The organism is Silanimonas lenta DSM 16282, assembly GCF_000429065.1.
Taxonomy (GTDB): Bacteria; Pseudomonadota; Gammaproteobacteria; order Xanthomonadales; family Xanthomonadaceae; genus Silanimonas; species Silanimonas lenta.
Genome location: NZ_AUBD01000011.1, coordinates 5001 through 62671 on the forward strand (window position 1 = coordinate 5001; position 57671 = coordinate 62671).

44 protein-coding genes and 1 rRNA gene (2 of these 45 cut by a window edge) are annotated in these 57671 nt (G+C 70.9%); 33 read left to right on the top strand and 12 right to left on the bottom strand.

Features of this window, described 5'->3' with window-relative positions:
- Positions 1-48: ribosomal RNA gene (locus tag G408_RS0106850) — 16S ribosomal RNA — on the bottom strand; it reaches 1490 nt to the left of the window's first position.
- A gap of 567 nt (positions 49-615) precedes the next feature.
- Here G408_RS0106850 and G408_RS0106855 point away from each other — a divergent pair.
- Positions 616-1077: a DUF192 domain-containing protein gene (locus tag G408_RS0106855; RefSeq protein WP_028770496.1), complete on the top strand. Its 462-nt coding sequence runs from the start codon at positions 616-618 to the stop codon at positions 1075-1077.
- A gap of 24 nt (positions 1078-1101) precedes the next feature.
- Here G408_RS0106855 and G408_RS0106860 read toward each other — a convergent pair whose 3' ends face one another.
- Positions 1102-1281, bottom strand: coding sequence for a rubredoxin (locus G408_RS0106860; RefSeq protein WP_028770497.1), 180 nt, complete (start codon positions 1279-1281; stop codon positions 1102-1104).
- A gap of 118 nt (positions 1282-1399) precedes the next feature.
- Between G408_RS0106860 and thiE the strand changes: the two genes are divergently transcribed.
- Genes thiE through G408_RS0106880 form a run of 4 tightly spaced genes read left to right on the top strand, consistent with a single transcriptional unit; the run spans position 1400 to position 5152 of the window.
- A complete protein-coding gene (gene thiE / locus G408_RS0106865) occupies positions 1400-2035 on the top strand; it encodes a thiamine phosphate synthase (RefSeq protein ID WP_028770498.1) in 636 nt (211 codons plus the stop codon).
- A 57-nt stretch (positions 2036-2092) separates the two neighbouring features.
- Positions 2093-3385, top strand: coding sequence for a glutamate-1-semialdehyde 2,1-aminomutase (gene hemL, locus G408_RS0106870; RefSeq protein ID WP_028770499.1), 1293 nt, complete (start codon positions 2093-2095; stop codon positions 3383-3385).
- Positions 3382-4023 carry an HAD family hydrolase gene (locus G408_RS13555; RefSeq protein ID WP_084628116.1) on the top strand — a complete coding sequence of 214 codons (642 nt, stop codon included), beginning with the start codon at positions 3382-3384 and terminating at the stop codon, positions 4021-4023. Before hemL ends, G408_RS13555 begins: the two co-directional genes overlap by 4 nt.
- Positions 4013-5152 carry a trans-sulfuration enzyme family protein gene (locus G408_RS0106880; RefSeq protein WP_028770500.1) on the top strand — a complete coding sequence of 380 codons (1140 nt, stop codon included), beginning with the start codon at positions 4013-4015 and terminating at the stop codon, positions 5150-5152. The genes G408_RS13555 and G408_RS0106880 overlap by 11 nt, the downstream gene beginning before the upstream one ends.
- Before the next feature lie 18 nt (positions 5153-5170).
- Here the strand turns inward: G408_RS0106880 and G408_RS0106885 are convergent, their stop codons facing one another.
- Genes G408_RS0106885 through G408_RS0106895 form a run of 3 tightly spaced genes read right to left on the bottom strand, consistent with a single transcriptional unit; the run spans position 5171 to position 7037 of the window.
- The gene (locus G408_RS0106885; protein ID WP_028770501.1) at positions 5171-5590 is read right to left on the bottom strand and encodes a VOC family protein; all 420 of its coding nucleotides are present in this window, start codon (positions 5588-5590) and stop codon (positions 5171-5173) included.
- A 32-nt stretch (positions 5591-5622) separates the two neighbouring features.
- Positions 5623-6438, bottom strand: a complete 816-nt coding sequence (locus G408_RS0106890; RefSeq protein ID WP_028770502.1) for an SDR family oxidoreductase — start codon at positions 6436-6438, stop codon at positions 5623-5625.
- Between the two features lie 14 nt (positions 6439-6452).
- Entirely contained in the window at positions 6453-7037 is a 585-nt protein-coding gene (locus tag G408_RS0106895; RefSeq protein WP_028770503.1) for an LON peptidase substrate-binding domain-containing protein, read from the bottom strand.
- A 240-nt stretch (positions 7038-7277) separates the two neighbouring features.
- Between G408_RS0106895 and G408_RS15290 the strand changes: the two genes are divergently transcribed.
- The 14 genes from G408_RS15290 to lnt all read left to right on the top strand — a co-directional run bounded on the left by G408_RS15290 (position 7278) and on the right by lnt (position 23449).
- Positions 7278-7418, top strand: coding sequence for a hypothetical protein (locus tag G408_RS15290; protein ID WP_156890083.1), 141 nt, complete (start codon positions 7278-7280; stop codon positions 7416-7418).
- 114 nt (positions 7419-7532) lie between these two features.
- Positions 7533-9197, top strand: a complete 1665-nt coding sequence (gene ilvD, locus G408_RS13560) for a dihydroxy-acid dehydratase (RefSeq protein ID WP_037412663.1) — start codon at positions 7533-7535, stop codon at positions 9195-9197.
- 79 nt (positions 9198-9276) lie between these two features.
- Positions 9277-10347: a ketol-acid reductoisomerase gene (gene ilvC, locus G408_RS13565; RefSeq protein ID WP_051282711.1), complete on the top strand. Its 1071-nt coding sequence runs from the start codon at positions 9277-9279 to the stop codon at positions 10345-10347.
- Positions 10344-12041 (top strand): acetolactate synthase 2 catalytic subunit, encoded by a 1698-nt coding sequence (gene ilvG / locus G408_RS0106915; RefSeq protein WP_028770504.1) that lies wholly within the window; start codon positions 10344-10346, stop codon positions 12039-12041. The genes ilvC and ilvG overlap by 4 nt, the downstream gene beginning before the upstream one ends.
- On the top strand, positions 12025-12261 hold the full coding sequence (locus tag G408_RS0106920; protein WP_028770505.1) for an ACT domain-containing protein: 237 nt from the start codon (positions 12025-12027) through the stop codon (positions 12259-12261). Before ilvG ends, G408_RS0106920 begins: the two co-directional genes overlap by 17 nt.
- The gene (locus G408_RS13570; protein WP_037412664.1) at positions 12252-13115 is read left to right on the top strand and encodes an aminotransferase class IV; all 864 of its coding nucleotides are present in this window, start codon (positions 12252-12254) and stop codon (positions 13113-13115) included. Before G408_RS0106920 ends, G408_RS13570 begins: the two co-directional genes overlap by 10 nt.
- Entirely contained in the window at positions 13115-14125 is a 1011-nt protein-coding gene (locus tag G408_RS13575) for a threonine dehydratase (RefSeq protein ID WP_037412685.1), read from the top strand. Before G408_RS13570 ends, G408_RS13575 begins: the two co-directional genes overlap by 1 nt.
- Positions 14122-15702 carry a 2-isopropylmalate synthase gene (locus G408_RS13580; protein WP_051282712.1) on the top strand — a complete coding sequence of 527 codons (1581 nt, stop codon included), beginning with the start codon at positions 14122-14124 and terminating at the stop codon, positions 15700-15702. Before G408_RS13575 ends, G408_RS13580 begins: the two co-directional genes overlap by 4 nt.
- The gene (gene leuC / locus G408_RS13585) at positions 15699-17153 is read left to right on the top strand and encodes a 3-isopropylmalate dehydratase large subunit (RefSeq protein ID WP_051282713.1); all 1455 of its coding nucleotides are present in this window, start codon (positions 15699-15701) and stop codon (positions 17151-17153) included. Before G408_RS13580 ends, leuC begins: the two co-directional genes overlap by 4 nt.
- Positions 17150-17743 carry a 3-isopropylmalate dehydratase small subunit gene (gene leuD / locus G408_RS0106945; protein ID WP_028770506.1) on the top strand — a complete coding sequence of 198 codons (594 nt, stop codon included), beginning with the start codon at positions 17150-17152 and terminating at the stop codon, positions 17741-17743. Before leuC ends, leuD begins: the two co-directional genes overlap by 4 nt.
- A gap of 4 nt (positions 17744-17747) precedes the next feature.
- Positions 17748-18872 carry a 3-isopropylmalate dehydrogenase gene (gene leuB / locus G408_RS13590; protein ID WP_051282736.1) on the top strand — a complete coding sequence of 375 codons (1125 nt, stop codon included), beginning with the start codon at positions 17748-17750 and terminating at the stop codon, positions 18870-18872.
- Between the two features lie 270 nt (positions 18873-19142).
- Positions 19143-20231 (top strand): SGNH/GDSL hydrolase family protein, encoded by a 1089-nt coding sequence (locus G408_RS0106955; RefSeq protein ID WP_028770507.1) that lies wholly within the window; start codon positions 19143-19145, stop codon positions 20229-20231.
- Between the two features lie 221 nt (positions 20232-20452).
- On the top strand, positions 20453-20884 hold the full coding sequence (locus tag G408_RS14760; RefSeq protein WP_051282714.1) for a hypothetical protein: 432 nt from the start codon (positions 20453-20455) through the stop codon (positions 20882-20884).
- A 24-nt stretch (positions 20885-20908) separates the two neighbouring features.
- On the top strand, positions 20909-23449 hold the full coding sequence (gene lnt, locus G408_RS13600) for an apolipoprotein N-acyltransferase (protein WP_051282715.1): 2541 nt from the start codon (positions 20909-20911) through the stop codon (positions 23447-23449).
- A 30-nt stretch (positions 23450-23479) separates the two neighbouring features.
- Here the strand turns inward: lnt and mpl are convergent, their stop codons facing one another.
- Both mpl and G408_RS0106975 read right to left on the bottom strand, forming a co-directional pair.
- Positions 23480-24877 carry a UDP-N-acetylmuramate:L-alanyl-gamma-D-glutamyl-meso-diaminopimelate ligase gene (gene mpl / locus G408_RS0106970; protein WP_028770508.1) on the bottom strand — a complete coding sequence of 466 codons (1398 nt, stop codon included), beginning with the start codon at positions 24875-24877 and terminating at the stop codon, positions 23480-23482.
- A gap of 6 nt (positions 24878-24883) precedes the next feature.
- The gene (locus G408_RS0106975; protein ID WP_028770509.1) at positions 24884-25450 is read right to left on the bottom strand and encodes an adenylate kinase; all 567 of its coding nucleotides are present in this window, start codon (positions 25448-25450) and stop codon (positions 24884-24886) included.
- Between the two features lie 140 nt (positions 25451-25590).
- On the opposite strand from G408_RS0106975, the gene G408_RS0106980 reads away from it, so the two are divergent.
- From G408_RS0106980 to G408_RS0107005, 6 genes are all read left to right on the top strand, one after another.
- Positions 25591-26844: a 6-phosphofructokinase gene (locus G408_RS0106980; RefSeq protein WP_028770510.1), complete on the top strand. Its 1254-nt coding sequence runs from the start codon at positions 25591-25593 to the stop codon at positions 26842-26844.
- Between the two features lie 81 nt (positions 26845-26925).
- On the top strand, positions 26926-29049 hold the full coding sequence (locus G408_RS14765; RefSeq protein ID WP_051282717.1) for a putative bifunctional diguanylate cyclase/phosphodiesterase: 2124 nt from the start codon (positions 26926-26928) through the stop codon (positions 29047-29049).
- Positions 29050-29228: 179 nt separating this feature from the next.
- On the top strand, positions 29229-31265 hold the full coding sequence (locus G408_RS0106990) for a sodium-translocating pyrophosphatase (protein WP_028770511.1): 2037 nt from the start codon (positions 29229-29231) through the stop codon (positions 31263-31265).
- A 184-nt stretch (positions 31266-31449) separates the two neighbouring features.
- Positions 31450-32004 (top strand): inorganic diphosphatase, encoded by a 555-nt coding sequence (gene ppa / locus G408_RS0106995; protein WP_028770512.1) that lies wholly within the window; start codon positions 31450-31452, stop codon positions 32002-32004.
- 95 nt (positions 32005-32099) lie between these two features.
- Positions 32100-33176 carry an HDOD domain-containing protein gene (locus G408_RS0107000; protein WP_028770513.1) on the top strand — a complete coding sequence of 359 codons (1077 nt, stop codon included), beginning with the start codon at positions 32100-32102 and terminating at the stop codon, positions 33174-33176.
- Positions 33173-34279, top strand: a complete 1107-nt coding sequence (locus tag G408_RS0107005; protein WP_028770514.1) for an HDOD domain-containing protein — start codon at positions 33173-33175, stop codon at positions 34277-34279. Before G408_RS0107000 ends, G408_RS0107005 begins: the two co-directional genes overlap by 4 nt.
- Before the next feature lie 10 nt (positions 34280-34289).
- On the opposite strand, the gene G408_RS0107010 is transcribed toward G408_RS0107005, so the two are convergent.
- The gene (locus G408_RS0107010) at positions 34290-34796 is read right to left on the bottom strand and encodes a fasciclin domain-containing protein (protein WP_037412666.1); all 507 of its coding nucleotides are present in this window, start codon (positions 34794-34796) and stop codon (positions 34290-34292) included.
- Positions 34797-35065: 269 nt separating this feature from the next.
- On the opposite strand from G408_RS0107010, the gene G408_RS13610 reads away from it, so the two are divergent.
- Together G408_RS13610 and G408_RS0107020 are read left to right on the top strand one after the other, a co-directional pair.
- Positions 35066-37261, top strand: coding sequence for a protein-disulfide reductase DsbD family protein (locus tag G408_RS13610; protein WP_211226655.1), 2196 nt, complete (start codon positions 35066-35068; stop codon positions 37259-37261).
- Complete coding sequence (locus tag G408_RS0107020; protein WP_028770516.1) at positions 37258-37863, top strand: thioredoxin family protein; 606 nt, start codon at positions 37258-37260, stop codon at positions 37861-37863. The genes G408_RS13610 and G408_RS0107020 overlap by 4 nt, the downstream gene beginning before the upstream one ends.
- 97 nt (positions 37864-37960) lie before the next feature.
- On the opposite strand, the gene G408_RS0107025 is transcribed toward G408_RS0107020, so the two are convergent.
- Positions 37961-39451 carry an MFS transporter gene (locus tag G408_RS0107025; RefSeq protein WP_028770517.1) on the bottom strand — a complete coding sequence of 497 codons (1491 nt, stop codon included), beginning with the start codon at positions 39449-39451 and terminating at the stop codon, positions 37961-37963.
- A 239-nt stretch (positions 39452-39690) separates the two neighbouring features.
- Between G408_RS0107025 and G408_RS0107030 the strand changes: the two genes are divergently transcribed.
- Positions 39691-42294, top strand: a complete 2604-nt coding sequence (locus G408_RS0107030) for a TonB-dependent receptor plug domain-containing protein (RefSeq protein WP_028770518.1) — start codon at positions 39691-39693, stop codon at positions 42292-42294.
- A 56-nt stretch (positions 42295-42350) separates the two neighbouring features.
- Here the strand turns inward: G408_RS0107030 and G408_RS0107035 are convergent, their stop codons facing one another.
- The 3 genes from G408_RS0107035 to G408_RS0107045 form a co-directional block, all read right to left on the bottom strand.
- Entirely contained in the window at positions 42351-45074 is a 2724-nt protein-coding gene (locus G408_RS0107035) for a TonB-dependent receptor (protein ID WP_028770519.1), read from the bottom strand.
- A 164-nt stretch (positions 45075-45238) separates the two neighbouring features.
- On the bottom strand, positions 45239-45991 hold the full coding sequence (locus G408_RS14770) for a DUF6445 family protein (protein ID WP_156890084.1): 753 nt from the start codon (positions 45989-45991) through the stop codon (positions 45239-45241).
- Positions 45988-47502, bottom strand: coding sequence for a tryptophan halogenase family protein (locus G408_RS0107045; RefSeq protein WP_028770520.1), 1515 nt, complete (start codon positions 47500-47502; stop codon positions 45988-45990). The genes G408_RS14770 and G408_RS0107045 overlap by 4 nt, the downstream gene beginning before the upstream one ends.
- A gap of 177 nt (positions 47503-47679) precedes the next feature.
- Here G408_RS0107045 and G408_RS0107050 point away from each other — a divergent pair, with 177 nt between their 5' ends.
- The 5 genes from G408_RS0107050 to malQ form a co-directional block, all read left to right on the top strand.
- Complete coding sequence (locus G408_RS0107050; RefSeq protein WP_051282723.1) at positions 47680-50427, top strand: alpha-1,6-glucosidase domain-containing protein; 2748 nt, start codon at positions 47680-47682, stop codon at positions 50425-50427.
- 81 nt (positions 50428-50508) lie between these two features.
- Positions 50509-53001, top strand: coding sequence for a glycogen/starch/alpha-glucan phosphorylase (locus G408_RS13620; protein WP_051282724.1), 2493 nt, complete (start codon positions 50509-50511; stop codon positions 52999-53001).
- A complete protein-coding gene (gene glgB, locus G408_RS0107060; protein WP_028770522.1) occupies positions 52994-55222 on the top strand; it encodes a 1,4-alpha-glucan branching protein GlgB in 2229 nt (742 codons plus the stop codon). Before G408_RS13620 ends, glgB begins: the two co-directional genes overlap by 8 nt.
- Complete coding sequence (glgX, locus tag G408_RS0107065; protein ID WP_028770523.1) at positions 55219-57387, top strand: glycogen debranching protein GlgX; 2169 nt, start codon at positions 55219-55221, stop codon at positions 57385-57387. The genes glgB and glgX overlap by 4 nt, the downstream gene beginning before the upstream one ends.
- Positions 57387-57671, top strand: the 5' portion of a protein-coding gene (gene malQ / locus G408_RS13625; RefSeq protein WP_037412669.1) for a 4-alpha-glucanotransferase. Its footprint extends 1236 nt past the window's final position; only the first 285 of its 1521 coding nucleotides appear in the window; it begins with the start codon at positions 57387-57389; the stop codon falls past the right edge of the window. Before glgX ends, malQ begins: the two co-directional genes overlap by 1 nt.

The window sequence follows — 57671 nt, forward strand, 5'->3', positions numbered from 1 at the left end:
GGCCTGCCGCCAGCGTTCACTCTGAGCCAGGATCAAACTCTTCAGTTAAAGCAAAAAGCTTTAAGCAGATCGTCGACCCCGAGCTTGCGTCGCTTGCTTGACAATTGACAGTGCTCATGATCGAGCGTCTGCAAGATTGATGATGACCATCACCACCCTGCAGGCACCCGCACAAAACACCTGCGCGTACTTTCAAAGATCTACCCCCAACCGGCGCCTTTCGCGCCACCAGGCGTTTCGCCCGAGGGAGCCGCACACTATACAGCACTTTCGAAGAACGTCAACACCTCAGCACCGACATCCTCCTCCAGCCCCTCCACCACACCAGCCCATCAAGGCCGCCCGGCGAAGGGGCGCGAACTATAGGCAAACCCCTCCCCCCAGCGCAAGAGCCCCACACCCCAACACCCAACCCCAAACCACCACCCGTTCAGACACCACACCCCAACACCCAGCAACCACAAGAAAAACACCTGAACCAGAACCGCGCAGACCACTCCCCGGCACACAGCACCAAACAGGACGAAGAGCGCTGGATCGCCGCCCGGGAGGCATCGCTACACTCCAGGCGATCCCGGCCCGACCCTCGCGCCGCCCCCCCACAAGGACTCCGCCATGCCTCGACTCGGCCTGCTGCTCTCCCTGCTTTCCGCGCTCGTGCTTGCCACCGCCTGCAGCGGCGCTACGACACATTGGGTGGAAGTGGGCGGGCAGCGCTTCAGCGTGGAGCTGGCGCTGGACCACGAGACGCGCGCCCGCGGGCTGATGTACCGCGAGTCGATGCCCGAGGACCACGGCATGCTCTTCGTGCACGAGCGCGAGGAGCCGCTCGCCTACTGGATGAAGAACACGCGGATCCCGCTCGACATCCTCTACTTCGATGCCGGGCGCCGGCTGGTGTCGATCCAGCGCGGGGTGCCGACCTGCTCGGCGGGCGATGCCTGCCCGAACTACCCGAGCCGCGGGCCGGCGAAATACGTGCTGGAACTCAATGCCGGGCGCTCCGATGCGCTGGGCCTGAAGCCGGGCGACCCGATCCGCTTCTCGCCGGGCATCCCCGAGACCGGCCAGCCCTGAGACCAGGCACGGAGCGGCGCGGGTTCAGACCTCGACCATCTCGAAGTCGGCCTTGCCCACGCCACAGTCGGGGCAGCACCAGTCCTCGGGCACATCGGCCCAGCGGGTGCCGGGCGGAATGCCCTCGGCGGGCAGACCCTGAGCCTCGTCGTAGAGGAAGCCGCAGACGCAGCAGACCCAGGTCTTGTAGGGGGCATCGCTCATCACAGGGCTCCGCAAGGCGATTCGATGCAAGGACCGACAGCCTGCCATGGCCGGTGTGAGACGGCGAGCAGGGGCGCAGCGGCCGGGCGCGAGCTCCCGGGCAGGCGATAATGCCGGCATGCCGATGCGCGGCCTCTACCTCATCACCCCGGACGACGACGACCGCGACCGCCTGCTGGAGCGCGTGGCCGCCGTGCTGCCGGCCCGCCCCGCCCTGCTGCAGTACCGGAACAAGCGGGCCTCGGACGAGCGCCGCCGCGACGAGGCGCGGGCGATCAAGGCCCTGTGCGATGCCGTGGGCGTGCCATTGGTGGTGAACGATGACTGGCGGCTCGCCCTCGAGATCGGGGCCGCCGGGGCGCATCTGGGCGAGGACGACGGCGATCTTTCGGAAGCACGGCGCGCGGCGCCGGGACTGCTGCTCGGCGCTTCCTGCTACGACGATCTGTCCCGCGCCCGGGCGATGGCCAAGGCCGGCGCCGACTATCTCGCCTTCGGCGCCTTCTTCCCCACCCGCACCAAGGCCACCACGCGGCGCGCCACGCCCGCACTGCTGCGTGAGGCCGCCGTGCTCGGCCGGCCGCGGGTCGCCATCGGCGGCATCCGCACCGATAATGCACCGGCCCTGCTGGCCGCGGGGGCCGATCTGCTCGCCGTGGTGGGGGCGGTGTTCGAGGCCCCCGATCCGCTGGCGGAGGCCCGGCGCTTCACCGCGCTGTTCGACGCCACTCCAGCCCACGCCGCGGCGGACTGAGAGGCTGGCCCTGCCGCCCTGCCCGTCGCCCCCAACCCGCTCCTGATCCTGTTTCCGATGAAGACCGACCGAAGCCACGCCCTCTACACCCGCGCCCTCGAGCTGCTGCCCGGCGGCGTGAACTCGCCGGTGCGCGCCTTCAAGTCGGTGGGCGGCGAGCCCTTCTTCGCCAGGCGGGCGAAGGGCGCCTGGATCGAGGACGTGGACGGCAACCGCTATGTCGACTACATCGGCAGCTGGGGGCCGATGATCGCCGGCCATGCCCGCGAGGAAGTGCTGGAAGCGGTGCGCGAGGTGATGGCAGACGGCCTGAGCTTCGGCGTGCCCAATGCGCTGGAAGTGACGATGGCCGAGGAGATCACCCGCCTCGTGCCGAGCTGCGAGATGGTGCGGATGGTGAACTCCGGCACCGAGGCCACGCTCTCGGCGATCCGGCTGGCGCGGGGCGCCACCGGGCGTAGCCGGATCGTGAAGTTCGAGGGCTGCTACCACGGCCATGGCGACAGCTTCCTGGTGAAGGCCGGCTCCGGCGCGCTCACCTTCGGCCTGCCGAACTCGCCGGGCGTGCCCAAGGCGCTCGCCGACCTCACGCTCATCCTGCCCTACAACGATTTCGAGGCCGCCACGCGCCTGTTCGACGAGGTGGGCAAGGACATCGCCGGCGTGATCGTCGAGCCGGTGGTGGGCAATGCCAACTGCATCCCGCCGGAGCCGGGCTACCTCGAGCACCTGCGCGCCCTGTGCACGAAACACGGCGCGGTGCTGATCTTCGACGAGGTGATGACCGGCTTCCGCGTATCGCTCGGCGGTGCGCAACAGCTGTATGGCGTGCGCCCGGACCTCAGCACCTTCGGCAAGATCATCGGCGGCGGCATGCCGGTGGGCGCCTACGGCGGCCGCCGTGACCTGATGCAGCAGATCGCCCCGGCCGGCCCGATCTACCAGGCCGGCACCCTGAGCGGGAACCCGGTGGCGATGGCGGCCGGCCTCGCGACGCTGAAGCTGATCCAGCAGCCAGGCTTCTACGAGGGGCTCTCTGCCACGACCGATGCCCTGGTGGCCGGCTTCGAGGCCGCTGCCGCCGAGGCCGGGGTGGCCTTCAGCACCCGCCATGTCTGCGCCATGTTCGGGCTGTACTTCACCGCCGAGCGCGTGACGCGCTTCGAACAGGCCAAGGCCGCCGACACCGCGCGCTTCAACCGCTTCTTCCACGCCATGCTGAAGCGCGGCGTCTACCTCGCGCCCTCGGCCTTCGAGGCCGGCTTCGTCTCCTCGATGCATGGCGAGGCCGAGATCGCGCATACCCTGGAGGCCGCCCGCGCCGCCTTCCGCGAGGTGGCCGCCACGTGAGTCCACGTCCGCGACCGCGGCTGGTGATCTTCGACCTCGACGAGGTGCTGGTCGACTACAGCCGCGTGCCGCGGATCGAGGCCCTGTCGCGGGCGGTGGGCGCCCCGCCGTCGCTCATCGATGCCGCGCTGTTCCGCAGCGGGCTGGAGGCGAAGAACGACCGCGGCGACCTCGGCATCGAGGACTACCTCGACGCCGTGCGCCGCCGCCATGGCATCGACATCCCGCTCGAGGCCTTCATCGAGGCGCGGCGGCAGAGCATGCGCCTGCGCCGCGAGGTGCTGGCGATCGCCGAGGCGCTGGCGCCGCAGACCACGCTGGCGCTGTTCACCAACAACGGCCAGTGGCTGGGCCGGCAGCTGCCGAAGCTGCTGCCGGAGCTGCGGCCCCTGTTCGGCACCCGCATGGTGACGAGCGGCCAGCTCGGGCTGACCAAGCCCGACCCGCGGGCCTACTTCGCCTGCCTGTCCACCCTGGGCTTCTCCCCGGCCTCGGCGCTGATGATCGACGACCGCGAGGACAACGTGGCCGGGGCGCGCAGCGCCGGGCTGGATGCCATCCACTACACCACCCCCGCCGGGCTCGCCGAGGAACTGGCGCGCCGCGGCTTCGACCTGGAACCCGCGCATGCCGACTGAACGGCGCCTCGAGACCCTGGCGGTGCACGCCGGGGGAGAATCCGACCCGCACAACGGCGCGGTAGCCCCGCCACTGCATCTTTCCACCACCTTCCGCCACGGCCCGGCGGCCGAGCGGATGGCGGGCTACGAATACCAGCGCGAGGGCAACCCCACGCAGGACCGGCTGGAAACCGCGCTGGCTGCCCTCGAGGGCGGTGCGGCGGCCCTGGCCTACGGCTCGGGCATGGCGGCGATGACCGCGGCGCTCGAGTGCCTGCCCCCCGGCAGCGAGGTGCTGATCCCCGAGGACTGCTATGCCGGCCTGCGCTCGCTGGGCGCCGAGTTCCTGCCCGAACGCGGGGTGACGGTGCGCCGCGTCGACCAGACCGATCCGGCCGCGGTGGCGGCGGCGATGGGGCCGGCGGTGCGGATGATCTGGGCCGAGACGCCCTCGAACCCGCAGCTGCGCATCGCCGATCTCGCCGCCCTGTCGGCCATCGCGAGGCAGCATGATGCCCTGCTGGCAGTGGACAACACCTTCGCCACCCCGGTGCTGCAGCAGCCCCTCGCCCTCGGCGCCGACCTCGTGATGCATTCCACCACCAAGTACATGGGCGGCCACAGCGACGTGATGGGCGGCGCCCTGGTGTTCGCCCGCCGCGATGCCCTGTTCGAGAAGGCCGCACACCGCCGCCACATCACCGGCAACATCCTCGCCCCGTTCTCGGCCTGGCTCACCCTGCGCGGCCTGCGCTCGCTGCCGGCGCGCATGGCCTGGCACTGCGCCAATGCCCGGCGGGTGGCCGAGTTCCTCGCCGCGCAGCCGACGGTGGCACGGGTGCACTACCCCGGCCTTGCCGGCCACCCGAACCATGCGGTGGCCGCGCGGCAGATGCGCGACTTCGGCGGCATGGTCTCGGTGGAGTTCAAGGGCGGCCGGGAAGCGGCGCTCGCCTTCGCCGGGGCGGTGGAACTCTTCACCAATGCCACCTCGCTCGGCGGCGTGGAATCCCTGATCGAACACCGCGCCTCGGTGGAGGGGCCGAACCCGGTCTCGCCACCGGGCCTGCTGCGGCTCTCGGTGGGCCTGGAGCACGCCGAGGACCTGCTCGAGGACCTGGCGCGCGGCATCGCCGCGCTCGGCTGAGCGCGGCAGGGGCCGCCGCTACCAGCGGCCGATGTTCGGCATCGAGGCCCAGGGCTCGCGCGGGGGCAGGGCCTCGCCGGCCTGCAGCAGCTCGATCGAGATCTGGTCGGGGGACCGCACGAAGGCCATGCGGCCATCGCGCGGCGGCCGGTTGATGGTGACGCCATGCGCCTGCAGGCGCTCGCAGGCGGCATAGATGTCGTCCACCGCGAAGGCGAGGTGGCCGAAGTTGCGGGCGCTGCCGTAGTCCTCGTCGTCGTAGTTGTAGGTGAGCTCGACCTCGACCTCGGGATTGGCCGGGGCGGCGAGGTAGACCAGGGTGAAGCGGCCCTCGGGGTAGTCCTTGCGCCGGGTTTCGACGAGGCCCAGGGCATCGCGATAGAAGCGCAGCGAGGCCTCGAGGTCGCGGACGCGGACCATGGCATGCAGGTAACGCATGGCGGAATGACTCCTTCAGGAAGGCGGGAAGGCTAGAGGAACAGATCCGGCAGCAGGGGCTGCGCAGGATCGACGGCATAGGGCGTGAAGTCGGTGACGCCGGCCTCGCGCAGCACGTCCTCGTCGATCAGGAACTGGCCGGAAGCCCCGCGGGCCTCGCGGCAGAGCACGGCATGCGCGGCATCGGCCACCACTTCCGGGCGGCGGCAGCGCGCCACGTCCACGCCCGGGATCATGTTGAGGGCGTCGGTGGCGATCACCGTCTTCGGCCACAGGGCATTGACCGCCACGCCACGCGGGCCGAACTCGGCGGCGAGACCGAGGGTGACGAAGCTCATGCCCATCTTGGCGAGGGTGTAGCCGGTATGCGGCCCCCACCACTTCGGGTCGAGGGTGGGCGGCGGGGCCAAGGTGAGGATGTGCGGGTTCGGCGCCTTCAGCAGGTACGGGAGGGCCTTCTGCGCGCAGAGGAAGCTGCCGCGGCTGTTGACCTGCTGCATCAGGTCGAAGCGCTTCATCGGCGTGTCCAGCGTGCCTTTCAGCCAGATCGCACTGGCGTTGTTGACGAGGATGTCGAGGCCGCCGAAGCGCTCGACCGTGGCGGCCACCGCGGCCTCGACCTCGGCCTCCTCGCGGATGTCGCACTTGAGGGCGAGCGCCCGTCCGCCCGCGGCCTCCACCGCCGCGGCGGCGCTGTGGATGGTGCCGGGCAGCTTGGGATTGGGCACCGCGGACTTGGCGGCAATGGCGATGTTGGCGCCGTCGCGGGCGGCGCGCAGGGCGATGGCGAGCCCGATGCCGCGCGAGGCGCCGGTGATGAAGAGGATTTTTCCAGCGAGCGTGTTCATGCGCCAAGCATGGCTCAGGCCAGCTGCGGCAGCCAGCGCAGCAGGGCATCGAGGCGCTGCGCCGGGGCATCCTCCTCAAGCAGGTGCAGGCGCTGGTCATGGCTGAGCGGCAACAGTTCCGCCAGCCGCCAGGACACCCAGTCGGCATCGTCGTAGCAGGCCTGCTCGGCATAGGCATGCGGGCCGCCGGCGCGCTCGAGCAGGCGCTGCAGGAGATCGGCGAGGAAGCCGTGCTGCGCCGCCACCGGCTGGCGCGGCGGCACAGGCAGCCAGCGCACCTCGCCCAGCACCAGGCCATCGTCCTGCACCGTGCGGCGCTCGACGCGGAAGCGGCGCTCGCCCTCCACCGCGATGCCGAGCACCCCGGGCTCGCGCATGGTGAAGTCGACGATCCTCGCCTCGGTGCCGGTGCGGGCCGGAACGGCAGGCCGCCCCACCTCCTCGCCCTCGAGGATCAGACAGACCCCAAAACCGCTGCCCTCGCGGGCGCAGCGCTTGACCATGCCGAGGTAGCGCGGCTCGAACACCCGCAGCGCCAGGACGCCGCCGGGCAGCAGCACGGTGCGCAGCGGGAACAGCGGCAGCGGAGACTCGCTCATCGTGGGCGGGGGTCACGGGGGTGGATGAGCATGACGCGACGCCCGGCGGCAGGGCGTGACGGCGGTCGTGTGATGCGCATTGCGTCCGGAATCCGGCCCTGGCCGCCGGGCCCGGGGCCGTATCGATCGCAACCATGCCCCTTTGTGATCAAGGCCATGGCCTAGAGCCGGGGCTCGAAAGCGCGCTCATGCCAAAACCGCAGTTGACAGACGCAAAAGCCCCGTGCTTTCAATCCCCGCATGTTCACCACCGCGCTGCCGCTGGCTTCCCACGTCGCCGAGACCGCCCTCGTGCCGGTCCTCGATGTCGTGCCCGCGGCCGCGCTGCTCATCGTCGTCGTCCTTCTTATTCGCCCCTCCACCGGTGCGGGATCGACGTGACCTAAGAACAACGCAGCAACCAGGTCCGAAACGAAAACCCCGCACCGGCAACGGTGCGGGGTTTCGCGTTTCAGGGCTTCCGGATTCCCCTCGACGCCTCGAAACCCGCCAGCCGTGAACTCCGACCAGATCAAGACCGGCCCCTCCCGCGCCCCTGCCCGCGCCATGCTGCGCGCCACCGGCCTGAGCGATGCCGACATCGCCAAGCCGCTGGTGGCGGTGGTGCACACCTGGTCGGACATCTCGCCCTGCAACCTGACCCTGCGCGAGCTGGCCGGCCAGGTGCGCGAGGGCGTGCGCGCCGCCGGCGGCACCCCGGTGGAGTTCAACACGATTGCCGTGACCGATGGGATTGCCATGGGCAGCGAGGGCATGCGCGCCTCCCTGCCCTCGCGCGAAGTGATCGCCGACTCGATCGAACTGGCAGTGAGCGGCCATTGCCTCGACGCGGTGGTGGCGATCGTGGGCTGCGACAAGACCATCCCGGCCGCGGCGATGGCCCTGGCGCGGCTCGACCTGCCGGGCCTGATCCTCTATGGCGGCAGCATCCAGCCCGGGGTGTGCCACGCGAGGAAGATCACCGTGCAGGAGGTCTTCGAGGCAGTGGGCGCGCATGCCGCAGGCCGCATCGACGAGGCCGAGCTGGACCGTATCGAACGCAGCGCCTGCCCGGGCGCCGGGGCCTGCGGCGGCCAGTTCACCGCCAACACCATGGCCATGGTGCTGACCACGCTGGGCCTCTCGCCGATGGGTCTGAACGACATCCCGGCCACCGATCCGGAGAAACGCGCGGCGGCCTTCCGCTGCGGCGAGCTGGCGATGGCCGCATTGGGGGCGAACCGCCGCCCCCGCGCCGTCCTGAGCCGCGAGGCCATCGACAATGCCGCCGTCGCGGTGGCGGCCACGGCGGGCTCGACCAATGCCGTGCTGCACCTGCTCGCCATCGCCCACGAGGCCGGCATCGACTACCCGCTGGAGCGCTTCGAGGCCGCCTCGCGCACCCCGGTCATCGCCGACCTCAAGCCTGGCGGGCGCTTCACTGCGGTGGAGCTGCATGCCGCCGGCGGCACGGCGAAGGTGCTGGAGGAGCTGCGCGCCGCCGGGAAGCTCCACGACACCCCGACCATGACCGGCGAGTCCCTGTTCGCCGCCATCGACGCCGCCCGCACCGCCCATGCCACGCGCGCCGGCGCGGCGGCGGACGACGCCGCGGCCGTGGTGCCGGGCTTCAAGGCCCCGCTGAAGCCGCACGGCGGCTACTCGGTGCTCTACGGCAACCTCGCCCCGGAAGGCTGCATCTGCAAGCTGCCGGCCGGACGCCGCCAGTTCGAGGGCCCGGCGCGGGTCTTCGACTCCGAGGAGGCCGCCTTCGCCGCCGTGCAGGCGCGCCGAATCCGTGCCGGCGACGTGGTGGTGATCCGCTTCGAAGGCCCGGCGGGCGGCCCCGGCATGCGCGAAATGCTGGCCGTGACCGCCGCCCTGGTGGGCCAGGGCCTTGGCAATGAGGTGGCGCTGATCACCGATGGCCGCTTCAGTGGCGCCACCCACGGCTTCATGGTGGGCCACATCAGCCCCGAGGCCGCGCGCGGCGGCCCGCTGGCCCGCCTGCGCGAGGGCGACCCGGTGCGCATCGACATCGACGCCCGGCGCCTCGAGACCCCTGCAAACCTCGAGGCCCGCGAACCCATATGCATCGAGCCGCGCGTGCGCCACGGCGCGCTCGCGAAATACGCCCGCCTCGTCGCCTCCGCGAGCCGCGGCGCCATCACCAGCGGATAGCCCCACTCGTTTCCCGCTCCTCGCCCATCCCCTCGTTTTTCCTCGCACGCCACCCCGTTTCTTCCCGAAGGACATCGCCATGACCAGCACCACCCGCATCACCACGCCCGCCGCCCTGGAACACCGCACCGTCGCCGTCATCGGCTATGGCAGCCAGGGCAGCGCCCATGCGAAGAACCTGCGCGACTCCGGCGTGCGTGTCATCGTCGGCCTGCGCCCCGGCGGCCCGACCGAGGCGAAGGCGAAGGCCGAGGGTTTCGAGGTGCGCGAACCCGCCGAGGCCGTGCGCGCCGCCGACCTCGTGGCGGTGCTGGTGCCGGACATGGCCCAGCCCCAGCTCTACCAGCAACAGATCGCGCCGAACCTGAAGGCCGGCGCCTGCCTGCTGTTCGCCCACGGTTTCAACGTGCATTACGGCCAGATCAACCCGCGCCATGACATCGACGTGGTGCTGGTGGCGCCGAAGGGCCCCGGGGCACTGGTACGCCGCGAGTTCGAGATCGGCCGTGGCGTGCCCAGCGTCTACGCCGTGCACCAGGACCAGAGTGGCGAGGCCGAGGCGATCGCCCTGGCCTACTGCGCCGGCATCGGCGGTGGCCGCGCCCAGCCGATCAGGACCACCTTCAAGGAGGAGACCGAGACCGACCTGTTCGGCGAGCAGGCGGTGCTCTGCGGCGGCGCCACCAAGCTGGTGATGGCCGGCTGGGAAACGCTGGTGGAAGCCGGCTACCAGCCCGAAATCGCTTACTACGAGTGCCTGCACGAGCTGAAGCTGATCGTCGACCTGCTCTACGAGGGCGGTATCACCCAGATGCACCGCTTCATCAGCGAGACCGCGCAGTATGGCGATCTGACCCGCGGCCCGTATGTGGTGGACGAGCACACCCGCACGCAGATGAAGCGGGTGCTGGCCGAGATCCAGGACGGCCGCTTCGCCCGCGAGTGGATCGCCGAGTACCGCGCCGGCAACCCGAACTACCGCGCCCTGAAGCAGGCCGATCTGGAGCATCCGATCGAAGCCGTGGGCCGAAAGCTGCGCGCCGCCATGCCCTGGCTGCAGCCGCGCGGCGAAGCGCCGGCGAATCCCCCGGCAACGGCGGCGTCCACCACGGCCAGCCCGCAGGCGAAACCCGCCGAGGCCAGTGCATGAATGGCGCCGAATGGCTGGTGCGCGCGCTCGAGACCGAGGGGGTGGACACCCTCTTCGGCTACCCGGGCGGCTGCATCATGCCCTTCTACGACGCCCTGCTCGGCAGCCGGATGCACCATGTGCTGGTGCGCCACGAGCAGGCCGCCGCGCTGGCGGCGAACGGCTATGCCCGGCACAGCGGCCGCGTGGGCGTCTGCGTCGCAACCTCGGGCCCCGGCGCCTCGAACCTCGTCACCGGGATCGCCGATGCCCTGCTGGATTCGGTGCCGATGGTCTGCCTCACCGGCCAGGTGCCGACGCACCTGATGGGCACCGACGCCTTCCAGGAACTGGACGTGTTCGGCATGACCCTGCCGATCGTCAAGCACAGCTACCTGCCGCGCTCGGTCGACGAGCTTCCGGCAGTGCTGCATGAGGCCTTCCATCTGGCCCGCAGCGGCCGGCCCGGTCCGGTGCTGATCGACCTGCCGAAGGACGTGCAGCTGGCCTGCGCCGACCACCTGCCCTCCCCGGCGCCGATCGAGAGCCCGCCGGTGGTGAATGCGGTGCCGGTGGGGCTGGTGGAGGCGCTGGCCCTGATCGCGCGCTCGAAGAAGCCCGTGGTCTACGGCGGCGGCGGCATCGCCATCGCCGGCGCCACCGCCGCCTTCCGCCGCTTCATCGCCGCGACGAAGATTCCCACCGTGCTCACCCTGCGCGGGCTGGGCGCCCTGCCCTTCGACCATCCCGCCTTCCTCGGCATGCTGGGCATGCATGGCAGCAAGGCCGCGAACCTGGCAGTGCAGGAGAGCGATCTCCTGATCGTCGTGGGCGCGCGCTTCGATGACCGCGCCACCGGCAAGCTGGCCGAATTCGCCCCGCATGCGAAGGTGATCCATCTCGATGCGGATCTCGGCGAGATCAACAAGCTGCGCCGCGCGGATGTCTCGGTGCATGGCCGCCTCGACACCAGCCTGAACGCGCTCTGTGCCGCCATCAGCCGCTGCGAGGACTGGCGCGCCCTGTGCGCAGCGCGTGCCCGCAAACACGCCGCCCGCTATGACGCGCCCGGGAACGACATCTACGCTCCGGCCCTGCTGAAGCGGCTCTCCGAACTGGCGCCGGAGGCGGTCGTCGCCTGCGACGTGGGCCAGCACCAGATGTGGGTGGCGCAGCACTGGGGCTTCACCGACCCGAGCCACCACCTGTCGAGCGCCGGGCTCGGCACGATGGGCTTCGGCCTGCCCGCCGCCATCGGCGCGCAGCTCTCGAACCCGGGCGCCACGGTGGTCTGCGTCAGCGGCGACGGCAGCTTCCAGATGAACCTGCAGGAGCTGGCCACCGTGGCCCGCGAGCGGCTGCCGATCAAGATCGTCCTGCTCGACAACCAGGCCCTCGGCATGGTGCGGCAGTGGCAGGAGCTGTTCTTCCAGGAACGCTACTCCGCCGTCGATCTCTCCGACAACCCGGACTTCGGCTTGATCGCCAGGGCCTACGGCATCCCCGCCCTGCACCTCGATACCCGCGCCGAGCAGGAGCGCGTGCTGGCCGAACTCCTCGCCATCGAGGGGCCGGCCTTCCTGCACGTGGTGATCGACCAGAAGGCCAATGTCTGGCCGCTGGTACCGCCCAACCATTCGAACGCCCAGATGCTCGACGGCCCGGCCGGCGCCGAAACGACGATGAAGGAGCCCACCGATGCACTACCGACTTGAGGTCCAGCTGCGGCGCGCCGAGGGCGCGCTGGCCCGGGTGCTGGGCACCGCGCAGCGCCGCGGCTACGCCCCGATTTCCCTGCAGGCCGAGACCGACCCGCGGGCCGGGGCCTGGCGGCTCTCGATGACCGTGGAGAGCGCACGCTCGGCCCAGGGCCTGAAATCGCAGCTCGACAAGCTGCACGACTGCCTAGCGGTGGAGGTGGCGCCATGTCGCTGATGCAGTGGTGCGACGGCAGGATCGCCGGGGCCGAGTCCTTCAGTACCCCGCTCACCAGCCATGCCCTGCACTACGGCACCGGGGTGTTCGAGGGCATCCGCAGCTATGGCACCGACGATGGCGGCGCGGCGGTGTTCCGCCTGCCCGAGCATCTGGAGCGCATGCGCCGGGGCGCCGATGCCCTCGGAATGCGCTTCGACGTGGCGCAGGCCGCCGAGGCCGTGCTCGCCACCCTGCGCGCCAACGGCCACCGCGATGCCTATATCCGCCCCCTGCTCTGGTTCGATGCCGGCGGGCTTGGCCTCGACGTGGACAGGCTCAGTGAGCGCCTGATGGTGGCCACCCTGCCGTGGAGCAGCCATCTCGGCACGCACCGGGTGCGGCTCACCGTCTCGCCCTTCCGCCGCAACCCGGCGAAAGCCCTGCCGCCGCTGAAGCTCTGCGGCAACTACGTCAACTCGATCCTGGCGAAGCGCGAGGCCAGCCAGCGCGGCTTCGGCGAAGCGCTGTTCGTGGACGATCACGGCTTCGTCGTCGAATGCACCGGCGAGAACGTCTTCCTGGTGAAGGACGGGCGCATCACCGCGGTCGAGCATGGCGATGCCCTGCCCGGCATCACCCGCGATACCGTGATCCGGCTGACCGGCGCCGCGTCGCGGCCGGTGCGGATCGAGGAGCTGCTGGCCGCCGACGAGGTGTTCCTGACCGGCACCTCGGCCGAGATCGCCCGCGTCGAGGCCATCGACGGCCGTGTGTTCCCCGCCTCGCCGGTGGGCGATGCCCTGGCCGCCCGCTACGCCGACGTGGTGCGCGGCCGCTGCGATACCGCGCACGGCTGGCTGACGAGGGTCTGATGCCGCTGGATGCCGCCCGCGCCGACGTGACTGCCAGCGACGTGCTGGCGGCCAGCGCGCGCCTGCGCCGCTACCTGCCGCCCACACCCCTGCATTACGCCGAACGTTTCGGTTGCTGGCTGAAGCTGGAGAACCTGCAGCGCACCGGCGCCTACAAGGTGCGCGGCGCGCTGAACGCCCTGCTGGCGGCACGCGAGCGCGGCGACCGGCGCACGGTGATCACGGCGTCCGCCGGCAACCATGCCATGGGTCTTGCCTGGGCGGCGCGGGCGCTGAAAGTGCCGGTGATCACCGTGATGCCGCTGACGGCGCCAGCGGTGAAGGCCCAGGGCGTGGCTTTCCTCGGCGCCACCGTGCGCCAGCACGGCCAGACCTATGACGAAGCCAAGGCGCATGCGCTGCTGCTCGCCGAGCAGCATGGGTTCCGCTACCTCTCGGCCTTCGACGATCCGGACGTGATCGCCGGGCAGGGCACGCTGGGCATCGAGCTGGCGCCGCATGCGCCGGAGGCCGTGCTGGTGCCGATCGGCGGCGGCGGCCTCGCCGCCGGCGTGGCGCTGGCGCTGAAGTCGCAGGGCGTGCGCATCATCGGCGCCCAGGTGGAGGGCGTGGACGCGATGGCCCGCGCCCTGCGCGGTGACCCCTCGCCCATCCAGCCTGCGCCGACGCTGGCCGACGGCACCCGCGTGGCCGAAGCGGGGGCGCTCACCCGCGAGATCCTCTCACGCCTGCTCGACGACCTCGTGATCGTGCGCGAGGCCGAGCTGCGCGAGACCCTGGCGCGACTGATGCTCGAGGAGCACATCGTCGCCGAGGGCGCCGGGGCGCTGGCCCTGGCCGCCGGCCGCCGCGTGGCCAGCCGCCGCAAGGTGGCGGTGGTCTCCGGCGGGAACATCGATGCCGCGGTCTTCGCCCGGCTCCTGCTCGACACCCGTCCGCGCCCACCGCGCCCGCCGCGGCGGCGCGCCGCCGATCCCGTCTTCCCCTCCCCTGAAGGATCACTGCCATGACCGCCCCACCGGAGCGCATCCGCATCTTCGATACCAGCCTGCGCGATGGCGAACAGTCGCCCGGCTGCAGCATGGGCCCGGCGCAGAAACTGCGTTTCGCACTGGCGCTGGCCGAACTCGGCGTCGACACCGTGGAAGCCGGCTTCGCCGCCAGCTCCGAGGCCGATGCCGAGGGCATCGCCCGCATCGCCCGCGCCCTGCGCGGCACCGGAGTCGGGGTGTGCAGCCTGGCGCGCTGCCGCCCTGGCGACATCGAGGCCGCGGCCCGGGCGCTGGAGGGCGCCGACGCCCCGCGCCTGCATGTCTTCATCGCCACGAGCCCCCTGCACCGCGAGCACAAGCTCGGCTTCTCGCCGGCCGAGGTGGTGGACGCGGCGGTGCGTGCCGTCGAGCATGCACGCCGCCTCGTCGATGACGTGGAATTCTCCGCCGAGGATGCGATCCGTACCGAGCCGGAGTTCCTCGAGGCCGTCTTTGGCGCCGCCGCTGCCGCCGGCGCCCGCACGCTGAACGTGCCAGACACCGTGGGCTATACCACGCCCGCCGAGATCGAGGCCCTGTTCCGCCGCCTGCGCGCCGCCCTCCCGGCCAATGCCGTCCTCTCGGCGCACTGCCACGACGACCTCGGGCTTGCGGTGGCGAACTCGCTCGCGGCCATCGCCGGCGGCGCCCGGCAGGTGGAATGCACCGTCAATGGCATCGGCGAGCGCGCCGGCAATGCGGCGCTGGAGGAGATCGTCATGGCGCTGTCGGTACGCAAGGACCGCTTCCCCTTCCGCACCGGCATCGACACCACGCGCCTCGTGCCCACCTCGCGCCTGCTCTCGCGCATCACCGGCATGGCCGTGCAGCGCAACAAGGCCATCGTCGGGGCGAACGCCTTCGCCCACGAGAGCGGCATCCACCAGCACGGCATGCTGAAGCACCGCGATACCTACGAGATCATGCGGCCCGAGACCGTGGGCTGGGCGCGCTCGCAGATGGTGCTGGGACGGCACAGCGGCCGCGCGGCGGTGAACGAGCGCCTCGCCTTCCTCGGCTTCTCGCTGGACGAGGCGGCAACGGAGCGGCTGTTCACCCGCTTCAAGGCCCTGGCCGAGAAGAAGAAGGAGGTCTTCGACGCCGACCTCGAGGCCCTGGTGCTGGGCGAGGATGCCAACAGCGCCGGCTGGCAGCTCACCGCCTTCCATCTCTCCACCGGGGCCGGCCAGGGCGAGCAGCCCGCGGCGGCGGTGGAACTCCGCGCCCCGGACGGCGAGGCGCATTTCGGCCGCGGCAGCGGCGATGGCCCGGTACATGCCCTGTTCGCCGCGCTCACCGAGGCCCGCGGCCTGCATCTCGACATCGAGAGCTACGCCGTGCACAGCGTGAGCAGCGGCGAGGACGCGCAGGGCCAGGCCTCCCTGAGCACCCGCCACGAGGGCGAGGAGCTGAGCGCCAGCGCCACCAGCACCGACATCCTCGAGGCCAGCGCCCTCGCGTGGCTGGCGCTGGCCCAGCGCATCGCCCGGCGTCGCACAGGACCGCCCGGTGCCGTCCCGGCAGGCGCCGACACCGCCACGGAGGCCCGCGCATGAGCGCGCCGCGCACCCTGTTCGACAAGCTCTGGGACGCCCACCTGGTGCGCCCGGAAAGCGCCGACGCCCCGGCCCTGCTCTACATCGATCTTCATCTGCTGCACGAGGTGACGAGCCCGCAGGCCTTCGCTGAACTCGCCGCCCGCGGGCTGCCGGTGCGCCGCCCCGACCGCCACAAGGCCACGCTGGACCACAGCACGCCTACCCTGCCCCCCGGCCCGGAGGGCCGCCGCGCCTGGGCCACGCGCGAGGCCGAGGCCCAGGTCGAGGCCCTGCGCAATAACTGCGCCGCGCATGGCATCGAGCTGTTCGACTGGGACAGCGGGCGGCGCGGCATCGTCCACGTGGTGGGGCCGGAACTCGGTCTGACCCAGCCCGGCATGACCCTCGTCTGCGGCGACAGCCACACCGCCACCCACGGCGCCTTCGGAGCCCTGGCCTTCGGCATCGGCAGCAGCGAGGTGGCGCATGTGCTGGCCACCCAGTGCCTGCTGCAGCGGCGCCCGAAGACGCTGGCGGTGACGGTGGAGGGCCGCCTGCCCCCCGGCTGCAGCGCCAAGGACCTCGTCCTGCACCTGATCGGCCGCATCGGCGTGGGCGGCGGCACCGGCCATGTCATCGAGTACCGCGGTCCTGCCATCGAGGCCCTGTCGATGGAGGAGCGGATGACGGTGTGCAACATGAGCATCGAGGCCGGCGCCCGGGCCGGGCTGGTGGGCGTGGACGAGACGACCATCGACTGGCTGCGCGGCCGCGAGCGCGTGCCGCAGGGCGCCGCCTTCGAGGCTGCGGCGGCGCGCTGGCGGCAGTGGCGCAGCGACGAGGGCGCACGCTTCGACCGCGAGGTGCGGATCGATGCCAGTGAACTTCGCCCCACCCTGAGCTGGGGCACCCATCCGGGTCAGGTGCTGCCGGTCGATGGCCATCTGCCACCGGCGGGACCCGAGACCGTCCGCGCCCTGTCCTACATGGGCTTCGAGAGTGGACAGGCGCTGGCCGGCACGCCGGTGGACGTGGTCTTCGTCGGCAGCTGCACCAATGGCCGGCTCTCCGACCTGCGCGAGGCCGCCGCCGTGCTGCGCGGCCGCCGCGTGCATCCACGGGTGCGGATGCTGGTGGTGCCGGGCTCGGATGCGGTGAAACGCGCCGCCGAAGCCGAGGGCATCGACCGCATCGTGCGCGAGGCCGGCGCCGAGTGGCGCGAGGCCGGCTGCTCGATGTGCATCGCCATGAATGGCGATGTCGTCGCCCCGGGCCAGCTCGCCGTGAGCACCAGCAACCGCAATTTCGAAGGCCGGCAGGGCAAGGGCGCGCGCACCCTGCTGGCCTCGCCGGCCAGCGCCGCCGCCGCCGCGGTGGCCGGCTGCGTAGCCGATCCCCGTCCCTTCCTCGGCCCCGGCGGCGCGCCCTCCGCGCCCGCCCCGGCCTTCGCCCATGAGGTGGATGCATGAGTCCCTTCCGCTGCCTGGAATCCCCCATCGCCTGCCTGCCACAGGCCAACATCGACACCGACCAGATCATCCCGGCCCGCTTCCTCACCACCACCACGCGCGAGGGCCTCGGCCGCCATGCCTTCCACGACTGGCGCTACGACGCCGAAGGCCGCCCCGACCCGGACTTCGTGCTCAACCGCCCGGAGGCCGCGCAGGCCCGCATTCTGGTGGCCGGCCCCAACTTCGGCTGCGGCAGCTCGCGCGAGCACGCCCCCTGGGCCCTGCTCGACGCCGGCATCCGCGCCGTCATCAGCGCCGGCATCGCCGACATCTTCCGCGCCAATGCCCTGAAGAACGGCCTGCTGCCGATCGTGCTGCCCGAGGCCGTGGTCGACACCCTGCTCGCCCAGCCCGGCCTGCGGCTGAAGATCGACGTGGCCAAGGGGCGGGTGTACTGGCCGGAGGGCGAGTCGCTGCCCTTCGCCCTCGATGCCTTCTCCCGCACCTGCCTGCTCGAGGGCGTGGACGAACTCGGCTACCTGCTCTCCCAGCACGAGGCCATCGCCGCATACGAACGCCGCCACGAGGACACCGCCCATGTCGCCTGATGCCGTGAGTGCCCGCATCGCCGTGCTCGCTGGCGATGGCATCGGCCCCGAGGTCATCGCCAGCGCCGTCGCCGTGCTGCAAGCGGTGGCCGAAGGCTTCGGCCATCGCTTCGTCTTCGAGGACGCCCTGATCGGCGGCGCCGCCATCGAGGCCTGCGGCAGCCCGCTACCGGAGACCACGCTCGCCGCCTGCGAGCGCGCCGATGCCGTGCTGCTGGGCGCAGTGGGAGGGCCGCGCTGGAGCGATCCCAAGGCCCCGGTGCGGCCGGAGCAGGGCCTGCTCGCCCTGCGCCAGGCGCTCGGCGTGTTCGCCAACCTGCGGCCGGTGAAGCCGCACCCCGCCACGCTGGCGCACTCGGCGATCAAGCCCGAAGTGCTGCGCGGCGTCGATCTCATGGTGGTGCGCGAACTCACCGGCGGCAGCTATTTTGGCCGCAAGGAACGCCAGGCCGACCGCGCAGTGGACGTGTGCGAGTACAGCGTGGCCGAGATCGAGCGCGTGGCCCATGTCGCCTTCCGCCTCGCCCGCGGTCGCCGCGGCCGGGTCTGCTCGGTGGACAAGGCGAACGTGCTGGAGACCTCGCGGCTCTGGCGCGAGGTCACCACCCGCGTCCACCAGACCCATTACCCGGACGTGCTGCTGGAGCACCAGCTGGTGGATTCCATGGCCATGCACCTGATCGCCCGTCCGGCCGCCTACGACGTGGTGCTGACCGAAAACCTGTTCGGCGACATCCTCACCGACGAGGCGGCGATGCTGGCCGGCTCGATGGGCCTGCTGCCCTCGGCCTCGCTCGGCGAGGGAACCCGCGGGCTCTTCGAGCCGATCCACGGCAGCGCCCCGGACATCGCCGGCCAGGGCATCGCCAATCCCATCGCCGCCATCCTCAGCGCCGCCCTGCTGCTACGGCACTCGCTCTCCCTGCATCGCGAGGCGGCCTGCGTCGAGGCGGCGGTGGCCCGAGTACTGGCCGCAGGCGAACATGACCCGAGGAAACGGCCCAAAGATCTCGGCGGCAGCGCCGGCACGGAGGCCATCACCCGTGCCGTGCTGGCGGCCCTGCATGCCGGAATCGCTGCCTGCCTTCATCCGGAACCGGCCTTTCCCGCGATCCCCCTGCGCGACTGAGGCGATGGTTGCGGGCGGGAGAAGCACCATGCTGCGACGCAATATTTCCATCCGGAAACATTGCTGCCTTGCAGCATGAAAAAGCGTCAGCAACGGCGCGGCCCGGGGGCGCGGCTTGCCGCCCCCGGATCCATACGCTAGCGTCCGTTCCGCGATCGCGGGCCCGGGGGAGGAGCGGGGCCGTGATCGCGGGGGGCCATCCGGCACCCCATGCCATGGCCGACCCGGGGCGGAGCCCCCGGAACCGGCCCTCGACCAGGGGATCCCTCGATGAAGACACCGCTTTTCCGCGCCCTCGGGCGCTGGGCACCGGCCCTCGCGCTGGCCGCGCTGGCGCTGCCGTCCTTCGCCAGCACGCTCAACCAGAACGTGAGCTGGACCATCGACCGCGCCGGCACCAGCACCACCTACCGCCTCGTGGCCTACGGCGATTCGATCTACGCCGGCTACAACGGCTCGACCACCAATGCCGCGCGCTTCGCCGCGCCGACGGTGGACGCCGAATACCTCTCGGCCCTGTGGAATGCCGACATCCAGAGCGTGCGCCGGGCCAAGTCGGGCGCTGTGGCCCGCGACGTGTACGAGAACAAGATCGTCGCCGAGCGCAGCTGGATGCAGAGCAGCAACACCCGCGTGGTGACCTTCGAGATGTGCGGCAACGACGGCCTGCAGGCCCGCACCGCTTTCAAGAACCAGAGCGGCACCTGCAACTACAGCGGCCTTGAGACCGCGGTGAACAACTGCAAGACCTATGTCGCGGCGGCGATGGACTACATCAATGCCAATGCCCACCCGAACACCCGGGTGAAGGTGATCTCCAACCTCTACTACCCGGGCTTCAATGCCGACAACGTGCAGAGCAGCTGCCGCGATGCGGCCACCGGCCAGACGGTGAACCTGCGCGACCGCTTCCTGCCGGCGCTCGCGCGCATGAACTACTGGATGTGCGAATACGCCCGGCAGAAGGGCTTCCAGTGCGCCGACAGCTTCGCCCAGTACATGGCGGCCGACTACGACAGCAATGGCGATGGCATGGTCGATTCCGAGGCCATCCGCTACCGCCCGGGCGACACCGAGAGCGCCTACGTCACCCGCATCACCCAGACCCTGCGCGGCACCCTGCGGGATGCCAACTTCAAGATGGTGACGGCCTCCAGCAGCTTCGACTACATCCAGTCGGACGACGTGCACCCCACCTACACCGGGGGCACCGTCACCGCCGGACTGTTCGGCGGCACCACCGGCTCCGGCGCGCCGCGCTACACCAGCTTCACCAATGGCCGGAACCCGATCTGGAACCAGCTCGGCCACGAGCGCATGGGCTGGGCGCTCTCGGTGTACAACCCGGCGAGCCCCTGACCGCAATGCAGAACGACGGCCTGCGGATCCCACCCAGGCCCCGCCGCGAAGGCGGCCGACGGTGGCGGCTCGCCGCCACCGTCGCCGCACTCGTGGTCTTGGGCCTGGCGCTCGCCCCCTTGCTCCAACCATCTGATCGACCGCCTCCCCCTGCACCAGGCCGGACCAGCGGAGGGCAGGTCGTGGCCGGCACGGAAAGGCCTACTCCATCCGCAGCGACGGTGTACTACGCCAGCCCTTCCTGGAACAGCGATTCGCCCGAGCTGCACGACCCGCGCCCGGCCTTCGATCCCGACGACCTCGCCAGCTACGTGCGCCCGGGCGACCCGGCCCCGAGCGCGGCCAACGTGATCCGCGCCCTCAATGAGGCCGGCATCCACGAAGGGCTCGGCGCCTTCAACCCGCCGGGCACCATGCCGGTGATCGCCGGGCTTGCCGTGCCACCCGACTTCGCGCTGCCCCCGGGCTATGTGCGCCACCACCAGTTCACCGACGAGGGCGAGCCGCTGGAGCCGATCCTGATGTTCTCGCCGGACGTGGTGCCTCGTGGCCCCGACGGCCAGCCCCTGCCGGTGAGCGCCGACCGCGTGGTGCCGCCCGAGCACGCCCCGCCCGGCCTGCCGATCCGCTGGGTCGGCCCGCCCAGGCCCTGACCCCCGCTGCAAGGACCCGATGCCTTGACTCCCGACCCTTCGGCCGGTGCGTGGCTGCGCCCGCTTCGCGGCCAACGCCTCGGCCCCTTCACCACCCTGCTGGCCGGCATCCTCGCCAGTGCGCTCCTGCTTTCCGTCTATGCCCACGTCGAGGCGGCCTGGCCGCTCGGCTTCGTGCTGCTGGTGCCCTGGCTGCTCGTCCTCGACCGCGCACGAAGCGGGCGCGGCGTGCTGCTTTCCGCCCTGCTGATGGGCTTTGCCTTCAGCGCCGCCGCCTTCGCCTGGTTCGGGGCCGCGCTGGGCACGTTCACCGGATTGGGCAGCCTGGCCGGCATCGCCCTCGTGGTGCTGGCAGGCCCGCTGCTGCAGCCACAGCTGCTCGCCTTCGCGCTGGTGCGCTGGTGGGCGCGCGGGCACGGCCCGGCACTGCGGGCGCTGGCCGCCGCCGCGGCCTGGGTGGCCAGCGAGGCCCTGCTGCCGAAGCTGCTCGGCGACACCCTGGGCCACGGCCTGCACGGCTCGGCCTGGCTGCGGCAGGCCGCCGACCTCGGCGGTGCCACCGGCCTCACCGTGGTGCTGCTGCTGGCGAACGAGGCACTGGCCCGGGCCTGGCAGCAGCGCCATGCCGGGGCCGCCCGCCTCGCCCGGCCCCTGCTCGCGGCGGTCAGCCTCGCCGCCGGGCTCGCGCTCTACGGCGCCTGGCGCCTGCCGCAGGTGGAGGCGGCGATGGCGGAAGCGGCCTCCGCCCCGGCCCTGCGCGTGGCCATGGTGCAGTCGAACCTCACCGACTACGAACGCCGGCGCCGCGAAAGCAGCGCCTATGACGTGGTGCGCGAGGTGCTGGACACCCACTACGCCCTCGGCTTCTCGGCGATCCGCGACCACGGCGCCGAGGCCCTGCTCTGGTCGGAGACGGTCTACCCCACCACCTTCGGCCAGCCACGCAGCGAGGATGCCGCCCTGCTCGACCGCGAGATCCAAGGCTTCGTCGATGTCACCGGCGTGCCGCTGGTCTTCGGCAGCTACGAGCGCGATGCGCGGGGCGAGTACAACGTGGCGGTCTTCCTCGAGCCGGGGCGGGGCCTGCTTGGCCGCTACCGCAAGACCCATCCCTTCCCGCTCACCGAGCACGTGCCGGACTGGCTCGAGGGGCCAGCCTTCCGCCGCCTGCTGCCCTGGGCCGGAGGCTGGCGCGCCGGCGACGGCGCCCGCGTGCTGCCGCTGCGCCACCGCGATGGCCGCGAGGTGGAAGTGCTGCCGCTGATCTGCCTCGACGACACCCGCCCCGGCCTCGCCCTCGAAGGCGCGCGGCAGGGCGCGCAGGCCCTGCTCGGGCTGTCGAACGACAGCTGGTTCACCCACACCCCGCAGGGGGCACGCCTGCATCTCGCGGTGGCCCGCTTCCGCAGCATCGAGACCCGGCTGCCGCAGCTGCGCGTCACCACCAACGGCCTCTCGGCCATCGTCGATGCCAGCGGCGCGGTGGTGGCGCGTACCGAAATGGGGCAGCAGGCGGTGCTCACCGGCACGATCAGTGCCGCTTCGCCCCTACCCACGCTGATGGTGGCCTGGGGCGACTGGGTGGGGCGGGCCGGGGCCGGCCTGCTCGCCGTGCTCGGCCTGCTCGGGCTGTGGCGTCGCTTCGCGCCGGCACCCACCCGGCCCTGGCCGCCGGAACGCCTGCGGCTCCCGCCGGGCGGGGTGGCCACCGCCGGCTTGCCCGTGCTGTATGCGCCGGGCTGGGCGCGGCTTGCCATCGCCCTGCTGCGCGTCGTCGCCGGCCTTGGCCTCGTGGCCCTGACGCACGGCATGGCCACGCGGATCGGCTGGCAGGTGCAGAGCCTCTCCCAGCTCACGCTCTACGCCAGCGCGGTGCTGACCCCGCTCGTCCTCGCCTGGGCACTCGGCCATGCCTTCCGCGCCCGGCTCGGCCTCGAGGGCGGGAGCCTGGTGATCGAGGGCCGCCGCCAGCGCACCGAGGTGCCGCTGGCATCGATCACGGGAGTCCAGCCCTGGGCCCTGCCCCTGCCGCTGCCCGGCGGCGATCTCGTGCTCGCCTCGGGAAGGCGCCTTGGCATCGGCAGCAGCGAGCTTGCGGCCCTGCGCGCCGCGCTTGGTCGCGGCGAGCGCATGGAAGCAGCGGGTTCCCCCGCGGATGAGGCCGGCCTGCCCCTCCTCGCCCGGCTCGCCAGCGCGAGGCAACGGGCGCGCCGGCCCGGGCTCGACCACGGCCTGCTGAAGTTCGGCCTGTTCCCGCTGCTGCCAGCCCTCGTCGCCTTCCGCCTGCACCAGGTGATCGCCTTCGGCGGGCCCTTCGGCGAGTGGCTGACCTACGGCCCCGGCGCCTGGCTTTCCGGGCTGCTCCTCTGGTGGGGCGCCTGGTCACTGGGCCTGATGCTGCTCGCCGCCGCGCTGCGGTTGCTCGTCGAGGCCTTCCAGCTCGCAGCGGCCCTGCTCGCGCCGAGCGCCGCGCAAACCCTGCGCGAAGGCAGCGAATGGCTCGCCCGCCTCGTGTTCTATGCCGGTGTGCCGCTCTGGCTGGGCTGGCGGCTGCTGGCCGCCTGAGGCCCTGCCGGCACGGCCCCAAGCCCTCGCTCAGGCCTGCAGCGCGGCGAGGAAGCGCCGCGGGGCGTTCTCGAAGCCGCCATTCGACATGAACACGACATGGTCGCCCTCCCGCACTTCGGCGGCGAGGGTGGCCACGAGGCGCTCCACGTCGGGCACCGTGCGGGCAATGCCACGCACCGCGGCCACCACCTTCGCGGCATCCCAGGGCAGATTCGGACGATGCAGGAACACGGTGGCATCGGCCGGATCGAGCGCGGGCGCCAGCGCGTCGGCATGGGCGCCCAGCCGCATGGAGTTGCTGCGCGGCTCCAGCACCGCGATCACCCGTGCACCGCCGACCCGGGCGCGCAGGCCCGCCAGCGTGGTGTGGATGGCGGTGGGATGGTGGGCGAAATCGTCGTAGACCGTGACGCCCCGCGCCGTACCCACCACCTCGAGGCGGCGCTTGGCGCTGGCGAAACCGGCGAAGGCCGGCAGCAGGGCGCGGGCGTCGCAGCCCACCGCCGATGCGGCGGCCAGCGCAGCGAGTGCATTCATCACGTTGTGGCGGCCGAGCAGCGACCACTCCACGGTGCCGAGCTCGACGCCGCGATGGGCGATGAGGAATCGGGAGCCATCGGCCACCAGCAGGCGCGCGGTCCAGTCGAGCACCCAGCCCTCCGGTAGCAGCGCCTCGGGCTGGCCTTCCGCATCGACGAGGCCGAAACGCTCCACCGGAGTCCAGCAGCCCATGGCCAGCACGGCGGCCAGCGCCGGGTCCTCACCATTGACGATGAGCCGCCCGCGGCCCGGCACGGTGCGCACGAGATGGTGGAACTGCCGCTGGATCGCCGCGAGGTCGGGGAAGATGTCGGCGTGGTCGTACTCGAGGTTGTTCAGCACCGCCACCGTGGGGCGGTAGTGCACGAACTTGCTGCGCTTGTCGAAGAAGGCGGTGTCGTACTCGTCGGCCTCGACGACGAACTCGCGCCCCGTGCCGAGCCGCGCCGAGACGCCGAAGTTCCCCGGCACGCCGCCCACGAGGAAGCCCGGGGCGCGGCCAGCGAACTCGAGCAGCCAGGCCAGCAGCGCGGTGGTGGTGGTCTTGCCGTGGGTGCCGGCCACCGCCAGGGTCTCGCGGCCGCGCAGCACGTGCTCGGCGAGCCACTGGGCGCCCGAGGTGTAGGGCAGACCGGCATCCAGCACATGCTCCACCGCGGGGTTGCCGCGCGACAGCGCGTTTCCGATCACGACCTCATCGACGCCGGAGCCGAGGTTCGACGGCGCATAACCCGAGGCCAGTGCGATGCCCAGCTGCTCGAGCTGGGTGCTCATCGGCGGGTAGACGTTCTGGTCGCTGCCTTCGACGGCGTGGCCGAGCTCGCGCGCCAGGGCGGCCACGCCGCCCATGAAGGTGCCGCAGATGCCGAGGATGTGGAGACGCAAGCGGGTTCAGCGCGCGGGCAGGGCCGAGACGATGCGCTGGAAGACCTCGTCCACCGGGCCGACACCATCGACCACGACGAGGCGCCCGCGCGCCTGGTAGAAACCGGCCACCGGCGCCGTCTGTTCGGCGTAGACGGCAAGCCGCTTGCGCACCGTCTCTGGATGATCGTCGGCCCGGCCCTCGGCGGCATAACGGATCTCGCAGCGGCCGACGATGACCTCGTTGGGCACCTCGAACTTCACCACCGCGTCAAGCGGCTGGCCCAGGCGCGCCAGTAGGCCTTCCAGGGCATCGGCCTGGGCCAGGTTGCGCGGGTAGCCGTCGAGGATGAAGCCCTTGGCGGTGTCCGGCCTGGCGAGACGCTCCTCGAGCATGCCAAGCACAATCTCGTCGGACACCAGCTGCCCCGCATCCATCACCGCCTTGGCCTGCAGGCCGAGCGGCGTGCCCTCTTTCACCGCGGCGCGCAGCAGGTCACCGGTGGAGATGTGGGCGATGTCGAAGTGCTCGCGCAGCTTGGCTGCTTGCGTGCCCTTGCCCGAACCGGGGGCGCCGAGGAAGACGAGTCGCATCTGGGAGGCTCCATAAACGATGACGCACGGCACCGTCTTCACCCCCGTCCGGATGCTGGGGGGCCGCCGACAGGCCGTGCGGACGCTTGCACGCTAGCCGCCCCGGGTGGTGAAGTCAAACCATTCCCTGGAGACCCCCCATGCCCAAAGGCCAGCTGCTCTATGCCCAGTCCGGCGGCGTGACTGCCGTCATCAATGCCACCGCCAGCGCCGTGCTGGCCACCGCCCGTGCCCACCGGGTGCCCGCCCTGTGGGCGAAGAACGGCATCCTCGGCGCCCTGCGCGAGGAGCTCTACGACACCCGCAAGCTCAAGCCCGCCGAGATCAGGGGCCTCGCCCATACCCCTGGCGGCGCCTTCGGCAGCTGCCGCTTCAAGCTGAAATCCATCGAGCAGGACCGCGCCCAGTACGAGCGCCTGATCGAGGTCTTCCGCGCCCACGACATCCGCTGGTTCCTCTACAACGGCGGCAACGATTCGGCCGATACCGCCCTCAAGCTCTCCCAGGTGGCCTCGGAGCTGGGCTACCCGCTCACCTGCGTGGGCGTGCCGAAGACCGTGGACAACGACCTCGTGGTGACCGACTGCTGCCCCGGCTTTGGCTCGGCGGCGAAATACACCGCGGTCTCGGTGGCCGAGGCGGCGCTCGACGTGGCCGCCATGGCCGATACCTCGACCAAGGTCTTCGTCTACGAGGTGATGGGCCGTCATGCCGGCTGGCTGGCCGCGGCCGCGGGCCTCGCCGGCCGCGGCGAGGACGAGGCCCCGCACCTCATCCTGTTCCCCGAACGCGCCTTCGACGAGGCCGCCTTCCTCGCCAGGGTGAAGGCCGTGGTGGAGAAGGTGGGGCACTGCGTCGTCGTGGTCTCCGAGGGCATCCGCCATGCCGATGGCCGCTTCGTGGCCGAGGCGGGCGGCAAGGACGCCTTCGGCCATTCCCAGCTCGGCGGCGTGGGCCCGATGCTGGCGGCCCTGTGCAAGGACAGGCTGGGCGTGAAGGTGCACTGGACGGTGCCGGACTACCTGCAGCGCTCGGCCCGGCATCTGGCCAGCAAGACCGACCTGCGGCAGGCCATGGCGGTGGGCAAGGCGGCGGTGGAGCTGGCACTTGCCGGGAGAAACGGCGTGATGCCGACGATCCAGCGCACCAGCGATGCGCCCTACCGCTGGAAGATCGTGCCGCATCCGCTCTCCGAGATCGCCAACCGCGAGAAGACCCTGCCGGAGGCCTTCATCCGCAAGGACGGCTTCGGCATCAGCGAGGCCTGCCGCCGCTACCTCGAACCGCTGGTCCGCGGCGAAGCCCCGCCCCCCTACGGCAAGGATGGCCTGCCGGCCTTCGTCCGCCCGCGCCTGCCCCTGCTGGCGAAGAAGCTGCCGGCATGGTCGAAGTGAACTGAAGGCGGGCCGCGGGTGCTGGACAGGCCCGGCCGGGAGACTATGCTGGCCGTACCGCCGCCGGAGCACCGAAGCCGCATGTCCGAGCCATCGCGAGGCCAGCAAGGGGTGATCCGCCGGCTGCGCGCGCCCCTGCGCGGCATCGGGGCGCGGCTGTTCCTGTTCATGCTCGGCACCAGCCTGGTGGTGAGCACGGCCTTCGCCGCGATCGAGGCCTGGGCCGGCTACCGCGGCCAGCTCGCCCAGCTCGACCGTGAAGTGGAACAGCTCGGCCGGGCCACCCTGGAGCCGATCGCGCTCTCGCTGTGGAACTACGACGATGCCCAGCTGCGGCTGCAGCTCGACGCCATCCGGCAGCGTCCCTTCATCGCTTCGGTCGAGGTGCGCGAACTGGCCGCCGACGGCAGCGACGGCACGGTACGGGCCCGGCTCGGCGAGCATGCCGCCGGCGAGAGCCGTACTGAACGCCTGCCGCTGCACTACCGGCGCGATGGCGAGGATGCCCTACTCGGCAGCCTGCTCCTGGAGCTGGACATCGGTGCGGTACAGGCCGAAGCCCGCGACCGTGCCCTTGGCATCCTCTTCACCCAGGCCGGTATCACCCTGCTGATCAGCCTGGTGCTGCTGCTGGTGGTGCGGCAGATCGTGACCCGCCACCTCTCGGCGCTGGCCCGCGCCGCCGAGCGTTTCGACCTGCGCGACGAATCGTCCAGCTTCCGCGTCCGCGCTCCGGCCGCCGGCGGCGGCGACGAGATCGACCGGGTGATGGACGCCCTGGAAACCATGCGCAGCAGCCTGCGCAGCGCCTACCGCGACCTCGCGGAGGCCAATACCAAGCTGCAGGCCGACATCGCCGCCCGGCTGCGCGCCGAAGCCGCGGCCGACCACCTCGCCAACCACGATGCCCTGACCAACCTGCCGAACCGCCGCCTGTTGTTCCAGCGGCTCTCGCATGAGCTGGCGGTGGCCGAGCGCAGCGGTACCCACGGGGCGATGCTGTTCATCGACCTCGACCACTTCAAGACCCTCAACGATGCCCGCGGCCACAGCATCGGCGATGCGGTACTGATCGAGGTGGCCCGGCGCCTGCGCTCGCAGCTGCGCGAGGTGGACCTGGTGGCCCGGCTGGGGGGCGACGAGTTCGTGGCCGTGCTGCCGATGCTGGGCGAACTGCGCGAGAGGGCCGCGGCGAACGCCCGGATCGCCGCCGAGAAGCTGCGCCTCGCCCTGGCCGAGCCGATCGTGGTGCGCGACGAGGTGTTCCGGCTCTCGGCCAGCATCGGCGTGGCCCTGTTCCCCGACGAGCACGGCACGCCGGAGAACCTGATCAAGTATGCCGACACGGCGATGTACCAGGCCAAGACCGAGGGCCGGAACACCATCCATTTCTTCGAGCGCGGGCTGCTCGAGGCCATGGAGGAGCGCCATGCCCTCGAGACCGACCTGCGCCACGCGCTCTCGGAAGGCGGGCTGGACATGGCCTACCAGCCGCTGGTGGATGCGCATGGCGGGGTGCGCGGGGCCGAGGCCCTGGTGCGCTGGACCCATCCGGTGCGCGGCCCGGTCTCGCCGGCGCAGTTCATCCCGCTGTGCGAGGAAAGCGGCCTCATCATCGAGCTCGGCGACTGGGTGCTGCGCACCGTGCTCGGCCAGATCCGCGCCTGGCGCGAGGCGGGGCTGCTCGGCCCACAGCAGTACGTCAGCGTGAACATCAGTCCGCGGCAGTTCCGCGCCCCCGACTTCGAGGACAAGCTGATCAAGGCCCTGCATGCCTTCGAGGTGCCGCCCTCGATGCTGGTGCTGGAGATCACCGAAGGCGTGGTGCTGGGCGACATCGACACCGCGATCGAGCGGATGAAGTCCCTGCGCTCGCGCGGGGTGCGCTTCTACATCGATGATTTCGGCACCGGTTACTCCTCGATGGCCTACCTGAAACGCCTGCCGGCCGATGGCCTGAAGATCGACAAGGCCTTCGTGCGCGACCTCGGCACCGATGCCAACGATGCCGCCATCGTCGATGCCATCCTCGCCATGGGCCGGCACTTCGGGCTTACCGTGGTGGCCGAGGGCGTGGAGACCGAGGACCAGGCCCGCTACCTCATCACCCGCAACTGCGCCCTGCTGCAGGGCTATCACCTCGGGCGGCCCACCGACGCCACCCGTTTCGCCACCAGCTTCCTCCGGCAGGGCACGCTGGCCTGAACCCGGCCTGCCGCAGCGCAGCACAGGGCAAAGACGCAGGCCCCAGGCGCTTTCTGCACCGCAGCACGGACTCCGGTGGCAGGGCGCTCCCCCTTCGGCAATACTCGGGCGCAGGGCGGCGAGAAGCCGCCTTTGCGTGTCGGTCGTCCGTTATCCGGAATCTTTGAGGGGAGGTCAGGATGTTGGAGCAGCACGGCATCACCATCGCAGTCGCCTGCGCGGCGCTTGCCATCGTCTACGGAGTGCTTTCATCACGCTGGATCCTCGCGCAGGGCGCGGGGAACGAGCGCATGCAGGCCATCGCGGCCGCCATCCAGGAAGGCGCCGGCGCCTACCTGCGCCGGCAGTACGGCACCATCGCCCTCGTCGGCGGGGTGCTCTTCCTCGTCATCGGCCTCGTGCCGCCGCTCGGCTGGGCCACGGCCATCGGCTTTGCCATCGGCGCCGTGCTCTCGGGCGTGGCCGGTTTCATCGGCATGTTCGTCTCGGTGCGCGCCAACGTCCGCACCACCCAGGCCGCCACCAAGGGCCTTGATGCCGCGCTGGCGGTGAGCTTCCGGGGCGGCGCCATCACCGGCCTGCTGGTGGTCGGCCTCGGCCTGCTCGGCGTGGCCGGCTACTTCTGGCTGGTGGGCGGCGCGGCCGGCAGCGAGGAGGCGGCGAAACAGGCCCTGCAGCCGATGATCGGGCTCGCTTTCGGCAGCTCGCTGATCTCGATCTTCGCCCGGCTCGGCGGCGGCATCTTCACCAAGGGCGCCGACGTGGGCGCCGATCTCGTGGGCAAGGTCGAGGCCGGCATCCCGGAGGACGATCCGCGCAACCCGGCGGTGATCGCCGACAACGTGGGCGACAACGTCGGCGACTGCGCCGGCATGGCCGCCGACCTGTTCGAGACCTACGCCGTCACCATCATCGCGGCAATGCTGATCGCCGGCATCTACTTCAGCACCTATGGCTTCTCCGGCGTGCTCTACCCGATGGTGCTCGGCGCGGTCTCGATCGTGGCCTCGATCCTCGGCACCTTCTTCGTGAAGGTGGGCAGCGATGGCCGGATCATGAAGGCGCTGTACAAGGGCCTGATGGCCTCGGCGGTGCTGGCGGCAATCGGTTTCTGGTTCGTCACCGAGGCGATGATGCCCACTGGGAAGGCGCTGCCGGTCTTTCTCTGCGCGCTTGCCGGCCTCGTGCTCACGGCGGCCATGGTGGTGATCACCGAGTACTACACCGCCACCGAATTCGGCCCGGTGCGGCAGGTGGCGAAGGCCTCCGAGACCGGCCACGGCACCAACGTGATCGCTGGGCTCGCAGTGTCGATGAAATCCACCGCCGCGCCGGTGCTGGTGGTGGCAGCGGCGATCTGGGGCTGCTACAGCCTCGGCGGCCTGTTCGGCATCGCGATTGCCGCCACCTCGATGCTCTCGATGGCCGGCATGATCGTGGCGCTGGACGCCTATGGCCCGATCACCGACAACGCCGGCGGCATTGCCGAGATGTCGGGCCTCGACCGCGAGATCCGCAAGACCACCGATGCGCTCGACGCCGTGGGCAATACCACCAAGGCCGTCACCAAGGGCTATGCCATCGGTTCGGCGGGCCTTGCCGCGCTGGTGCTGTTCGCCGACTACTCGCACAAGCTGGACGAGAAGTTCGGACAGGACGTGATCGACTTTTCCATCGACCGCCCTGAGGTGCTGATCGGCCTGCTGATCGGCGGCATGATCCCCTACCTGTTCGGCGCCTATGCCATGCAGGCGGTGGGCCGCGCCGCGGGCAGCGTGGTGGAGGAGGTAAGGCGCCAGTTCCGCGAGATCGCCGGGATCATGGAGGGCACCGGGAAGCCCGAGTATGACCGGGCGGTGGACCTGCTCACGAAGTCGGCCATCAAGGAGATGGTCTTCCCCTCGATGCTGCCGCTGGTGGTGCCGATCCTGGTCGGCGTGCTGCTGGGACCGGCCGCGCTCGGCGGCCTCTTGATGGGCACCATCGTCACCGGCCTGTTCGTGGCGATCTCGATGTGCACCGGCGGTGGCGCCTGGGACAATGCCAAGAAGTACATCGAGGAAGGCCACCATGGCGGCAAGGGCTCTGACGCCCACAAGGCCGCGGTGACCGGGGATACCGTGGGCGACCCCTACAAGGACACCGCAGGCCCGGCCATCAACCCCTTGATCAAGATCATCAACATCGTGGCCCTGCTGCTGGTGCCCTTGCTCTGACGACCGCCGAGTAATGCCATTGGAACGTCGAAGCCCCGGGAAACCGGGGCTTCGTGTTTCCGGCCTTGCGCACGGCGGCTGGGCGGCCGTTCGAGCCCGGATTCAACGCCCGGGGTGTAGACTTCGCGCCCTTCCTCCACCCCCGCCGGGCCCTGCGGCCCGGCCGATCCTCCAAGGAGTTCCCATGGGCCTCAGCCTCGTCCCCACCGGCCGCGACGTGCCGAACGAGATCAACGTCATCATCGAGATCCCGAAGGATGCCGAGCCGGTGAAGTACGAGGTGGACAAGGAGACCGGCGCGATCTTCGTCGACCGCATCCTCTCCACCCCGATGCGCTATCCCTGCAACTACGGCTATGTGCCGCATACGCTGTGCGGCGATGGCGATCCGGTGGACGTACTGGTGATCCTGCCCCTGACCCTGGTGCCCGGCTCGGTGATCCGCTGCCGCCCGGTGGGCATGCTGAAGATGACCGACGAGGCCGGCGAGGACACCAAGCTGGTGGCGGTGCCGGTGCCCAAGGTGTTCAAGGGCTACGAGCACATCACCGACATCTCGCAGGTCTCCAGCCACTGGCTGGAGCGCATCGGCCACTTCTTCGAGCACTACAAGGACCTCGAGAAGGGCAAGTGGGTGAAGGTCGAGGGCTGGGAGGGCCGCGAGGCGGCGATCCGGGAGATCCTCGACGGCGTGGCCCGCTACAACGCCACCCCGGACGCCGACAAGCCGAAGTTCTGATCCGGCACGGACGGGGCGACGGCCGCCCCCCGGCGGGCGTATCCTGAAACGCCCCGCGGGACCGGGGCGCGCCCCCGTCCAGAAGGAGCCTGTGCATGTTCGTCCTCATCGTCGGCCGTGATCTCGAGCGCCGCAGCGAGCTGGCCGAGACGCTGGCCCAGCTCGGCCTCGAGTGGAAGGTCGAATGGGTGGGCGAGACCGCCGAGGCCATGGCCCTGCTGGAAGGCCGCGGGGTGGACGTGATCGCCGTCGATGGCGGCGAGGCCCGCGGCGTGGATCTGCTGCGCCGCGCCCGTGAAAAGCATCCGCAGGCAGTCCGCCTGCTGCTGCTGCCGCCCGGCGCCGAACCCAGCGCCAGCGCCATCGACATCGCTCACCGCCACCTCGGCCTGCCGCTGCAGGCCGGCGCCCTGGTGGAAGCCGTGGAAGGCATCGGCGAGCTCTTCGAGGTACTCGACAACCCCGACCTCAAGGCCAAGGTGGGCGCAATCGCCCAGCTGCCGCCGGCGCCCGATACCTACCTTGCCATCTCCAAGGCGCTCGCCGACCCCAATGTGGGGGCGGCGCAGGTGGTGCAGATGCTGTCGCGGGACCCGGCTCTGGTGGCCAAGGTGCTCCGGGTCTGTAATTCGGCCTTCTTCTCCGGGGGCCGTCCGGTGGCCGACCTCAAGGCCGCGGTGGTGCGCCTCGGCCTCGAAACCCTGCGCCGGGTGGTGCTGGCCGCCGAGGCGCTCTCGGCCAACAACGGTCCCGAGGCCGAAGCCATCCGCCGCCGCGCCTTCTTCGCCTCGCAGCTCGCCAGCCGCCTGCTGCCCGGGCCCAGCGCCGAGATGGCGTCCACGGCGGCCCTGCTCGCCGAGCTGGGCCGCCTGCTGCCGGGCTTCCGGGACGCCCGCGGCGACGACGGCCAGGCGAGCTATGCCGATGCCGGCGCCTGGCTGCTGGGCCTCTGGGGCCTGCCGATGCCGATCGTCGAGGGCGTGGCCTTCCACCTGCAGCCGGCGCGCAGCCGCCAGCGCGGCTTCTGGATCCCGGGGGCCGTGCACGTGGCGCATGCCCTGGTGGGCGGCATCGCGCTCGACGAGGCCTGGCTCGATGCCGCCGGCCTGCGCGACAAGCTGCCCGAGTGGCAGCGCCTGGCCGGGAAGCTGGCCGACCTCGAGACCGCATGAGCCTGCGCGTGGCCCTGGTCGATCATGCCAGCGCGCATGATCGGCTCCGCGCGCTCGCCGCCGCCCTGCCCGGCGACTGGATCGTGCTCGACGGGCTCTCGCCGGCCGAAGTCATCGAGCAGGCCGAGGTCGGCGGCCTCGATGCCGTGGTCTGCGGCGCAGACCCGGGCCCGATGGACGGCGCCACCCTGCTGCAGCGCGTGCAGCAGGTGCACCCGGAGGCCCTGCGCATCCTGGCCCTGCCGGCCGGCATCGACCCCCGGCTCGGCGAGCGCCTGGCCGCGCATCCGGCCGTGCAGCAGGTGCTTCCGGCCCCCTACGAGGCCGCTGCCGTGCGGGCCGCCGCGCGCCGCCTGCTGATGGTGCGCAGCCTGCTGCGCGATGCCGCGCTGCGCGCCGAACTCGGCCGCGTCGACCGCCTGCCCGGCTCGCCGGCCACCTATCTCGGCCTGCGCATGGTGATGGCCGACGATGGCGCCGACCTCGAAGAAGCCGTGGTGGCCCTGAAGCGTGACCCGGCTCTGGCCGCGCGGGTGCTGCGGATGGCGAACTCCGCCCTCTACACCCGGGGCCGGCCGATCAACAGCCTCGACCAGGCCGTCGCCCGGCTCGGGCTGCAGACCATCCTGCAACTGGTACTGGCCGGTGAAGTGTTCGCCCGGCTGCCGGGCGCGGAAGCGGTACGGGCCGAGACGCTGGGCCTGCGGGCGGCACAGCTCGCCGCGCGCATCGCGCCCACGCCGCGCGAGGCAGCACTGGCCGGCAGCGCCGCAGTGCTCGCCGATCTCGGCGCCCTGCTGCCGGGCTCGGTGCTGAATGCGCCCCCGTATCCCGGCGAGCTGTGGCAGGGCGCCCCGCGCGTCGCCCTGCTGGGCGCCGGGCTGATGGCCCTGTGGGGCCTGCCGGTGGAGATGGTCGAGGCCGTGGCCTACCACCACCATCCCGGCCGGCTCCCCGGGCGCGGGCTCGACGTAGTCGGCACCCTGCACCTCGCCCGGGCGCTGGTGGGCGCCATCGAGCTCGACGCGGCCTGGGTGGAGGAGGCCGGGCTCGCGCCGCGCCTGGGGGGCTGGCGCGAGCTCGCCGCCAGCCTCCCAGCCTGAGTTCCGGCAGTCAGTCGGGCAGCATCACCCGGTCGATCACGTGGATCACGCCATTGCTCGCCATCAGATCGGTGGCGGTGATGGTGGCGCCGTCGATGGTGACCGTGCTGCCCTCGACGCGGATGTCGGCGGTGGCGCCGCTCAGCATGGTGGCCTCGTCGAGCTTCACCGCATCGGCCGCCTTCACCTTGGCGGGCACCACGTGGTAGCTCAGCACCGCGACCAGCTTCTCCCTGTTCTCGGGCTTCAGCAGGTCCTCCACCGTGCCCGGCGGCAGCTTGGCGAAGGCCTCGTTGGTGGGCGCGAACACGGTGAATGGACCAGGACCGCTGAGAGCCTCGACGAGCCCGGCCGCCTGCACCGCGGTGACCAGGGTGGAGAAATCCGGATTGGCGGCCGCAACATCGACGATAGTGCCGCCCGCCTTCTGCTTGCCCCCGCCATAGGCGAAGGCGGAGGTGGCAAGGACGGCGGCGGTGAGCGCGGCGGCCAGCGGGGCTTTCAGGAAGGAAGGCATGGGACGACTCCTCGTGGGTGGGGGACGTGCGGATCGCACGCCCTTACGGTGGACGAGGCGCTGCGATGCAGGCGTCGGCGAAACGTGCAGCCTTCGTCGCGGCCGCATGGCCGGAACGTGACGATCCCTGCACACCGGCTTCATCGATCGGCGGCAGGCTTGGCGTTTCCGATCCACGGGACACCGCCTTGGCGACAACCGATCCCATCCGCCCACGCCTCGCCCACGCGTCGCGCCTCCGCGCGGCTCTGCATTCCATGGCACTGGCCATGGCGCTACTGCTCCTCGCCCTTCCCGCGCTGGCGGCCAGGGCGGGCGCGATCCCGCCCGAGATCGATGCCGACCCGCGCCTCGTGGCCACGCAGCACGCCCGCGTGGCCCTGCTCGCCGACCACGCCGCGGTGGCGCCGGGGCAGCGCTTCCACGCCGGGCTGCGCATCGTGCACGACGCCGGCTGGCATACCTACTGGCTGAACCCCGGTGATTCGGGCCTGCCCACGCGCTACGACTGGACCCTGCCGGAGGGCGCCACGGCCAGCGACATCCGCTGGCCGGTGCCGGAGCGCAAGCCCATCGGCGAGCTCACCAACTTCGGCTACGAGGGCGTGCTGCTGCTGCCGGCGGAACTCTCGGTGCCGCCGCAGGCAGCGCCCGGCGAGCGCTTCCGCGCCCGGCTGCGGGCGCGCTGGCTGATCTGCGAGGAGATCTGCATCCCCGACGAGGCCACGCTGGAGCTCGACCTGCCCGTCGAAGCGCAGGCACGGCCTTCCGCCGACGCAGCGGCCTTCGCCGCCGCGCTCGCCGCCGTGCCGCAGGCGGAGCCGGGCTGGCAGGGCGTGACCCGCCGCGATGCCGGGGGCATCACGGTGGAGGTGCAGGGCTGCAGCGTGGCGCTGGGCGGAGCGGAACGCATCGAGGTCTTCCCGGCCACGCCGCAGATCGTCGCCAACCACCGCATCGAGGCCGCGCACGATGCCGCGGGCGTGCTGCGCTTCCGCCACCCGGCGAGCGAGTACTACGCCGGCATGCCCCCCAGCGTGGACTGGGTGCTGGTGCGCGAGGACGGCGAGACACGCCGCGCCTTCGCCGTGCGCCTGCGGGGCGAGGATGCGCTGGCAGGCGCGCCCGGCGCAGCGACCAAGGACGGCGATGCCCCGGCAAGTGCGGCGGCACGCCTTCCGGCGGATGCCGCAGGCACCGTCCCGCCCGCACCGCGTCTCGGCCCCGGCATGGCGCTGCTCTTCGCCCTGCTCGGCGGCCTGATCCTCAACCTGATGCCCTGCGTGTTCCCGGTGCTGGCCCTGAAGGCGCTGGCCTTCCAGCACGGCGAGGCCCGCGAGCACCGCCGGCATGCCCTGCTCTACACCGCCGGCGTGCTCGCGAGCTTCCTGCTGCTCGCCGGCCTGCTAATGGCCCTGCGTGCGGCGGGCGAGGCGCTCGGCTGGGGCTTCCAGCTGCAGACGCCGTGGTTCGTGGCCGCCATGGCCCTGCTGATGGCCGCGGTGGGCTTCGCGCTTTCCGGCCTCGCCACGCCCGGGGCCTCGCTGATGGGGCTGGGCCAATCGCTCACCGAGGGCGGTGGCGGGCGCGCCGCCTTCTTCACCGGCGTGCTGGCGGTGGTGGTGGCCAGCCCCTGCACCGCTCCCTTCATGGGTCCGGCGCTGGGCTTCGCGCTCACCCAGCCCCCCGCGCAGACCCTGCTGGTCTTCACCGCGCTCGGCCTCGGCCTCGCGCTGCCCCTGCTGCTCGTCGGCCTGGTGCCCGCGCTGGCCTCGCGCCTGCCACGCCCCGGCGCCTGGATGGAGCGGCTGAAGCAGGCGCTGGCCTTCCCGATGTACCTCACCGCGCTGTGGCTGGCCTGGGTGCTGGGCCGGCAGGTAGGCGTGGACGGCATGGCCCTGCTGCTCGCCGGCATGCTGCTGATGGGCTTCGCCCTGTGGTGGCGCGGCGCGCAGCCCGGGCGGCTGCGGCGCTTCGCGGTGGCGGCCCTGCTGCTGCTCGCGCTGGCCCCGGTGCTGCTGATCGCCCGGCTGGCGCCCAGCGTGCGCGGCGCTGGCGACACCGCGTCCGCGGAGTCCAGCCTCTGGCAGCCCTGGTCGCCGGAAGCCGTGGCCGCCCTGCGCGCCGAAGGCCGGCCGGTGCTGGTGAACTTCACCGCCGCCTGGTGCATCACCTGCCTTGCCAACGAGCGCGTGGCGCTCAGCGGGACGGCCTTCGAGGCGGCCCTGCGCGAGCACGGCATCGCCTACCTCAAGGCCGACTGGACCGACTACGACGCCCGCATCACGGCGGCGCTGGCCGAATTCGGGCGTAGCGGCGTGCCGCTGTATGTCGTCTACCCCGCCGGTGGCGGCGCTCCCGTGCTGCTGCCGCAGGTGCTCACCCCCGGCGCCGTGTCGCAGGCCCTGCGCGAGGCCGCGCGCCACGGCAGTGCCCCGTCCACCCCTGCTGGAGACTCCACATGAAGACCCTGCTTTCCCTCGCCCTCGGCAGTGCCCTCGCTTTCGCCGCCAATGCCGCCATGGCTGCCGCCACCGTGGGCCAGCCGGCCCCGGCCTTCACCCTCACCGACAGCAAGGGCCAGCGCCATTCGCTCTCCGACTTCGCCGGCAAGACCGTGGTGCTGGAGTGGTTCAACCACGAGTGCCCCTTCGTGAAGAAGCACTACGGCGCCGGCAACATGCAGGCGCAGCAGGCCGAGGCCACGGCCAGGGGAACGGTATGGCTGGTGGTGAACTCCTCGGCCCCGGGCAAGCAGGGCCATGTCAGCGGCGAGGAGGCCGAGCGCATCCTCGGTGAGTGGAAGGCCACGCCCACCGCCTTCCTGCTCGACCACGACGGCACCGTGGGCCGGGCCTACGGCGCCAAGACCACCCCGCACCTGTTCGTCATCGATGGCGAGGGCGTGCTGCGCTACAACGGCGCCATCGACTCCAACCCCAGCGCCGACCCCGCCGACATCCCGGGCGCCACGCAGTTCGTGCGCGAGGCTCTCGCCGATCTCGGCGCCGGCCGCCCGGTGGCCCGTGGCACCACCCAGCCCTACGGCTGCTCGGTGAAGTACTGAGCGATCAGCGCGCGCGCCGGCGCTTCGCCTCGTAGAGGGCGTCGTCGGCGCGCTTCAGCCACTGGTCGGCCGTGGCATCGCTGGCTTCGGGCAGGACCTAGTCCAGGCGGATGTTGAGCGCCAGCACGCCCGCCACCAGCATCGACAGCCCGCCCATCAGCAGGGCGTACACCGGCTGGCCATCGAAGAAGGTGGCGAGCAGGAAGCCGAGGATGCTCGCCGCCACCAGCTGCGGGATGACGATGAAGAAATTGAAGATGCCCATGTACACGCCCATCTTCTCGGCCGGCAGGGAGTCGGCCAAAAGGGCGTAGGGCAGCGAGAGGATCGAGGCCCAGGCGAAGCCCACGCCCACCATGCTGAGCAGCAGCCACTGCGGGTCCTCGATCAGGAAGAAGGAGACGAGGCCGAGTCCGCCCAGCGACAGGTTGATGAGGTGCGAGAGCCGCGCGCCGTAGCGCTTCACCATCAGCGGGATGAGCAGGGCGGCCAGCACTGCGAAGCCGTTGTAGGCGGCGAACAGCACGCCCACCCAGTCGGCGCCGGCGTTGTAGGCCGCGGACTGGGTATCGGTGGCACCGAACTGCACCGAGGTGACCGCGCCGGTGGTGTAAATCCACATGGCGAACAGCGCGAACCAGGAGAAGAACTGCACCACCGCGAGCTGGCGCATCCGGCCGGGCATGGTGTAGAGGTCGCGCAGGATGGCGCCGAACATGCCCGGCGCGCGGCCGCCGCCGAGCAGCAGCAGGGCAAGGCCGTATACCGCGATGCCGGTGGCCAGCAGGTAGAGGTCGCGGGCCAGCCCGAAGTGCCAGATGCCGCCGATGGCCGCAAGGCCGATGGCCAGCAGCAGCCGGCCCTGGTTGCGTGCCCGGCCGCCGTCGATGGCCTTCTCCTCCCGGGGGCGCGCGGCATCGAAGGCCTTGAGCTGCTCGGGCGGGTACTCGCGGGTGCTGAACACCGTCCAGCCCACCGCGAGGAGGAAGACCGCCGCGCCGGCGTAGAAGGCGTATTTCACGTTGTCCGGCACCACGCCCTCCGGCGCGGTATTGCCCACGCCGAGCGCGGCCAGCATCCAGGGCAGGGCGCTCGCCACCACCGCCCCCAGACCGATGAAGAAGCTCTGCATGGCATAGCCCGTGGGGCGCTGGCGCGGCGGCAGCTGGTCGCCGACGAAGGCGCGGAAGGGCTCCATCGAGATGTTGATCGAGGCGTCCAGCACCCAGAGCAGGCCGGCGGCGACCCACAGCGCCGGCGAATTGGGCATGGCCACCAGGGCGAGGCTGGCGAGGATGGCGCCGATCAGGAAGAAGGGCCGGCGGCGGCCCCAGGTGGGGTGCCAGGTGCGGTCGGACAGGTAACCGACGATCGGTTGCACGATCAGGCCGGTGAGCGGGGCGGCGATCCACAGCATCGGGATCTGCTCCATCTCGGCGCCGAGGGTCTGGAAGATGCGGCTGACGTTGGCGTTCTGCAGGGCGAAGCCGAACTGGATGCCGAGGAAGCCAAAGCACATGTTCCAGATCTGCCAGAACGACAGTTCCGGGCGGTCTGACGCCGCCTTTACGGTCCCCCCCTGTGTCATGCCGCCCCCTTAACTTTCTGATGGTCGCAACCCTACACCGGCCGGAAGCCCGCCAAGTGGCCTGCATTCGTATTCATCCGCGCGGTTGAGCGCTCCTGAGCGGGGAGCGAAGTGATTGCAGTCGTGGCGCGAAAGGGGTAAGCCTTGTCTGTCGCCGGGCATCGGGTGGCCCCCGGCGAGGGGAGGCCGGCCTCGCGCCGGCACCAAGGCCGCCGGAAACCAGACAGGGGACATCACCAATGCGTTCGAAACCTTCCGCCCGCCCGGTCAGGCACGCGCTGGCCAGTGCGATCCGGCTTGGCCTGTGCTCTGCCGCACTCTGCATCTCCAGCCTTCCGGCCCAGGCCCAGACGCCAGAGAGCACTGCGAAAACGGAGGATGCCAAGACGCTGGATGCCGTCATCGTGTCGACACTGGGCTCTCGCGGTCAGCCCCGCTCCGAGAATTTGTCCGCCGTTCCCATTGACATCATCGGTGGCGCGGACTTCCACAACCAGGGCACGGTCGATGTGCTCGATCAGATGCGGGTTCTGGTGCCCTCCTTCCAGGTCAGCATCGTCCCGATCGATGACGCCGCCACCCTCGTTCGTCCAGCCAACCTGCGAGGGCTCCCGCCCGACAGCAGCCTGGTACTGGTGAACGGCAAGCGCCGCCACCGTTCGGCGGTCATCACCTTCCTCGGCCACGGCCTCTCGGATGGCTCGCAGGGGCCGGACATCTCGACGATCCCATCGCTCGCCCTTGAGCAGGTCGAAGTGCTGCGTGACGGCGCCGCGGCTCAGTACGGCTCCGACGCCATCGCCGGCGTCATCAACTTCAACCTGAAGCGACTCACCGAGGGTGGTTCGGTGGAGGCCTTCCTCAGCCAGACCTATGAGGGCGACGGACAGAACCGCCAGTTGGCCGCCCAGCTGGGTACGAAGCTCACTGAGGACGGCTTCGCAACCCTCACCGCCGAGTGGCGCGATGCCGATCCGACCAGCCGCAGCGTACAGCGCCCGGATGCGGCCGCGGCGGCAGCCGCCGGCTATCCTGGCGTCCCGGATCCTGCCCAGATCTGGGGCTCGCCGCGGGTGAACCGCGACTTCAAGTTCGTCGCCAACCTCGGCCTCTCCTACGACCGTTTCGACTACTACCTGTTCGGCAACATCGCATCGCGCGATGTCGATGGCGGTTTCTACTATCGGAATCCCACCTCACGCGCCGGCGTGTACTCCTTCGATGGCGGCAATACCCTCGCCATCGGCAATCTCGGCGGTCCTGCCTGCCCCACCATCGCTCTGCGTGACTCACAGGGAAACCTGATTCCCTACAACACGGTGAGCAGCCAGGTGAATGCCCTTCCCAGCCACTGCTTCACCTTCTTACGCCTGCTTCCCGGAGGCTTCACTCCGCGCTTCGGCGGCATCGTCCGCGACAGCTCGCTGGTGGCCGGCATGAAAGGCGAGTGGCTGAACGGCATTCGCTTCGATTTCTCCGCCTCGCGAGGACGCAGCGAAGTCGACTTCTACCTGCTCAACACCATCAACGCCTCGCTCGGCCCCAATCAGCCAGCCGATCGCCGCTTCCGCCCCGGCTCGAACATCCAGACCGAAACCAACTTCAACGCCGACTTCGTCAAAGAGATCGATACCGGCTTCACGGTCTATCCGATGAACCTCGCCGCCGGCCTGGAGTGGCGCAAAGAAGAGTTCGAGATCATCAATGGCGACCAGGCCTCTTTTGAAGTCGGGCCGCTCGCCTCCCAAGGCTTCCTGATCGGCTCGAACGGCTTCCCGGGGTTCAATCCGCGCCAGTCGGGTGTCTTCTCGCGCAGCAACTGGGCTGCCTACCTGGATGCCGAGGCCAACTTCACCGAGCGTCTGCTGGTGCAGGCGGCAGCACGCTACGAGGACTTCGAAGACTTCGGCTCCACTGCCAACGGCAAGCTCACCGCCCGCTTCGAAACCAGTGACTCGGTCGCCCTGCGCGCAGCCGCGAGCACCGGCTTCCGTGCGCCGACACCGGGGCAGTCCAACATCACCCAGGTGACCACGCAGTTCATCAACGGCGAACTGCGGGATGCGGCGACCCTCGCGCCGACCAATCCGATCTCGCAGCGCTTCGGCGGCCGCCAGCTGCAGCCAGAGGAATCGGACAACCTTTCCGCGGGCGTGGTTTTCAGTGAAGGCCCCTGGCTGGTGACCCTCGATCTCTACCGGATCAAGGTGCGCGACCGGATCGCCTTGACCGGGAACTTCGCACTCACCGACGCCGACCGGGCAGCGCTCCTCGCCCAAGGGGTGACCGATGCCCTGTCCTACAGCACGGTGCGTTTCTTCACCAATGACTTCGACACCAGCACCCGTGGCGTCGATCTCGTGGCCAGTTACGACACCGAACAGTGGGGTGGCACCACCACCTACTCGCTCGCCGTCAACTGGAACCGGACAAAGGTAGACCGCTACAACCCCGATGTAACTTCGGAAGCGAGGGTCTTCATCCTCGAGAATTCGCTACCGAAGACCAAGGGCAACTTCAATGTCCACCACCGCAACGGCAACTGGCATGTCAACCTACGCCTGAGCTACTACGGCTCGTTCTTCGAGGACCATCTCGACACTGGCTTCATCAGTGGCCCGGACGCCTTGCCGATCTATGGCGATGCGGCATGGATCGTCGATGCCGAAGTGGGATATCGCTGGGCGAACGGCTTCTTCGCCAACCTCGGGGCACAGAACCTGTTCGACAAGTACCCGGATGAAAACCCCTGGGCCGACGTGGTGGGCGCACGCTACCCCTCGCACACCCCCTTCGGCTTCAACGGCGGCGTGTACTACCTGCGCGCCGGCTATCGCTTCTGATTCTGATGAAAAGCCCCCGGCGGCGAATGCCGGCCGGGGGCCAGGGGCAAAGCGCTTCAGAAGCGGTAGTTCACGCCAAGCAGGTAGTACTTGCCGTACTCGTAGAACTTGAGCGGCCGATCCTCGCGGCCGCTGTCGAGCTCGCGCGAGGCCTCGTCGGTGAGGTTACCGGCCTGCAGCAGGATGGCCAGATCCTTGAGCGGGCCCGACCGGAAGGTGTAGCCGAGCTGAGCATCGACCACTTCCTCACCGGCGAAGTTGCGGAAGTTGAGGTCGCCGCCGAAGCCCTGGAAGGTGGAACGGAAGGCCGAGCGGGTACGGCGGCTCACACGCACCTGGAAGCCGTGGTCCTCGTAATACAGCGAGGCGTTCGAGGTGTACTTCGAGAAGCCCGGCAGGGGCTGGGTGCTGCCCGGACCATCCGGCTCCACGCTGGTGGTGGTATCGGTGTAGCTACCCTGGAAGCCGAAGCCCTTGAGCGGCTCCCAGAGCAGATCGAAGGGTAGCGAGACGGAGAACTCCCAGCCCTTGAGCAGGCCGCCTTCGCCGTTCACGGGCGCGCTGTACTCGCCGATCCGGCTGGCGGGGATGGCCGAGGGCGGGGTGCCCGGCGGGATCGGCAGGCCGCTGTAGTCGAAGGCGATGGTCTGGCCGTAGATGTAGGTCTTCAGGTCCTTGAAGAAGTAGGCCACCGAGACATAGCCGCGGGTGCCGTCGAAGTACTTCTCGTAGGAGAGGTCGTAGGCATTGGCTTCCCAGGGCCGCAGCTTCGGATTGCCGCCGCCACCGCTGAAGCAGGGCAGGGCCGCGCAGCCCGGCGAGGTGTTGCCGCTGGTGCGGATGCCGAAATCGCGGCTGGCGCGCATGTCGTCCATGCGCGGGCGGGCCACCTGGCGGGCCGCGGCGAAACGCAGCACCTGGTCGGCCGGCAGGCCCCAGCGCAGGTTCAGGCTCGGCAGCACGTCGGTGTAGCGGTCGCCGTCGCGGATCGGCACGCCGAGCGGCGCGCCGGCATAGGTGGCGAAGCCGGTGCCCTCCTGCGAGACGTGCTGCACCTGCACGCCGACGTTGCCGAGCAGGCTGTTGCCGAGGAACTCGGTATCCAGGTTGGCCTGCACGTAGGCGCTGGTCACTTCCTCGGACACCGTCCAGTTCTTGTTGGTGATGTCCTTGTCGTCCTTCACCAGCAGGCGATAGACGCCGCTGTTGAGCAGGTTCAGGGTGTCGAAGGCGACGATGTTGGTGCCGCCGAAGACGGTGGTGCTGCCGATCACGAAATTGGCCGGAATGGGCAGTTGCACGTTGTTCGAGGCCTCGCAGCCGCTGGTGAGGCAGAGGGTGTTCTCGAGCGAGCCGCGGCTCTTGTCGCGGTCGTTGTAGTTGAGACCGAAGCGCAGGCTGCTGATGGCGCCTTCGTCGAAGCGGCGCTCGAGATCGAAGCGCGCGGCCACCAGCGAGTCCTTGATCTCGAAGTCCTTGAGGTAGCCGGCCTGGGCGCGGTCGCCGCCCCAGCCACCCGGGTCGGCCAGGCGCAGCAGCGAAGGATCGCTGTAGTCGAGGCCGAAATCGAGGTCGAAGTAACCCTCCGGGTTGTAGATGGCGCGCAGGGTATCGCCCACGCCATTCGGCAGCACGGCGTAGGTCTCGAGGATGCGCTGGTCGCGCTTGCCCTGGGAGCCATTGATGTCGGCGGTGAAGGTCCAGTAGTCGCCGAACTTGATCTCGTGGTTCCAGCCGATCGACATCAGCCGGTCGTCGAAGGCCTCGACGTCGTTGCGGATGATCGGGCGGACATTGGTCCAGGTCACGTCGATGCCGGTGCCCTGGCTGTTGTTGGTGCGGCTCGCCACCGAGGCGCCGCCCCAGGTGGTGCCGAACTCGAGGCCGCGCTTGTCCTCCTGCCGGTCGTAGCGCGAGTAGAAGAAGTCGAAGGAGGTGCGGTAATCGTCGCTCGGGCGGAACTCGAGCGTCGCCATCAGGCCGTCACGCTCGTTCTCGCTCTCGTAGTCGTAGATCTTGCCGCCGCCGATGGCGCCATTGTCATAGCCCCAGGCCTCGAACTCCCGGCCCTGGCCCGGGTTGTTGAGGCGGGCATAGCCCAGGGCGAGGCCCATGGTCCTGGCGTCGTTCTGGTCGATGTAGGAGAAGCTGGTGCGGTAGCCGCTCTCCTTCTCCTCGTTGAGACGGTTCTGCTCGTAGCGCGCGGTGAGCGCCATCACCCGGTCATCGAAATCGAGCGGGCGCACGGTGCGCAGGTCGATGGTGGCGGAGAGGCCCTGCCCCACCAGCCGCGCCTCCGGGGTCTTGTAGACCAGCACCGAGCTCAGCAGCTCGGAGGGGTAGGCGTCGAACTCGACGCCGCGGGCCTGCGCCAGGCTGACCTGCTCGCGGCCATTGAGGGTGGCGGTGGCAAAGTCGCCAGACAGACCTCGGACGTTGATCTCCTGCGCCCGGCCGGTGCGCTGGTTGCGCACCGCGGTGAGGCCCGGGAGGCGGGCGATCGAATCGGCGATCGACTGGTCGGGCAGCTGGCCGATGCCCTCGGCCGAGATCGACTCGACGATCGAGGTGGCGTTCTGCTTGTTCTCGATCGCATCCTCGATGCCGCGGCGGATGCTGGCGGTGACGATCACCGCATCGAGCTTCTTGGCCTCGGCGGCCTTGGCCTCCTCTTCCTCCTCGGCCTTCGCGGCCTGAGCCTGGGCCTGCGCCTGCGATGCCATGGCCACGAGGGCCGAGGCGAGCGCCACGCTCAGCATGTCGCGCTTGAGATTCAACATTCCCCTCTCCTGGAACTTCCGGCTGGATCTGGACGCCTCGCGGCGCGGTCGATCGTGGCTGTGCGCACGGAGCGCCCGTCACGGTAGGTTCATGTTAGTGCTGCAGCTCGAAACGCCCGCTTGGCTGCATACGTATTCATGGGCCGTTTCCGTTGCAACCAGCCTCAGGCGCCCGCCCGCCGCCGGCCGACGAAGAAGCCGTTGAGGGTGAGCCGGCCGCTGGCCGGGTCCTCGCCGAGCCGCTCCGGATGCCGGATCTCGCCGCTGTGGAACACCGTGCCCGGGTAGAGCAGCAGGCGGTTGAAGCGCGCCGGCACGCTGGCCACTTTCTCGAACCAGGCATTCGAGTCCAGCGGATAGGCCCGCGGCAGGCCGTGGCGGGCATGGAAGACCCCGGGATCCTCGCGCGCCGCTTCACCGAGCAAGGCGAACACTGCCTCGGGCGATCGGGCCGGACGGTAGAAGGCGGTACCGCCCAGGGACTCGTCATGGAACAGATAGAGCACCGAGGCGATCGCGCACTCCCCGGGACCGAGATCGAGGCGGTCGATGTGCGGCAGGCACTGCCATGGCTGCAATGCTTCCGGCGGCTTGGCCACCATCGAGAGCCGGGCCTGCCGATGGCGCAGGCGGCGGACTCCGAAGGCATGGCGGAAGCGTTCATGGAACCAGGCGCCCAGTTCCGCCGCCACCGCCTCGGGTAGCGCCAGTTCGGGTCCTGGGAAGGCATTGCCCGGGCGGGGGGCGAAGGCGGCGCGGGCGGCAATGGCGAAATCGCGCCATTCGCCAGGGTTGGCGAGCGCGCCGTCCACCACGTGGCAGAGCGGGCGCCCCGCCACCGCCAGCACCCGCACCTCGGCCCGCGGATCGAAGCGCAGGGCCGGCCAGGGGGGCAGGCCGGGCGCGGAAGGACTCACGCCGCCATCGGCGCGGCGCAATGGCGGGCGATGAAGTCGGCATGCGTGGGCATGGCCTGCACGCAGTTGCCGATCACTGCCCGCACCGTCTCGACATGGCGCAGCACCGTGGCCTCGTCGATGGCATCCACCATGGCGTTGTAGCCCTCTGGCAGCAGGCGCTGACCGATCATCACCTGCACCCAGGAAGGCTCGGCGAACAGTTCCTCGGCCTGGCGGAACACCCGGCCATTGCTGCGGAACAGGTCCATCTTCCGCCGCAGCGACTCGGGCACCTCCATGGTGCGCACGTAGTTCCAGAACGGCGTATCGCTGCGCTCGGTGGCGTGGTAGTGGAGGATGAGGAAGTCGCGAATCTTCTCGAACTCGAAGTCCGAGTGAGCGTTGAACTCCTCGATGTCGCGGGCATCGAAACCGGGATGCGGCCAGAAGGCGGTGAGGCGGGCAATGGCCGACTGGATGAGGTGGATCGAGGTCGATTCCAGCGGCTCCATGAAGCCGCTCGACAGACCGATCGCCACCACATTTTTGTTCCAGAACTTGCGACGCTTGCCGGTGACGAAACGGAGGATCTTCGGCGTCATCGTCGCCTCGCCCTCCAAACGCGACATCAGCTTCGCCATGGCCTCGTCCTCGCTGATGAACCGGCTGGAGAACACGTAGCCGTTGCCCACGCGGTGCTGCAGCGGGATACGCCACTGCCAACCGGCCTCCTGGGCGGTGGAGCGGGTGTAGGGCGTGAGCGGGCCGTTGCTGACGCACTGCACGGCGGCGGCGCGGTCACAGGGCAGCCAGTGGGTCCAGTCCTCGTAGCCGCTCTTCAGGGTCTGCTCGATGAGAAGACCTCGGAAACCCGTGCAGTCGATGAACAGCTGCCCTGACACCCGCTCGCCGCTCTCCATCACCACGGCGCTGATGAAGCCATCGTCAGGCCGCTGCTGTACCTCCCTTACCTTGCCCTCAATGCGCTTCACGCCGCGCTTTTCGGCGTACTCACGCAGGTAGCGGGCGTACAGCGCCGCATCGAAGTGGTAGGCGTAGGCGATGTCGGCCAGCGGCGAGTTCGGCCGGTCGGTGAGCGCCGGCATGAACTTGTTGGCGCGCGCGGCGGCGGTATTGATCGAGTAGTCGTCGAGGTGCCCGGCGCGGCCGAGCCGCCGGGCCTTGAGCCAGTAGTGGTAGAAGGCGGTGGTGCCGAGGTCCTGGCCGATCCGGCCGAAACCGTGGATGTAGCGGTCGCCGATCTGGCCCCAGTTCACGAACTCGATGCCGAGCTTGAACGAGCCCTTGGTGCGGCGGATGAAATCCGCCTCGTCGAGCTCGAGCGCCTGGTTGTAGAGCTTGATCATCGGGATGGTGGCCTCGCCCACCCCGACGGTGCCGATCTCCTCGCTCTCCACCAGGGTGATCGCAGCCGAAGGCCCGAGCACCTTGGCAAGGGCCGCGGCCGTCATCCAGCCCGCCGTGCCGCCACCGACGATCACCACTTCCCGAACGCGCTGCTCGCTCATCCGCTATTGCCCCGGCAGGGAGCGGCCCGGCCACGGGCCACCCAAGGCCGCCAGCTTTAACCGAAGGCCGCGCCCCCTGTCCACGTGAAGACGCCCGCAAGGACGCGGTTTCGCGCCCCCGGCGCAGCGCATACGTATGCAAAGCGCCCGGCCAGCGCCCCGGCCTAGGATGCGGCGATGGACACCCCCCTCGCCCACCGGCGGCTGCGTGCCGCGCGCTTCCTCGCCGCCCTGCTCGCGGCCCTTGCCCTGCCACCGGCCACGGCGCTCGACGGGCCACTCGCCGCCGAATGCCGGGTGCCCGGTGGCGCCACCCTGCTGGAGGCCTGGCCGGATGGCCTGCCCGCGGCGCAGCAGGCGGTCTGGCTGGATGGAGAACGGCTGCGCTGGCAGGCGCCGGAGGAGGCCGCGCGACTCGTCCTGGTGGCCCCGGCGGGCGGCCGGAGTCTGGCGCCTGGCACCCGCCTCGCGGACGGGGATGGGCTGCGCCGGCTGGGCGCGGTGGACGCGCCCGACGAAGTGGACGCACGCTTCAGCCATGTGCCGGGCCGGGTGTTCCGGCTCGATCGCCCGCTGGAGGCCTCAGACTGGGAGGCGCCCCCGCTGGTGGCCGCCCTCGATGCCGATGGCCGGGTACTGGCGGCCACCGGGGTGCAGCTCGCCGGGGCGCTCGACGCGGTCTTCGCTCCTCATACCAACGCCACGCCACTGGGGGCAACGCTGGCCGACGGGCACACCCGGTTCGCCCTCTGGGCGCCCACTGCCGCCGCGGTGCGGCTCTGCCTGTTCGATGCCGGGGGCACGCTGGAGCAGGCTGGCGTGCAGGTGCTGCCAATGACGAAAACGGCACGCAGCGGCCTTTGGCAGATCGGGCAGCCCGGCAGCCTGCATGGCCGGCGCTACGCCTTCCTCGTCGAGGTCTGGGTGCCGGGGCTCGGGCGGGTGCGCAACCGCGTGACCGACCCCTATGCCCTCGGCCTCGTGGCCGACTCCCGTGCCGCCGTGGTGCTGGATCTCGCGCATCCCGAGACCCGGCCCGCGGGCTGGGGCAGCACGCCCGTACCCGACACCGTGCAGGCGAACACCGACCTCGTGATCTACGAACTGCACGTACGCGATTTCTCCCGCGACGATGCCAGCGTGCCGGCAGAACACCGCGGCCGCTACCTCGCCTTCACCCATGCCGACAGCCTCGGCATGCGGCATCTGAAACGGCTGGCGGCGGCCGGCCTGACCGACGTGCACCTGCTGCCGGTCTACGACCTCGCCTCGGTGCCGGAGCAGGGCTGCCTCGAACCCGCGCTGCCGCCCGATGCCGCGCCCGACTCGCCGACGGTGCAGGCGGTGGTGGGGGAGGTGCGTGGGCGCGACTGCTTCAACTGGGGCTATGACCCCTGGCACTACACCGTACCGGAAGGCAGCTACGCCACGGATCCGGACGATGCCGCCGGCCGGGTGCGCGAATTCCGCGCCATGGTGCAGGCCCTGCACGCGGCCGGCCTGCGCGTGGGCCTCGACGTGGTCTACAACCACACCATGGCCGGCGGCCAGGACACGCAGTCGGTGCTCGACCGCATCGTGCCCGGCTACTACCACCGCCTCGATGCCGAAGGGGCCATCACCACTTCCACCTGCTGCCCCAATACCGCCACCGAAGCGCGGATGATGGCGCGGCTGATGATCGACTCGGCGGTGGTCTGGGCCCGCGACTACCGCATCGACGGCTTCCGCTTCGACCTCATGGGCCACCAGCCGAAGGCGGCGATGCTGGCCCTGCAGCAGGCGGTGGACGCCGCCGCCGGCCGCCGCATCCGCCTCATCGGCGAGGGCTGGGACTTCGGCGAGGTGGCCGATGGCGCGCGCTTCGTGCAGGCCTCGCAGCGCTCGCTTCCGGGCAGCGGCATCGGCACCTTCAGCGACCGCATGCGCGATGCCGCCCGCGGCGGCGGCGCCGGCGACCGGGGCGAGGGACTCCTGCAGCAGGGCTGGCTCTCCGGCCTGCACTTCACCCCGAACGCCGCCCACCAGGCACAGCCCGCGGCCGCCAGCGAAGCGGCGCTGCGCGCCCTCGACGACCGCATCCGCATCGGGCTGGCCGGCAGCCTGCGCGAGTACGCGATGCAAGGCGCGGATGGCGAAACACGGCCGCTCTCCGCCTTCGCCTACGGCGACCAGCCCGCCGGCTATGTGGCCGAGCCGGGCGAGGTGGTGAACTACACCGAGAACCACGACAACCTCACCCTGTTCGACAGCAACGCCCTGCGCCTGCCGCTGGAGACGACGCCGATGGAGCGGGCGAAGGTGCAGGTGCTCGGCAATGCACTGGTGTTGCTCTCGCAAGGCATCGCCTACCTGCATGCCGGGCAGGAGCTGATGCGCAGCAAGTCGCTGGACCGCAACAGCTACGACTCCGGCGATGCCTTCAACCGCATCGACTGGTCGTATTCCACCAACCACTTCGGCATCGGCCTGCCGCCGGCCTGGGACAACGAGGACAGCTGGCCCTGGATGGCCCCGGTGCTGGCCCGCGCCGAGACCATCGCCCCCGGCCCGGAGGCGATCCACCACGCCGTGGAAGGCACCCTCGCCCTGCTGCGCATCCGCCGCGCAGAACCCCTGCTGCGCCTGGAACGCGCCAGCGAGGTGCAGGCCGCGCTGCGCTTCCACAACACCGGGCCGGAGAGCCTGCCCGGCCTGGTGGTGGGCCAGCTCGACGGCCATGCCCTGCCGGCCGCGCATCCGGCCCACGGCCGCGAGCTGCTCTACCTGCTGAACACCGCGCCGAAGGAGCGCCGCCTCGCCCTGCCGTCCCTCGGCGAAGGCTGGCGCCTGCACCCAGACCTCGATGGCCTCGTCGAGGCCCCGGTGCCGCAGGCCGGGCAGTTCGTGGTGCCGGGCCGTTCGGCGCTGGTCTTCGTGCGTTGATCGGCGCCCTCGGGCCACCTCGGGGGATGAATACGTTTTCAGCCTGCGCCCGCCCAGGGAGGCGGCACTAAGCTCCCGCGGATGGACACTGCCCCTGCTTCCGCCCCGGCCAGCGCACCGGCCACCGACGCCCTCGTGGCCCTGTTCCGCCGTGCACTGGCCGTGCACACCGCCGAGGGCCGGCAGCCGCCCGCCCGCGCCGTGCTGCAGGCCGCGGCCGAAGCCTGCCGCGGCCTGCTCGCCGAGCGCTGGGCCACCACCCAGGCGAAGGATGCAAAGCGCGGAGCCGGACAGCGCCGCGTGCACTACCTGTCGATGGAGTTCCTGATGGGTCGTGCCCTGCGCAATGCGATCGCCGCGCTGCGCCTGGAGCCGGCGCTAAAGGAGGAACTCGCGCGTCACGGCGTTTCGCTGGCCGACGTGCTCGAGGCCGAGCCGGATGCCGCCCTCGGCAATGGCGGGCTGGGCCGCCTCGCCGCCTGCTTCCTCGACAGCTTCGCCGAGCTCGGCCTGCCGACCTTCGGCTACGGCCTGCGCTACCGCTACGGCATGTTCGCCCAGGGCCTGCAGGACGGCATGCAGGTAGAGCGCCCCGACGACTGGCAGCGCGAAGGCACGCCCTGGGACGTGGAACGGCCTGGGATCGGCTTCGTGGTGGGCTTCGGCGGCCGGGTCGAGGCCGAGGCCGACGGCACCCGACGCTGGCTGCCGGCCGAACGCCTGCGCGCCCGCGCCTTCGACTTCATCGTCCCGGCGCATGGCCATGGCCATGTGGCCACCCTGCGCCAGTGGGAAGCACGCGCCGAGCAGCCGATCGACTTCGCGGCCTTCTGCCGGGGCGAGCACGCCGCCGCCGGCGCCGCCCAGCTCGCCGCCGACACTCTGAACTGGGTGCTCTACCCCGACGACAGCACCGAGGAAGGCCGCCTGCTGCGGCTGAAGCAGGAAGCCTTCCTGGTCAGCGCCTCGCTGCAGGACCTGGTGGCCCGCCATCTCGCCGAGGGCCGGCCGCTTTCCGAGCTGGGCCGCGCCAATGCCATCCACCTCAACGACACCCATCCGGCGCTGGCTCCGGCCGAGCTGATGCGGCTGCTGCTCGACGAACACGGCCTCGGCTGGGACGAGGCCTGGGCGATCACCCGCCAGGCCGTGGCCTACACCAACCACACCCTGATGCCGGAGGCGCTGGAAACCTGGCCGGTGTGGATGTTCGAGCGCCTGCTGCCGCGCCACCTCGAGATCATCTACCGGATCAACCATGCCTTCCTCTCCGAGGTGCGCGAGCGCGTTCCCGGCGACGAGGCCCTGGTGCGGCGCGTCTCGATCATCGACGAGGAGCATGGCCGGCGGGTGCGCATGGCCGCGCTCGCCGTCGTCGCCTCGCAGCGGGTGAACGGCGTGGCGAAACTGCACTCGCAGCTGATGGTCGAGACGATCTTCGCCGACTACGCCCGGCTCTTCCCCGGGCGCTTCACCAATGTCACCAATGGCGTCACCCCGCGGCGCTGGCTCCAGCAGTGCAATCCGGGGCTCTCGGCCCTGCTCGATTCGGCGATTGGAGACGAATGGCGCCGCGATCTTTCCGCCCTCTCGGCACTGCGCGGCAAAGCCGGTGATCCCGCGCTCGGCCAGCGCCTTGCGTCGGTGAAGCGCGCCAGCAAGCAGGCGCTCGCCGCCCGCATCCAGCGCGAACTCGGCATCGCCGTCGATACCGACAGCCTGTTCGACGTGCAGATCAAGCGCATCCACGAGTACAAGCGCCAGCTGCTGAACCTGCTGCACGTGGTGCACCGCTATCAGGCCATGCTGGCGAACCCGGAAGGGCCGGAGGGCCGGGGCTGGACGCCACGCACGGTGATCCTCGCCGGCAAGGCCGCCAGCGCCTACGCGGCGGCGAAGCAGATCGTCCGCCTCGCCCATGACATCGGCCGTGTCATCAACGCCGATCCGCGCCTCGAAGGGCGGCTCAAGCTCGTCTTCCTGCCGAACTACGGCGTCTCGCTGGCCGAAGCCATCATCCCGGCGGCAGACCTCTCCGAGCAGATCAGCACCGCCGGCACCGAGGCGAGCGGCACCGGCAACATGAAGTTCGCCATGAACGGAGCGCTGACCATCGGCACCTGGGACGGCGCCACCATCGAGATGGCGCAGCACATCGGCGAGGCGGACGTGTTCGTCTTCGGTCTGCGCGCCGACGCGGTGGCCACGCTCAAGGCCACGGGCTACGACCCGCGCTGGGTGGCCGCGCAGCAGCCGGCCCTCATGACCGTGCTGGAGGCCATCGGCAACGGCGCCTTCAGCCCCGGCGAACCGGGCCGCTACCGCGCCCTCGTCGATGGCCTGCTGAACCGCGACCCCTACCTGCTGCTCGCCGACTTCGCCGACTACGTGGCCACCCAGTCGCGGGTGGATGCCCTCTACCGCGACCCCGTGGCCTGGAACGCGGCGGTGCTGCGCAACCTCGCCGGCATGGGCTTCTTCTCCGCCGACCGCACCGTAGCCGAGTACGCCGCGCACATCTGGTCGCCGCCGCCGGCCATGCCGCCCCGGGCGGATCCGCAGCGGAATGCTTGATCCGGCCTCCGTCGCGGCCCTGCTCGCGGCGCGCCACGCCGATCCCTTCGCCGTGCTCGGCCTGCATGCCGGTCCGGAGGGCGCGCTATGGCTGCGCGCCCTGCTGCCCGGCGCGGAGGCGGTGGAGGTGCTGGAGGCTGCGAGCGGCCGGCCTCTCGCCACGCTGGCGCCGCGACGGCTCGAGACGGACGGCGGCCCCGTGCCCACGCCGCTGTTCGAGGCCCGCATCCCGCGCCGGCGCCAACGCTTCGACTACCGGCTGCGGGTGCGCTGGGCCGGGGGTGGCGAAGGCGTATACGCCGATGCCTATGCCTTCCCGCCCCTGCTCGACGAGGACGAGCTGCGCGCCTTCCACGAGGGCCACCACACCCGGCCGCAGCGCTTCCTCGGCGCCCATGCCATGACGGTGGCCGGCGTGGCCGGCGTCCGCTTCGCCGTCTGGGCACCGAATGCCCGCCGGGTATCGGTGATCGGCGATTTCAACGCCTGGGACGGCCGCCGCCACCCGATGCGCCTGCGCCATGCCGCCGGGGTCTGGGAGCTGTTCGTGCCCCATGCGGCGCCGGGCGATCTGTACAAGTACGAGCTGCTGGATGCCAATGGCAGCCTGCTGCCGGCCAAGGCCGATCCCTATGCCTTCGCCAGCGAGCTGCGGCCGGGCAATGCCAGTCGCGTGGCCTCTCCGCGCGCGGACACGCCACTGCCCGCCGGCCGTGCCGGGCACAACCATGCCGCGGCACCGATCAGCGTCTACGAGGTGCACCTCGGCTCCTGGGGCCACCCCGACCTCGCTGCCGCCACGGCCGAGCGCCCGCACTGCGCCGAACACACGGCCCGCAGCGGTTTTCCACACTGGGACGCGCTGGCCGCGGTGCTGCCGGCCTATGCCGCCTCGCTGGGCTTCACCCACCTCGAGCTCCTACCCATCACCGAGCATCCCTTCGACGGCAGCTGGGGCTACCAGACCCTGGGCCAGTTCGCGCCCACGGCCCGCTTCGGCGAACCGGAAGGCTTTGGCCGCTTCGTCGCCGCCTGCCATGCCGCCGGGCTGGGCCTGATCCTCGACTGGGTGCCGGCGCATTTCCCGCGCGATGCCCACGGCCTCGGCCGCTTCGACGGCACCGCGCTCTACGAGTACGCCGATCCGCGCGAGGGCGAGCACCGCGACTGGGGCACGCTGATCCCCAACTTCGGACGCAACGAGGTGCGCTGCTTCCTCACCGGCAGCGCCCTGCACTGGCTGGAGCACTGGGGCGTGGATGGCCTGCGCGTCGATGCCGTGGCCTCGATGCTCTACCGCGACTACTCGCGCGGCGAGGGCGAATGGCTCCCGAACGCGCAGGGCGGCCGCGAGAACCTCGAGGCCATCGCGCTCCTGCGCCACATCAACACGGTGATCGGCCGCGAATGCCCGGGCGCCATCACCCTGGCCGAGGAATCGACGAGTTTCCCCCTCGTCTCGGCGCCAGTGCATGCCGGCGGCCTTGGCTTCCACTTCAAGTGGAACATGGGCTGGATGAACGACACGCTGCGCTACCTGCGCGAGGATCCCGTGCACCGGCGCTGGCACCACGACCTCATGAGCTTCGGCCTGGTGTACGCCTTCAGCGAGCACTTCGTGCTGCCGCTCTCGCACGACGAGGTGGTGCACGGCAAGGGCTCGCTGCTCGGCAAGTGCCCCGGCGACGACTGGCAGCGCTTCGCCACCCTGCGCGCCTACTACGGTTTCCAGTGGGGCCACCCGGGCAAGAAGCTGCTGTTCATGGGCCAGGAGTTCGGCCAGCCCGGCGAATGGCGGCACGATGCGGCCCTGCCCTGGGCACTGCTCGAAGACCCGCGCCATGCCGGCCTGCAGGCGCTGGTGCGCGACCTCAATGCCCTGTACCGCGCCAGCCCGGCCCTGCACCGGCTGGATTCGGACGCCGCAGGCTTTGAATGGCTCGTCGCCGACGACCGCGAGCACAGTGTGTTCGCCTGGCTGCGCCGCGATGGCCGGGGCGATCGCGCGATCGTGGCCTGCAATTTCACGCCGGTGCCGCGCCATGGCTACCGCCTGCCGCTCCCGGCCGATGCCCACGGCCCCTGGCAGGAGGTGCTGAACACCGATGCGCCCCTCTATGGCGGCAGCGGCGTTGGCAACCCCGGCCGGCTCGATCCCGAGGACGGGGCGCTGCGGCTCGACCTGCCGCCGCTCGCCACCCTGGTGCTGCGCCCGGCATGAAAGCGGCAACGGCCAGCCCCCATCCGCTCCGGCCCGGGCCCCAGGCGCCGCTCGGCGCCTGGCCGCGGGCCGGCGGCGTGGATGTCGCCGTGCACTCGCAGCATGCCGAGGCCATCGAGCTCTGCCTGTTCGACGAGGACGGCCTCCACGAGCACACCCGCCTCGCCCTGCATCCGGGCGAGGACGGCGTGTTCCATGGGCGGCTGGAAGGTGCCGGCCCGGGCCTGGTCTACGGCCTGCGCGCCCACGGCCCCTACCGCCCCGAGGCCGGCCTGCGCTTCAACCCGGCCAAGCTGCTGCTCGATCCCTATGCCCGGGCCCTGGTGGGCCACTTCTCATGGCGGCCAGAGCATCTGGGCTGGGCGGCGAGCCACCCGCAGGGCCGCCGCCCCGACCCGCGCGACAACGCCGCCTTCGCCCTCAAGGCCCGCGTGCCGGAACCCCCGGCGCCGCTCGCCGATGGCCTCGTGCTGCGCCCGGCCCGGCAGCCCCGGCGGCCACTGCGCGAGAGCGTGCTCTACGAACTCGGCGTGCGTGGCTTCACCATGCGCCTGCCGGGCATTCCCGAGGCCCTGCGCGGCACCTTCGCCGGCCTCGCGCATCCGGCGGCCATCGCGCGCCTGAAGGCGCTCGGCATCACCACCCTCTCGCTGCTGCCGGTGATGGAGTGGCTGGACGAAGCGCCGCTCGCCGCACGCGGCCTGAAAAACCTCTGGGGTTACAACCCGCTCGCCTTCTTCTGCCCGGCGCGGCGCCTCTGCGCCGATCCTGACGACGCCATCGGCGAGTTCCGCCGCATGGTGGCCCGCCTGCAGCAGGAGGGCTTCGAGGTGCTGCTCGATGTGGTGCTGAACCACAGCGCGGAGGGCGACAAGCACGGCCCGACCCTGTCCTTCCGCGGGCTCGACAATCCGAGCTGGTACCGCCTCGTCGAGGACGACCGCAGCCGCTACGAGAACCTGAGCGGCTGCGGCAACACCCTGCGCCTCGAGCACCCGCGCACCACCCAGTTCGCCCTCGACGTGCTGCGCTACTGGGTGGAGACGATGGGCGTGGACGGCTTCCGCTTCGACCTCGCCGCCGCGCTCGGCCGCACCCGCCACGGCTTCGATCCCGATGCGCCCTTCTTCGTCGCCCTGCGCCAGGACCCGGTGCTGGCGCAGGTGCATCTGGTGGCCGAGCCCTGGGATGCCGGGCCCGGCGGCTACCAGCTCGGCCGCTTCCCCGGCCGCTTCGCCGAATGGAACGACCGCTTCCGCGACGGCGTGCGCGGCTACTGGCTGGGGGCGGCGGCAAGGATCGCCGGCGCGCCCGCGCCCCCGGTGCCGCGCAGCGAGTTCGCCCGCCGCTTCACCGCGTCCAGCGACGGCTTCCAGCACGGCCGGCGCCGGCCGACGGCGAGCGTGAACTACGTCGCCGCCCACGATGGCCGGCCGCTGGCCGACGTGCTGGCCTATGCCGAACGCCACAACGAAGCCAATGGCGAGCACAACCGCGACGGCCATGCCCACGAGGTCTGCGCCAATTTCGGCGTGGAAGGCCCAAGCGACGATCCTGGCCTGCTCGAGACCCGGCGCCGCCTGCGCCGCGCCCTGCTCGCCACTACCCTGCTCGCCCAGGGCACGCCGATGCTCTGGGCCGGCGACGAGGTGGGCAACAGCCAGCAGGGCAACAACAACGCCTACTGCCAGGACACCCCGCTGGGCTGGACCGACTGGTCCGGCCTCGGCGGGCCGGAGGACGCCAGCGCCCTCATCCGGGCACTGATCGCCCTGCGTGCAGACGAACCCTACCTGCGCTGGCCAGACTGGTTCCCCGCCGAGCCCGGAGAGGACGAGCCGGCCATCGACTGGCTGCGCCCCGATGGCCAGCCGCTCACGCTGGAGGACTGGCACGACACCGGAGGCCGCGCCTTCGCCTGCCGGCTGCGGCCGGCGGGCCGCGCCCTGCCGCGCGGCGCCATCCTCTTCAACCCCGAGCCCGACGCGCTCGACTTCCACCTGCCCGGTGGGCCCTGGGAACTGCAGATCGAGACCTCCGGCACGTTCCCCCTGCCGGGCAGCCCCGACACACTGCCGCCCCCCGTGTTCACGGGCCCCGTGCCCGTCCCCGCCTACAGCCTCATGGTGCTTCGGCGCCACTCGCCTCCCTCGGAGCCGACCTGATGTTCGATCTCGACCAGCGCGCCGCCGGCGTGCTCCTGCATGTCACCTCCCTGCCCGGCCCGCACGGCATCGGCGACTTCGGCCCGGATGCCTTCCGCTTCGTCGACTGGCTCTCGGACGCCGGGCAGACGCTCTGGCAATGGCTGCCGGTGAACCCCATCGGTCCTGGCAACTCGCCCTACCAGAGCGTTTCGGCCTTCGCCGGCAGCCCGCTGATGATCGCGCTGGAAGGCCTGGTGGCGAAGGGCTGGCTCGCAACGCCCTGTTTGCCCGAAGGCGGCTTC

Excerpts from the sequence above, each read along its gene's own strand:
- G408_RS0106855 (WP_028770496.1), top strand. The coding sequence starts at position 616 with ATGCCTCGACTCGGCCTGCTGCTCTCCCTGCTTTCCGCGCTCGTGCTT.
- G408_RS0106860 (WP_028770497.1), bottom strand. The coding sequence starts at position 1,281 with ATGAGCGATGCCCCCTACAAGACCTGGGTCTGCTGCGTCTGCGGCTTC.
- thiE (WP_028770498.1), top strand. The coding sequence starts at position 1,400 with ATGCCGATGCGCGGCCTCTACCTCATCACCCCGGACGACGACGACCGC.
- hemL (WP_028770499.1), top strand. The coding sequence starts at position 2,093 with ATGAAGACCGACCGAAGCCACGCCCTCTACACCCGCGCCCTCGAGCTG.
- G408_RS0106880 (WP_028770500.1), top strand. The coding sequence starts at position 4,013 with ATGCCGACTGAACGGCGCCTCGAGACCCTGGCGGTGCACGCCGGGGGA.
- G408_RS0106885 (WP_028770501.1), bottom strand. The coding sequence starts at position 5,590 with ATGCGTTACCTGCATGCCATGGTCCGCGTCCGCGACCTCGAGGCCTCG.
- G408_RS0106890 (WP_028770502.1), bottom strand. The coding sequence starts at position 6,438 with ATGAACACGCTCGCTGGAAAAATCCTCTTCATCACCGGCGCCTCGCGC.
- G408_RS0106895 (WP_028770503.1), bottom strand. The coding sequence starts at position 7,037 with ATGAGCGAGTCTCCGCTGCCGCTGTTCCCGCTGCGCACCGTGCTGCTG.
- G408_RS15290 (WP_156890083.1), top strand. The coding sequence starts at position 7,278 with ATGTTCACCACCGCGCTGCCGCTGGCTTCCCACGTCGCCGAGACCGCC.
- ilvC (WP_051282711.1), top strand. The coding sequence starts at position 9,277 with ATGACCAGCACCACCCGCATCACCACGCCCGCCGCCCTGGAACACCGC.
- ilvG (WP_028770504.1), top strand. The coding sequence starts at position 10,344 with ATGAATGGCGCCGAATGGCTGGTGCGCGCGCTCGAGACCGAGGGGGTG.
- G408_RS0106920 (WP_028770505.1), top strand. The coding sequence starts at position 12,025 with ATGCACTACCGACTTGAGGTCCAGCTGCGGCGCGCCGAGGGCGCGCTG.
- G408_RS13570 (WP_037412664.1), top strand. The coding sequence starts at position 12,252 with ATGTCGCTGATGCAGTGGTGCGACGGCAGGATCGCCGGGGCCGAGTCC.
- G408_RS13575 (WP_037412685.1), top strand. The coding sequence starts at position 13,115 with ATGCCGCTGGATGCCGCCCGCGCCGACGTGACTGCCAGCGACGTGCTG.
- G408_RS13580 (WP_051282712.1), top strand. The coding sequence starts at position 14,122 with ATGACCGCCCCACCGGAGCGCATCCGCATCTTCGATACCAGCCTGCGC.
- leuC (WP_051282713.1), top strand. The coding sequence starts at position 15,699 with ATGAGCGCGCCGCGCACCCTGTTCGACAAGCTCTGGGACGCCCACCTG.
- leuD (WP_028770506.1), top strand. The coding sequence starts at position 17,150 with ATGAGTCCCTTCCGCTGCCTGGAATCCCCCATCGCCTGCCTGCCACAG.
- G408_RS0106955 (WP_028770507.1), top strand. The coding sequence starts at position 19,143 with ATGAAGACACCGCTTTTCCGCGCCCTCGGGCGCTGGGCACCGGCCCTC.
- G408_RS0106975 (WP_028770509.1), bottom strand. The coding sequence starts at position 25,450 with ATGCGACTCGTCTTCCTCGGCGCCCCCGGTTCGGGCAAGGGCACGCAA.
- G408_RS0106980 (WP_028770510.1), top strand. The coding sequence starts at position 25,591 with ATGCCCAAAGGCCAGCTGCTCTATGCCCAGTCCGGCGGCGTGACTGCC.
- G408_RS14765 (WP_051282717.1), top strand. The coding sequence starts at position 26,926 with ATGTCCGAGCCATCGCGAGGCCAGCAAGGGGTGATCCGCCGGCTGCGC.
- G408_RS0106990 (WP_028770511.1), top strand. The coding sequence starts at position 29,229 with ATGTTGGAGCAGCACGGCATCACCATCGCAGTCGCCTGCGCGGCGCTT.
- ppa (WP_028770512.1), top strand. The coding sequence starts at position 31,450 with ATGGGCCTCAGCCTCGTCCCCACCGGCCGCGACGTGCCGAACGAGATC.
- G408_RS0107000 (WP_028770513.1), top strand. The coding sequence starts at position 32,100 with ATGTTCGTCCTCATCGTCGGCCGTGATCTCGAGCGCCGCAGCGAGCTG.
- G408_RS0107005 (WP_028770514.1), top strand. The coding sequence starts at position 33,173 with ATGAGCCTGCGCGTGGCCCTGGTCGATCATGCCAGCGCGCATGATCGG.
- G408_RS0107010 (WP_037412666.1), bottom strand. The coding sequence starts at position 34,796 with ATGCCTTCCTTCCTGAAAGCCCCGCTGGCCGCCGCGCTCACCGCCGCC.
- G408_RS13610 (WP_211226655.1), top strand. The coding sequence starts at position 35,066 with ATGGCGCTACTGCTCCTCGCCCTTCCCGCGCTGGCGGCCAGGGCGGGC.
- G408_RS0107020 (WP_028770516.1), top strand. The coding sequence starts at position 37,258 with ATGAAGACCCTGCTTTCCCTCGCCCTCGGCAGTGCCCTCGCTTTCGCC.
- G408_RS0107025 (WP_028770517.1), bottom strand. The coding sequence starts at position 39,451 with ATGACACAGGGGGGGACCGTAAAGGCGGCGTCAGACCGCCCGGAACTG.
- G408_RS0107030 (WP_028770518.1), top strand. The coding sequence starts at position 39,691 with ATGCGTTCGAAACCTTCCGCCCGCCCGGTCAGGCACGCGCTGGCCAGT.
- G408_RS0107035 (WP_028770519.1), bottom strand. The coding sequence starts at position 45,074 with ATGTTGAATCTCAAGCGCGACATGCTGAGCGTGGCGCTCGCCTCGGCC.
- G408_RS0107045 (WP_028770520.1), bottom strand. The coding sequence starts at position 47,502 with ATGAGCGAGCAGCGCGTTCGGGAAGTGGTGATCGTCGGTGGCGGCACG.
- G408_RS0107050 (WP_051282723.1), top strand. The coding sequence starts at position 47,680 with ATGGACACCCCCCTCGCCCACCGGCGGCTGCGTGCCGCGCGCTTCCTC.
- G408_RS13620 (WP_051282724.1), top strand. The coding sequence starts at position 50,509 with ATGGACACTGCCCCTGCTTCCGCCCCGGCCAGCGCACCGGCCACCGAC.
- glgB (WP_028770522.1), top strand. The coding sequence starts at position 52,994 with ATGCTTGATCCGGCCTCCGTCGCGGCCCTGCTCGCGGCGCGCCACGCC.
- glgX (WP_028770523.1), top strand. The coding sequence starts at position 55,219 with ATGAAAGCGGCAACGGCCAGCCCCCATCCGCTCCGGCCCGGGCCCCAG.